The following is a 57,671-nucleotide window of genomic DNA, read 5'->3' as shown; positions in this document are numbered from 1 at the left end:
GGCTGCCCGTCAAGCATGGCTAGAAAGTGCCGGCACTCAGGGTCAAGGCCGTCCCATTCCTCTTCCTGTGGCACGCTTTGCTCGTCAATAAAGACTCGGCGGCGGATCTCACTGGCAGCCGGGCCGAGTGTTTCCCAATCGCCAGAGTTAACGTGGGCAATCGCCATTAATACTCCTCGTCGTCGCCTTCATCGCTCATAAAGCCGAGGCTGCCGGTGTTTACCAGCTGTGTAATCAGCGCTGCTGCAGCGTCAATTTCAAGGTCTTCGGCGTAGATCGGGGTTGCGTCAGCTAAGCGCTGGGCTAGCTCAGCAGAACACGCGTGGCTGTCGCCATCGACAAACAGCGTGGTGCCGCCTGCTTCGCTGCGCCAAGCAAAGCGCGAGCCGGGCATGTGATAAAGCGGTTCGCCGTCTTGTAGTTGAGCAACAAGCGCCGCCTCGGTCAGCGGTGTTTCAAGCGGTACAACTTGATCAACATATTTTGGCTGGGTCATGACGCGGCCAAACCATTGCGCTAACTGCACCGGGTTATCGAGTGTCGACACAATCAGCTGACGCATACGCTCAATGGCTGCATCGTCTAGCTCGCCGGTCAAATTTGCAGGCGCCATGCCCGCATCGCTATAGCGCTGGGATGCGGGAAGCTGTTCGCCCAAAAAATCCGCATAAGAAGTGATGGCTTCGTCGGCAGAGGGCGCGCGAAAGCCGAGCGAAATGGTCATGCAGTCATTGCTTTGGCTGACACCGTGGTGCGCCCAGCCGGGGGGAAGGTACAGCATGTCGCCCGGTTCAAGCACCCAGTCTGAGTCGGGCTCGATGGTGAATTCTTGCAGGATGCGCAGATCAATACCGGCGATGATCGGGGCATCTTCGGTTAATTTGCCACCTAGCTGCCAACGACGGTGCCCGCTGGCCTGAAGCAAAAAGACATCGTATTGGTCAATATGCGCGCCCACGTTGCCGCCAGGAGGTGCATAGCTGATCATGACGTCATCAAGGCGCCAGCGCGGTAAAAAATCAAACTCATCCATTAGCGCTGCAACGGCGGGCACGTAGTGGTCAACCGCTTGAACCAGCAGGCTCCAGTTAGTTTCCGGCAGCCGTGCAAAGGTGGCTTCATCAAAGGGGCCGTGAGATACCTGCCAAGGGCCGTCCGGACCTTCTTCCTCGACTAGGCGAGCCTCTACGCCAGGCTCACAGGCAAGCCCTGCCAGTTCGTCGGCCTCGATGGGGCTGATAAAGTCTGGCATGGCGCCACGAATCAGCAGCGGTTTTTGCTGCCAATAATTGGCTAAGAAATCTGCGGCGGTAAGATCGCCCAGAAGGGTTAGCGGCTTATCGTGATGGTTCATGGCGTATCCTGTCGTGCTGGAGAAAGAGGTGGTCGCAGCAAAGGGTGTTACAAGCAACCGAGCTGTTTTGTCAGCGCTTCGGCCTGTGCCTGAGCGTTGCCAATGTAGCTTGCCGGTGACAGCGCTTTCAGTTCGGTTTTGACATCATTAGGTAGCTCAAGAGAGTCAATGAACGCGGCAAAACCGGCCTGGTCGATGCGTTTGCCACGCGTTAACTGCTTAAGTTTTTCATAGGGCTTTTCGATGCCGTAGCGGCGCATGACTGTTTGGATCGGTTCTGCGAGCACTTCCCAGCTGTTATCCAGGTCAGTGTCTAGGCGCTCCGGGTTGGCTTCAAGCTTGCTGATGCCTTTTAGGCTGGCGTGATAAGCAATTAAACCATACGCCAGGCCCACGCCCAGGTTGCGCAGTACGGTGGAGTCCGTCAGGTCGCGCTGCCAGCGAGAAATAGGCAGTTTTTGAGAAAGGTGGCCAAGTATCGCATTGGCGAGCCCCAGGTTGCCTTCAGAGTTTTCAAAATCAATCGGGTTAACTTTATGCGGCATGGTGGAAGAGCCAATTTCGCCTTCAACCGTGCGCTGCTTAAAGTAGCCCAGTGAGATATAGCCCCATACGTCGCGATCAAAGTCGATCAGGATTGTGTTGAAGCGGCAGATGGCATCAAACAGCTCGGCAATGTAGTCGTGTGGCTCGATCTGAGTGGTGTAGGGATTGAACGTCAGTCCTAAACCTTCCACAAAGGTGCGCGCGTTGGCTTCCCAGTCGACTTCAGGATAGGTTGTCAGGTGGGCGTTATAGTTACCCACGGCACCGTTGATCTTACCCAGCATTTCCACTGCTTCAATCTGCTTTAGCTGGCGCTTAAGACGGTACGCCACGTTTGCCATTTCTTTACCCAGCGTTGTGGGCGTAGCGGTTTGACCATGGGTGCGCGACAGCATCGGCTGGGCGGCATGGGCAATGGCCAATTTGGCAATGTCGTCAGCCACTTCATGCATGGTGGGTAGCATGGCCTTAAGGCCGTCGCTGAGCATCACGCCGTAGGAAAGGTTATTGATGTCTTCGCTGGTGCAGGCGAAGTGGATGAACTCGGTAACCGCATGCAGCTCGGCCTGATCCGCAATCTTCTCTTTAAGGAAGTACTCAACCGCTTTGACGTCGTGATTGGTGGTGCGCTCGATTTCTTTGATGCGCTCGGCATCCTGGAGCGAGAATTCGGTAATCAGCTGCTCAAGAAACGCCGTCGCATCAGTGGAAAGAGGCGGCACTTCAGTGATTTGAGCTTGCTCGGCCAGGCGCTGTAGCCAGCGAACTTCCACAATCACACGGGCGCGGATCAGGCCGAATTCGCTGAAGTGTTCGCGCAGTGCGGCAGCTTTAGAAGCGTAGCGGCCGTCAACGGGGGAGAGAGCGGTCAAAGCGGAGAGTTGCATGGCATCGTTTCCAGGTGGTTCGAGAGCAGGTTATTCAAAAACGAACAGTTCAAAAACAAACGGTTCAAAAACAGGTTAGCTAATGGCATCAGCAGCCTAGCTGAGACTGTCCAACGCGCGGCGTAGCGCCTTGCGTTGGAACACAAGCTTCCAGCGCCGCCCGCCTTGCTGATGCCATAATAGCCCAAAACGGATGCCGCCCATTAAGCAGGCGCGTACGCGTTCGGGCATCATGCGGCTTTGCAGCAGCGACGGGTCGCCCTGCACCACAATGCGGGTTTTAAAGGTCGAGAGCGTCTCTTGATACGCTTCGCCTAGGCTGGCAACGACGTTTTCATGGGTAGAGCCGAAGTGCTCGGCCTGCCCCTGAATGCGCGTTAATTTTTGGCCGAGCGAATCCATCATCGCGTTATTGGTGCGCAGCTTATTCATCAGCATTAGCAGTGAAAAACCGTAGCGCAGCACCACAGGGTTGGCCTGTTTGCGGCCCACCAAGGCTTCTAAGGTTTCTAGGCCACGGCGAAGATTGTTGGGATGCCCGCCATAAATGGCTTCGAAGCTCGGTGGGTTAGTATCCACAGTGGCTTCAATGAGCGTGTCCCAGGCGCGCGTGTCGACCTGGCCGGTGCGAGCAAGTTCGTCCACCAGGCTGGCGGCTTGAAATACGCCCGCCAGGGCTAGCGCTTGGCGCACGGCGGGAGAGTCGGGCGCACGATGAATCGGCGTAGTGGAACTCATGCCGCAACCTCCGCGTCTTTTTTCCAGATAGCGCAAATAACGCCACCGCCTAAACAGATATCGCCATCATAAAGCACCAGGGACTGGCCTGGCGTTACCGCCCATTGCGGGTCATCGAAGGTAACCTCGACGCCGCCGCTGGGTAGAACGCGCATTTCACAGCCACAGTCACTTTGCCGATAGCGCGTTTTGGCGGTAAAACGGCCTTGTTGAACCGGCGGCTCGCCCGCCACCCAGTCCATGGCCTCGGTAGCTAGCGAATCAGAGGAGAGCAAAGAATGATGCTTGCCCTGCACCGCGATCAGTACGTTGCGTTCCAAATCTTTAGCCGCCACGTACCAGGGTTCTTCCGAGTAGTTGGCAAGCCCGCCAATACCTAGCCCCTGGCGCTGACCAAGGGTGTAGTACATCAGCCCCATGTGCTCACCAATCACATCACCTTCCGGCGTTTCTATGAGACCGGGCTGCGCGGGAAGATACTGCTGCAGAAAATCGCGAAAGCGACGCTCGCCGATAAAGCAGATGCCGGTGGAGTCTTTTTTCTTGGCGGTAATCAGGCCGTGCTGTTCAGCGATAGCGCGCACTGCGGGCTTTTCAAGTTCCCCAACGGGAAACAGCGTGCGCGCAATGGCGGCTTCTGGCACCGCATGTAGAAAGTAGCTTTGATCTTTGTTGCCATCCAGGCCTTTTAGCAAGCGAGGACGGCCGTTGCGCTGCGCTTCGCGCACATAGTGGCCGGTGGCGATTTTGTCGGCCCCCAGCATTTCGGCGTACTCAAGAAACACCTTAAACTTGATTTCTCGGTTGCACAGAATGTCAGGATTGGGCGTGCGGCCTGCTTTGTACTCGGCTAAAAAGTGCTCAAATACGTTATCCCAGTACTCGGCCGCAAAATTCGCGGTATGCAGCTTAATACCCAGCTTTTCGCACACCGCCTCAGCGTCAGCAAGATCCTCTTTAGCCGTGCAGTAATCGGTGCCGTCGTCCTCATCCCAGTTTTTCATAAACAAGCCTTCCACCTCATAGCCTTGCTGCATGAGAAGAACGGCCGAAACAGAAGAGTCGACGCCGCCGGACATGCCAACAATGACTTTGCCGCGAGTGGCTGGCTCAGACTCGGGCAGCGCCGACGTTGTGGAATCAGTGGATGACCCGGTTTTAAATGACATAGGTATCCTTCAGGAGCAGTGGTGTGCAACAAAAATAGGCGTAGGTAAATAATGAGCTGCAATTGGGCGGCGATTATACACGATGGGGAAGGGCTTTGAGTGCTTCACTCACGAATCACTGCCAGCGGATAACAGCACCCGCTTAAAGCGTCCTCAATACGCTGCAGCACTAGCGGGCTACGCAGTCGTTGCTGCTGGTCTAGCGCACGTATTTGCTCAAGCGTCAGCCAGTGAGCGGCGATAATGTCAGGGTCTAGGGCGAGGTTGAGCTGATCAAGTGGCTCGGCCGTAAAGCCGTGGCTGTGAAACGTTTGCCCGCCATCGGCATGAAAAACGTAAAGCCCCAGGTAGCCGGTGAGCGATACCTGCCAGGCCGTCTCTTCCTGCACTTCTCGCAAAATAGCCGCGATGGGGCCTTCGCCGGCTTCGATATGCCCAGCCGGCTGATTAAACACGCTGGCGGGGGCGTCGCGCTGTTCTTCCACCATCAAGAAATGCTCGCCGCGCTGAATCACACAGGCCGCTGTACTGTGAATTGCACTCACGTTGGTTTTCGACGCTTTGCAGCGGGCTGTACGCGTTTTCGCTGAGGCGAATTGGCTGGGCGGGGCGCGTGTAGCGTTTCTTTACGCCACTCGCCGGGGGCAAGGTCGCCTAGCCGCCAGTGGCCAATCGCTGCGCGAATTAAGCGCAGCGTCGGAAAGCCGACGTGAGCGGTCATGCGCCGCACTTGGCGGTTACGGCCTTCGCTAATGGTGAGTTCCAGCCAACTGGTCGACGGATGGCGTTTGGGGTCAATGGCCGGCTGGCGAGGCGTGGTCGTTGGGGGCTCAATACGGCGTGCCTTGGCAGGCTGAGTAGGGCCATCTTTAAGCGTGATGCCCTGACGTAGCGCTTTAAGAGCAGCATCGTCTATTTGCCCCTCAACCTGAGCCCAGTAAGTTTTAGGCTGTTTGTGGCGCGGGTGCGAGATGCGGTGGATGAGTTCGCCATCGCTGCTGAGTAGTAGCAATCCTTCGGAGTCGTAATCCAGCCGCCCAGCCGGGTAAATGTCTTTCACATCAATATATTGTGCCAATGTTTGGCGTCCTTCGCGGTCGCTAAACTGGCTCAATACTTGAAAAGGCTTGTGCAATAAATAGAGGTTGCTCATGACATCTCTTTATCCATTTCTTGATTCGCTGCCCTGGCGTCTTGGTGTATCACTCATGCGTAAAAAGTGCAGCGCTGGTATACTCCGGCTACTTGCTGGGGCGCCCATCATTAAGCGCGCGCTCCGCTCAAGATTTCTTGCAATCGTAGTGACAAGAGAGGTTAACGCAAAAATGACCAAAACGCCGAAGATCATCTACACGCTCACCGACGAAGCCCCAGCGCTTGCGACTCACTCCCTGCTGCCGATTATCGACGCTTTTACCGATTCTGCGGGCATCAAAGTAGAGACGCGCGATATCTCCCTGGCCGCGCGGATTATCTCTCAGTTTCCTGATTACCTGAGTGACGAGCAGCAGATCGACGATCATCTGGCGGAACTTGGCGAGCTGACCAAGACCCCTGAAGCTAACATTATTAAACTGCCTAACATCAGCGCGTCTTTGCCGCAGTTGAAGGCCGTTATCAAAGAGCTACAGCAGCAGGGCTATAAGCTTCCTGATTACCCGGAAGCGCCGCAGAGTGATGAAGACAAAGATATTCAAACGCGTTACGACAAAACCAAAGGTAGCGCCGTTAACCCCGTGCTGCGTGAAGGTAACTCTGATCGCCGTGCGCCGCTGTCAGTTAAAAACTATGCCCGTAAATACCCGCACCGCATGGGTGAGTGGAGCAGCGACTCTAAGTCCCACGTTTCTCACATGCGTGATGGCGACTTTTATGGCAGCGAAAAATCAGCGCTAATTGAGCAAGCCAGCGATCTTAAGATCGAGCTAGTGGCAAAAGATGGCACCACGACGGTGCTCAAGCAGAAAACAGCCGTGCTTGCCGGTGAAGTTGTTGACGGTGCCGTCATGAGCCGCAACGCGCTGCGTCGCTTTGTGGCCGAAGAAGTCGCGGACGCAAAAGCGAAAGATGTGCTGTTCTCGCTACACCTTAAAGCGACCATGATGAAGGTCTCTGATCCCATCATGTTCGGCATGGTGGTAACTGAGTTCTATCAGGACGTGCTGAGCAAGCACGCGGACGTTCTCAAACAGGCCGGTTTTGATCCCAATAACGGTATCGGCGACCTGTATTCAGCAATTAAAACGCTGCCTGAAGAGCGTCAGACGCAAATTCAGGATGAGATCCAGGCGCTTTATGCCGAGCGTCCACGCTTGGCCATGGTGAACTCGCATAAAGGTATCACCAACCTGCACGTGCCTAGCGATGTGATTATCGATGCGTCGATGCCTGCGATGATTCGCGACTCCGGTAAAATGTGGGGCGCCGATGACCAGCTTCACGACGTGAAAGCGGTGATTCCTGATCGCTGCTATGCCGCTATCTATCAGAGCGTGATTGAAGACTGCAAGCAGCATGGCGCGTTTGACCCGACCACTATGGGTAGCGTGCCTAACGTAGGTCTGATGGCGCAAAAAGCCGAAGAGTACGGTTCTCACGATAAAACGTTCCAAATCGCCGTAGACGGCACGGTGCGTGTCACCGATTCCAGCGGCAACGTAGTGCTTGAGCACAGCGTTGAGCAGGGCGATATCTGGCGTATGTGCCAAACCAAAGATGCGCCTGTGCGCGATTGGGTCAAACTGGCCGTTAACCGCGCCCGCGAAAGCGGCACGCCCGCTATTTTCTGGCTGGATGCCCAGCGTGCCCACGATGCTCAGTTGATCAAGAAAGTAGAAAGCTACTTGAAAGACCATGATACCGATGGCCTGGACATTCGTATCATGACGCCGGAAGAGGCGATGAGCTTCTCTCTGGCGCGCATCCGTAAAGGCGAAGACACTATCTCCGTCACCGGTAACGTATTGCGTGACTACCTGACCGACCTGTTCCCGATTATGGAGCTGGGTACCAGCGCGAAGATGCTCTCGATCGTACCGCTAATGAACGGCGGCGGCTTGTTTGAGACAGGCGCGGGTGGTTCTGCACCTAAGCATGTGCAGCAGCTTCTCGAAGAAAACCATTTGCGCTGGGATTCACTGGGCGAGTTCTTGGCCTTGGCCGCGTCTTTGGAACATCTGGGCAGCACCTTCGATAACGCTCGTGCAACCGTATTGGCGAAAGCGCTTGATCAAGCTAACGGTCAATTCCTGGACAGCAATAAATCGCCTTCACGTAAGGTGGGTGAGCTCGACAACCGTGGCAGTCACTTCTACCTGGCGCTTTATTGGGCACAGGCGCTGGCTGAGCAGAATGACGACGCTGAGCTAAAAGAGCTGTTTGGCCGTTTGGCAGAAGCACTGACGTCTAAAGAAACTGCTATTTTGGATGAGCTGAACAGTGTTCAGGGCCAGCCTGCCGATATCCGTGGCTACTACCACCCTGACCACGCATTGACTGAGCAAGTGATGCGCCCCAGCAAAACGCTAAATGAAGCGTTAGCCATGGTCGCTAAGGGCTAATTTTACGCTTTAATTTAGCCTGTGAACCCCCGTCCGCTTGGCGGACGGGGGTTTTTGCATTGCACCCTCTGTTACACCCTGTGATATTTTAATTTTTCATGAACCCTTGCTGGTCGGCAGCGTCTGAGAAGTATTATTAATATTTCTCAGGTTCTTCCATCGGTCAGCGTCGAGACAACTCATTGTGCTGCTTATGTCCAACCTAGAAAGCCCATGCTTGGCCTCTTTCTCCGTGAAAGCGGGCGCATCGAGGCCAAATATGCCTGATGAAGACGGTGATATAGCGGTTCAGTCAGCGGAACCCGCGCTGGCGCAGCCGCCGCTTTATAAAGTGGTGCTTCATAACGACGACTACACACCGATGGAGTTCGTTATTGAAGTGCTGCAAGATTTTTTCAACATGGATAGCGAGAAGGCCGTTCAAGTCATGCTCGCGGTACATACCCAAGGAAAGGGCACCTGTGGCGTGTTTACTCGTGATATAGCTGAAACCAAAAGCTATCAGGTAAACGAGTACGCCCGGGAGTGTGAGCACCCGTTGATAAGTGATATTGAGGCCGCCAGTTAAAAAGCGTGAGAAAAAATTGGCGGTGAGGCTTGCAACCGTGCCATTTGTACCCGATGTTGAGAGTACTGGTCGATTACACTGATCCGACGCAAGCCCTAGGTGGCGACATACCCTAGGAAGTAGCGAAAAGGGGACTGCCATGCTGAGCAAAGAACTTGAAATGACCCTGAACACGGCCTTTACCGTGGCGCGCTCTAAACGCCATGAGTTTATGACCGTTGAGCACCTGCTGCTCGCGTTGCTGGATAATGCCTCCGCGGTTGACGTACTGAAGGCTTGCGGAGCTAATCTCGACAAGCTGCGCTCCGATCTGCAGGATTTTATTAACTCGACCACGCCGCTTATTCCTGAAGGGCAGGGTGATCGCGAAACCCAGCCTACGCTCGGTTTCCAACGTGTTTTACAGCGCTCCGTTTTCCATGTTCAGTCATCGGGTAAAAGCGAAGTGACGGGCGCTAACGTGCTGGTAGCGATCTTCTCTGAGCAAGAAAGTCAGGCGGTATACTTCCTTAAGCAGCAAAGCGTTGCTCGTGTCGATGCGGTGAATTACATCGCGCACGGAATTTCAAAAGTTGCTGGCCACGGCCCTTCGCCTTCTCCTTCTTCGGAAAACGATGATGTGGAAGAGGGCGGTAGCGAAGGTGCGTCACACCCACTCCATGGCTATGCCACCAACCTTAACGAACAGGCGCGGCTAGGCAAAATTGACCCGCTGATTGGTCGTGACCATGAGCTTGAGCGCGTCGTGCAGATTTTGGCGCGCCGGCGTAAGAATAACCCGCTGCTGGTAGGCGAGGCGGGCGTGGGGAAAACGGCGATTGCAGAAGGCTTGGCGAAGCGTATCGTTGAAGAAGACGTGCCCGATGTTATTGCCGATGCCGTTGTTTACTCATTGGACATGGGCGCTCTGCTCGCGGGCACCAAATACCGCGGCGATTTTGAGAAACGTCTCAAAAGTCTGCTGAGCGAGCTTCGCAAGCAACCCAACGCCGTGCTGTTCATTGATGAGATTCACACGGTTATCGGTGCTGGCGCTGCCTCCGGTGGTGTGATGGATGCATCGAACCTGCTCAAGCCGCTGCTTTCTTCCGGCGAGCTGCGCTGCATTGGCTCGACGACGTTCCAAGAATTCCGCGGCATCTTTGAGAAAGATCGTGCTCTGGCGCGGCGCTTCCAAAAAGTAGATGTAATGGCGCCATCGGTAGATGACACTATCAAAATCCTTAAAGGGCTACGGTCGCGCTTTGAAGAACACCATGAATTGAAGTACACCGACGCGGCGCTGGAAAGTGCGGCGCGCCTGGCAGACCGCTATATCAACGATCGCTACCTGCCTGATAAAGCGATTGATGTTATTGATGAGGCGGGTGCTCATCAGCGGCTGCTGCCGCCAGAAGTGCGTGCTAAAACGATCGACGTTGAGCAAGTGGAAGCCGTGGTTGCTTCAATTGCGCGCATTCCGCCGAAGAGTGTTTCAAGCTCAGACCGCAAGCAGCTTGAAAAGCTGGATCGTGATTTGAAAATGTTGGTTTTCGGCCAGGATGAGGCGATTGATAGCCTTTCTGCGGCCATTAAGCTCTCGCGAGCCGGTTTAAAATCACCTGACAAGCCCGTGGGTAGCTTCCTGTTTGCAGGGCCGACAGGCGTTGGTAAGACCGAAGTGGCCAAACAGCTTGCACATATTATGGGCATTGAGCTGGTGCGCTTTGATATGTCCGAGTACATGGAGCGCCATACCGTATCGCGGTTGATTGGTGCGCCTCCTGGTTATGTGGGCTATGACCAAGGCGGTTTGTTAACCGAAGCCGTGACCAAGCAGCCGCACTGCGTACTGCTGTTAGATGAGATTGAGAAAGCGCACCCGGAAGTCTTTAATCTGTTGCTGCAGGTTATGGATCATGGCCGCTTGACCGATAACAACGGACGTCAGGCTGACTTCCGCCACGTTATTCTGATCATGACGTCTAACGCAGGGGCCGAGCAGGCCTCGCGTCGTTCGATTGGTTTCCAGCATCAGGATCACTCGACCGATGCCATGGAAGTTATTCGGCGCACGTTCTCTCCCGAGTTCCGCAATCGTTTAGATGGCATTATCCAGTTCCATGCGCTGCCCGTTTCCGTGGTGCGTAACGTGGTCGATAAGTTCTTGATCGAACTGCAGGCACAGTTGGATGAGAAGCGCGTGCAGATGGATGTGGACGACACGGCGAGGGATTGGTTGGCGGATAAAGGCTACGATCCTGATATGGGCGCACGCCCGATGGCGCGTCTCATTCAAGAGAAGCTGAAGAAACCATTAGCCGAGATGATTCTGTTTGGCGAGTTGGCAGAGAGCGGCGGAATTGTTCACGTCAGCTTGGAAGATGGCGAATTGCATATTTCCACCGAGATTGAAATGGCTGATGCGCCCTGAAAAGGGCGCTAAGTCCGCCAAGCCAATCATCAATGTGTATGCGTAAAAGCACAGCGCCCTGTCACTGACGGGGCGTTGTCGTTTACAGTGAACGGCGCAGGAATCGTTACCGCCGAACGCGGTCAGCTATCAAACGCTAGCGACAGCGACTTAGCGCGAACGGTAAACGATACGGCCTTTGGAGAGATCGTAAGGCGTTAGCTCTACTTTTACTTTATCGCCGGTCAAAATGCGGATGTAGTTTTTGCGCATTTTTCCAGAGATGTGAGCAGTAACAACGTGACCGTTTTCCAGCTCAACACGAAACATGGTGTTCGGAAGGGTATCGACGATAACGCCTTCCATTTCAATATGATCTTCGCGTGCCATATAGGCATTTCCCCACTTATGAGTTAGTAATGTACAGGTTCTTCATGTACGAATTAATCAGGTAACAATACATCAGCACTTGAGTGCTTCTGTGTGAGCACTCAAGAATCAGCGCTATATTGTGCCGCAAGCCCGCCGCCAAGGCAAAAAAGCTGACGTGTTTAACGAATTAACTGTCGCCAATGGCGCCCGTCGAGCATTTCTAGCGGTGCAAAAGCCTGCTTGTAGCGCATCTTACGGCACTCTTCGATCCAATACCCTAAATACAGGTGCGGCAGCGCTTTTTCTCGGCTGAGTTCAATTAGCTGAAGAATAGCGAATGTTCCCAGCGAGCGCTTGTCTAGCGTATCGCTAACGGCAAAGAAGGTATAAATCGCTGAGAGGCCGTGCTCTAACTGATCAAATGCCGCCACGCCGACCAGCTCTTTGCCCAGATACATCTCCATAAGATGGGCGTAGGGCTCCTCAAGCGTTAAAAAGGTGCGGTACTGCTCACGACTGGGCGGATACATATCGCCGTCAGCGTGGCGCTGACGAATGTAGTCAGCGTAAAGCGTGTAATGTTGAGCCGAATAGCGGGCCGGTGCCACGCGCACGCTAATGTCGGCATTGCGATGCCAGATCTTGCGCTGAGTGCGATTGGCGGCAAACTGCTCAATGGGAATGCGCACCGAGCGACATGCGTTACATCCTTCGCAGTGGGGGCGGTAGAGGTGGCGCCCGCTGCGCCGAAAACCTAGCAGCGCCAGCGAGTCATATACACCCGGTACCGGTGACTCCTGCGGGTCGAGAAATAGCGTGGTCGCTTCTTTGCCCGGTAGGTAGCTACAGGCATGAGGCACGGTAAGGAAGAAGCGCAAATCCCGCACCGGGCGGGGCGGAGTGTTACTGCTCACGGTTTGCCTCCTTTTCGAAAATAAATCGTTGAAACAGTATGAGTTCGTCAATATGCGTTATTCTCGGCGCCAAGTGCGTGAAGCCAAGGTGACGATGGAACTATCGGTGCTTCAGCGGAGGATGATGCTTGCGTAAACGCGTCATCGGGCAGCCAGTTTTTAAGATAGTTGATGAATGACGCGCGAGCGACTGTAATAGCGCCCAGGCTTGCCAAGTGGGGTGTGTGCATTTGGCAATCGATTAGGCGTCCGCCGTGGTCGCGCATCGCTTTAGCCAAATGTGCCAGAGCCACTTTTGAGGCATCGGGGGCGCGGGAAAACATCGACTCGCCAAAAAAGACGGGGCCCATAGCAATGCCGTATAGGCCACCGACGAGTTTTTCGTCTTGATGGACTTCAATGCTATGTGCAATGCCTTGAAAATGAAGCAAGTTATAGGCGTCGCGCATTTCGTCCGTGATCCAAGTGCCGGCCTCTTCATCGCGTGGGGCCGCGCAGGCTTGAATAACTTGCTCAAAGTGTTGATCCACGGTGACATGAAAGCCACCATGGCGTAATCGTTTAGTAAGACTTCGGCGCTGCTTAAATTGCTCCGGTAGGAGTATCATGCGCGGGTCTGGGCTCCACCATAGAATAGGATCGTCGTCGCTGAACCACGGAAAAATGCCGCGTCGATAGGCTTCTATGAGCCAAGCAGGGGAGAGTTCACCCCCGGCCGCCAGCAGGCCGTTGGGGGAGTCCAACGCTGTATCAGTAGATGGAAATGTAGGAAGTGGCGAGGAAAGCCAGGGTAGCATTACTTGCTCCTGTTACAACGCGCTTGAGCGGCGTATTTGTACTGGGCGCTTAGTTTGACTGATCGCTTAGTTTTTACTGGTCGCATAGCTAGCACCTCTGTGACGGGGGAAGGATGCTCGGTATGATGCAAACTCGCAAGTGGATTAAAGACGCCATTGAGGTGTAAAGGGAGAGTCGCTTGAAAGTGAATAAAGCAGCAAGCAAGCGAACGCAGCGTAACGCGCGTCAAACGCCATCGTCAGCTTCTTCTGCGCGTGTTAATGCCGCGAAAGATAAAGCTCGACGTTTTGGGCTGCGCCTACAGGGCTCAGTGCGCGAATGCGTGGTGGTAGTACTGCTTGCGCTATGTGTTTTCTTATTATTAGCACTGTTTAGTTATCAGCCGTCTGACCCTGGCTGGTCGTATCAGGGGCCAGAAACGGATATTCGTAACTGGATGGGACAAGTCGGTGCGTGGTTAGCCGATGTGCTCTACTCGCTGCTGGGCGCTAGTGCGCTGTGGTGGCCGGGTATGTTTGGTTTTGCCGCCTGGTGGTTGATTCGCTCACGTCAGGTACGCTTTGAACTCGACCCGGTGGCTATTGCGGTGCATGCGGGCGGCTTGGTCCTGCTGATGTTTGGCACCACCATGCTGGGAGCGCTGCATTTTTATCATCCTAATAGCATGTTGCCCTACGCCTCAGGCGGTATTTTAGGTGAAGGCTTTGTGGCTGCACTGAAACCGCTGGTGGGCAGTGGTGGCGTTGGTTTAATTGCCGCAGCGCTGATTTTAAGCGGTTTTCCGCTGTTTAGTGGCATGTCATGGCTGCAGGTTGCCGATGAGCTTGGTAAGCGAATCTGCCGCTTGGGCGGCTGGTTCTCGGCCCGTCGACAGGCGCGGCGTATGCGCGCAGCTCAGCGCGCGGCGGCTAAACCGGCCCCCGCGCCCAAGCCTCAAGCGCGTACAGAGACACCACCGCCTGCCGAGGTAGAAGCAGTGGCTACCAAGCCCGCGGTAAAAGCACCTGCTGGCCGTGAGCGGCGCGAGCCGGGCTTCTCGACCGCCTTCTCGGCGTATGAGCCAACGGCTGATGAGACACCTGGTGCCAGCCCCTCCATCGGGAATACCACCGATACCTCGATTCCTTGGGAAGCAGCTTCTTTATCGAGCAATAAACATGTGCCTGTTCAATCAAGTGCTCCAGCGCCTGCAGAACCCATGGCTGACGCCACGACGCCGAGTGCGCCGCGCGAAAATGCTTTCGCACCTGTGAAACCCCGTGCTGCAGAACCTACGTTCCAGATATCTGATAGTGATGAGCCTTCAGCCGCTGAACCTGTGGTCGATGAGCCAGCAGTAGAAGAGCCAGAGATAGATAAACCAGCAGTAGACGAGCCTTCGAACACAGCCGCCGCCTTCCCGCTGCGGGCGTCGCGTCAAGACGCGTCATCGATGCCTGCGACGACCAGCTACTTTGTGAATGATGAAGCGCCCGTCGAAAAGCAGCCAATCGAGACTCCGCGTGTTGAGCCGAGCCGCGCTTCGGTGGAACCGCCTGTCAGCGAGCCTGAACAGCGTGTGTCAGTATCAGAACCCACGCCCGCCCCTGAGCGTGCTGCTGCCATCGTGCCCGAGCGGACGCCTGCTTTTGAGCGTGTTGCTGAGGTCGTGCCTGAGCCTGTTTGGGACGATGAAGATATGGATGATGAGCTGGAAGAGGCGCCAATGCCGCTCACACCGCCCGCTGCCTCTATGCAGCCTGCATCATCTACGTCAGCAGTGCCGCCGGTACAGCCTGTACAACCCCAGCCCCCCACTATGCGTCGGGAGCCCACCTTTGCTCCTGAAGAAAGTGCGCCGGAGACGGATGAAGGCCCCACGCTATGGACTGTGGAGCATTTGCAAAGCCAGCGTCCGGCGTTTGAAACCATGGACGAGCCAGAGGGCGATGTGCCCAGTTTCCAGCTGCTCACGCCGGCAGAGCCTCACCAGCCCAACTATACCGAAGAGCAATTAACCGATATGGCGGAGCTGCTTGAAGTACGGCTGCGTGAGTATGGGGTTAAGGCTGAAGTCGTTGATACGTGGCCGGGGCCGGTCATCACACGCTTTGAAATTAAGCCTGCGGCCGGCGTGAAAGTGTCGAAAATCAGTAACCTTGCCAAAGATTTGGCGCGCTCGCTGATGGTGAAAAGCGTACGCGTTGTCGAGGTTATACCGGGGCGCCCGACGGTGGGTATTGAAATACCCAACCCCAATCGCGCCATGATTCGGCTGCGAGAAGTTATTGACTCAGACCGTTACCAGCAAGAGACCTCGCCGCTGACAATGGCATTAGGCCAAGATATTGGCGGCAGCCCGGTGGTCGCTAACCTTGGCAAGATGCCGCACTTACTGGTTGCCGGTACCACAGGCTCGGGTAAGTCAGTGGGTGTCAATGCCATGCTGATCTCGATGCTGCTGAAAGCTAAACCCAGCGAGCTAAAGCTGATCATGGTTGACCCCAAAATGCTCGAACTGTCGGTATATGACGGCATTCCTCATTTGCTGGCGCCGGTCGTTACGGACATGAAAGAAGCTGCCAACAGCCTGCGCTGGTGTGTCGCTGAAATGGAACGCCGCTATAAGCTTATGGCGGCCATGGGCGTGCGTAATATCGCCGGCTTTAACGGTCGTTTAGATGAAGCTGAACGTGCCGGAGCCCAGGTTGCAGACCCGCTGTGGGAACCGCAGCCGTGGGAGATTCATCAGCCGCATCCCGTGTTAGAGAAACTGCCCTACATCGTCGTGGTGATCGACGAATTTGCCGATATGTTTATGATCGTCGGTAAAAAGGTCGAAGAGCTGATTGCACGGCTTGCGCAAAAAGCGCGTGCCGCCGGTATCCATTTGATTTTGGCGACTCAGCGCCCCTCGGTTGACGTGGTCACCGGCCTGATCAAAGCCAACATTCCCTCACGGATGGCTTTTCAGGTTTCATCAAGAATTGATTCGCGCACCATTCTTGACCAGGGCGGTGCTGAAAGCCTGCTGGGTCACGGCGATATGCTTTATTTACCCGCCGGGTCAGGGCCGCCTAATCGCATTCATGGTGCCTTCGTTGATGATGATGAAGTGCACCGTGTCGTGGATGACTGGAAGCGCCGTGGCGCGCCTCAATATATCGAGGAAATTCTCTCGGGCGGCGTCACGGCGGATGCGTTAACTGGCCTTGAAGCCGATGGCGTAGACGGTGACGATGCGGAGCAGGATGCGCTTTATGATGAGGCCGTGCAGTTTGTTACCGAAACGCGCAAGGCATCTATTTCTGCCGTTCAGCGTCGCTTTAAAATTGGCTATAACCGGGCTGCTCGTTTGGTTGATGCGATGGAAAGCGCAGGTGTGGTAACGGCGATGGGGTCTAACGGTGCACGCGATGTTCTCGCACCGCCGCCGGTAGGTCACTAATCGTTTGGTGTTATTCATCATTATGCAATAAGCGTGAAAATTGCGTCGCTGGTGAAACCCGGCGGCGTTTTTCACGTCTTAATCACACACGGGCAATTAAGTCAGCCTTACGAACTATTATTTGGCAACGAAGATCCGGCAACGGTTGCCTAGGGAGATCATATGCGCGATACCCAAACACGACGACATTCATCGCTGGCATTTGCGGCTAGCGCCTTGGGTTTAACGTTCGCTGCGCCAGTATTGGCGGACGATGCAGCAGAGCGCCTGACCGAGCGCCTAGAGCCGCTAGAAAGCTATCAAGCCTCTTTTGAACAGCAGATTTTAGATGGTAGCGGTGACCGCCTGCAGAGCGCGCGCGGTGAGATGTGGCTTTCTCGTCCAGGTTTGCTGCGTTGGGAAGTGGATGCGCCATACTCTCAGATCGTTGTTTCAGACGGTGATGATGTGTATTTGTATGATCCTGACCTTGAGCAGGTGACGATTCAGGCGATGGATGATCGCGTCACGCACACGCCTGCTTTACTGTTATCGGGCAGCGTCAGCGACCTAACTGAAAGCTATGAAGTATTTTACGAGCAGGACGACGGCGACGATGTGTTTACCCTTGTGCCGATTTCTGCCGATACGCTGTTTGAAGAACTAAGCATGGTGTTCGATGCCGATACGTTAACCGAGCTGTGGATGATGGATAGCACCGGGCAGCGCACCTCGATTACCTTTAGCGATATCACCAATAATGGCAATATCGATCGGAGCCAGTTCGACTTTGATATTCCTGAAGGCACCGACGTCATTCGTGAGGAGCTATAAGTTAGTAGCAGACCAGTTAGCAGTAGATGAGTTAGCAGTAGAATAGATCCCACCGACAAGGCGCCCTAGGGCGCCTTGTCGGCTTCTTGGTCAAGGCTTTCACGCCATGCCATTATCTCGCCAAAACGTTTCTCCTGACCCAGTAAGCTAGGTTTAAAGAAGGTTGCTTTAGGCAGCTCTGCGGGCCAGCAGCTGTGCGCGGTGCCCGCCGGGTAGCCGTCGGGCTCATTGTGCGCGTAACGGTATCCTTCACCATGGCCCAGCTGCTCCATCAGCTTGGTCGGGGCGTTGCGCAAATACGTGGGTACCTCAACCTGCGGCTGTTGGCGCACATACTGCTTGGCCTCATTCCAGGCGCGGTCGATGCGGTTACTTTTAGGGGCGACTGCCAGGTGAATCGCCGCATGGGCAATCGCCCGCTGGCCCTCATAATCACCCAGGCGCAGGTAAGCATCCCAGGCGGCAATCACGAGCGGCAGGGCGCGTGGGTCGGCATTGCCGACATCCTCGGACGCAATGGCAGTCAGCCGGCGTACCACGTCGAGCGGGTCGCCGCCGCCCTGCATGAAGCGCGCCATATACAGCAGTGCGGCATCGGGGCGTGAAGAGCGGATCGATTTATGAATCGCTGACAGCAGATCATAATAGGCGTCGCCCTGCTTATCGAACGCGCTTGCCTGATGGCCAATGACATCGGCGAGTACGTCTTTGTGCAGTACCTCTGCCCCCGCTTCTAGACGGGTGAAATCGCAGGCCGTTTCTAATAGTCCCAATGCTCTGCGTGCATCACCGGCGCTTGCGTGTGCGAGGGCGATGAGAACATCGTCATTGACCTGAATAGTGCGCTTTCCAAGGCCGCGCTCAGCGTCGTTAAGCGCCTGGTGCATCACCGTGATCAGCTCTTCTTGAGTCAGTGATTTGAGCACATAAACCCGCGCGCGCGAGAGCAGCGCAGAATTGACTTCAAACGATGGGTTTTCGGTAGTCGCACCAATCAGTGTCAACAGGCCCGACTCGACGTGAGGCAGCAGGGCGTCTTGTTGGCTCTTGTTGAGACGATGAATCTCATCTAAAAAAAGAATCACCGTCGAAGACATTTGCTGGGCGCGATCAACGACCGCACGAATCTCTTTGACTCCCGCCATTACCGCGCTGAGATGCTCAAGATGGGCTTGGGAGGCTCTGGCCAACAGTTCAGCAAGCGTCGTTTTGCCAACGCCTGGCGGGCCCCAGAGAATCATCGAGCGCACTATGCCTGACTCCGCCATGCGGCGTAAGGGTTTGCCTGGCCCTACCAGCGCTGGCTGGCCAACGTAATCATCCAAATGACGTGGACGCATACGAAAGGCCAGCGGAGCATCCTCGGCAGGCGCGGCGTGGGCGCTATTAAACAGATCCATGTCAATGTCCGTTGTTTATATAGGCAGAGAATCGAGGCGTTGAATAACAAAGTGCCAGCGAATGTCGATGGTAAACCACGGCTTAGCAGGCTACCTTTGGCATATTCTACTCGCAATATACACTTGCTAGGATAGCGCCTGAAGGGCATTGTGGTTGATAGTCGTTATTGATAATAATTGGTGATAGCCCTCGCAAGTTGTTATGTGTCCGCATTAGGGGCTATGTGTTTTAGTAGCTTTACGTTTAATAATGGCGCGCTGGTGAAGGCGCGCTCATGATCGCATGTCGTCACCCCGCAAGGTGCGATGGCAGGCATGACTCAATAAAGGAGACAGTTCGATGTTAAACCAACTGCGTCTAGATCATGCCAACATGGCGAGATTGCTCCACGTGCTGCAGCTCAAGCAAAAAACGCTAGCACTGGGTGAGCGCCCCAACTTCAAGTTAATGCGCGAAGTCGTTGATTACATTTTATCTTACATGGATGGCTTTGCCGCCCCGCTTGAGCGCGTCTGCGTTGAACGGCTTCAGACGCAAGCCCCAGAGCATCTTGCGCTTACCGAACAAATGGCGATTGATTATCGAGAGTTAAAGCCACGTTTACAGCGTCTATCCAACGATATCGATATGATTCTGATGGACAATGTGCTCCCCATGGATCGCTTTGCCGAGGATCTAAAGGACTATTTAGAAGCGCATCGTGCCTATCTGCGCCATGAGCGCGAGGGGTTATTCCCGTTGATTGACGAACACTTCAGCCCAGAAGATATGGAAGAGCTGCGACAAGCATTGCCCGAAGGCGCTGAGCAGGAGCTTGAGCGGTTGCAGGAAGCCTATCCTGAACTTTACGCAGAGTTGCGCGGTGCCGACGTGCCCGAAGTATAGCCCAGCGATTACTCTTTTCTTCTTAACGCCAGCCGATAATCTCACTCGCGGGGCATGCTAAACTAGCGGCCCCGTTTTTATGCTGCGCAAGACTCAGCGATAACTTTTCTCGGCGCTGAAAAAAAAATCAGCGTCAGCAGAGCTATGCAAAGAGCGCCATGAGTAAAACGTCATGCAGAGAGAGTCATGCAAGCCCCTGTATTAATTTTTGATTCCGGCGTCGGCGGCCTGTCAGTGGCGCAGTCGCTACGCCAACACTATCCTGATGTCGCTATGTGCTATGCCTGTGACAATGCGTGGCTACCCTATGGCTTGCGCGATGACGTTGCGCTGGCTGAGCGCATTGTGGCGGTGTGCCAGGCCGCCGTTGGCGCCTGCCAGCCCAGCGTGCTGGTGGTAGCTTGCAATACTGCAAGCACCTTAGCGTTGGAGACTTTGCGCGAGCAGCTGACCATCCCCGTGGTGGGAACGGTGCCCGCCATTAAGCCTGCCGCCGCGATGAGTCAGACACGCCATATTGGGCTGCTAGCCACTAAAGCAACGGTGGGGCGCCCCTACACCCAGCGCTTGATTGATAGTTTTGCCAGCGATTGTGTTATTACGCGGGTTGCTGCCGACGCGCTGGTGATCGAAGCAGAAGCGTACTTGGCCGGTGGGGCGCCCAGCGTTGCTCGTATGCAGGCGGCGCTGGCCCCGCTGTGGCAGGCCGTGTTGCCTACGCCTTCAACGCAGCCGGCGCTAGACACCGTGGTGCTGGGGTGCACCCATTTTCCGCTACTGAAGCCGTGGCTGACGCAGCTTGCCCCGATGCCGCTGTATTGGATTGACTCCGGCGATGCTATTGCTCGGCGGGTCGCGCAAGTCGTTGATCCGCTCACGAGCAGGCATCACGATGGCCGCTGCTTTACCACCGCACCCGCCGCTAACCTGACCGCGGGTTTTGCGCGCTATGGGTTTAAAGCGCCCCAGCTGCTAAAAGGCATGGCTGATTAAGACTAATGCCGAACGACGCTAACCCCCATCACTGTTATTGAACTGATTAAATCCATGAGGAGCAGCCTTGGCTATCCCCGTTGTAGAACCTGAACGTTATGCTGAGCAGCTAGCCGCTAAACGTGATTATCTGGAAACTACGTTTGCCGCTTTTCAGCCGCCAGCGTTAGAGGTCTTTGAGTCACCGCCTGGCTACTATCGCCAGCGCTGTGAGTTTCGTATCTGGCATGAAGATGACGATCTTTTTTACGCCATGTTTGAGGTGGATGCTGCAAATCCAAAAAATAAGCGTGTCGTTCGGCTTGAACAATATGCCGTTGCCAGTACGCGCATCAACCAGCTCATGCCACAGCTGCGTGAAGCATGCCTTCAATCAGATGAGCTGCGTCGTCGCCTTTTTCAGGTCGAGTTTTTAACCACCTTGTCGGGCGAGGCGCTGGTAACGCTGGTTTACCATCGGCCGCTAGGGGACGAGTGGGAGCAAGAGGCGCGCGCCTTAGAAGCAGCGCTGGGAATCATGATTATTGGCCGCTCACGTAAGCAGCGTATTGTCTTAACGCGCGACCATGTCTGGGAGCGTCTGGAGGTAGATGGCCGCACGTTGCACTATCAGCAGGTCGAAAATAGCTTCACCCAACCCAATGCACATATTTGCCAGAAAATGCTCAGCTGGGCGCGAGAAGTGACAGGCAAACAGCAGGAAGGCGCCCAGAACGATTTAGTGGAGCTTTACTGCGGTAACGGCAATTTCACTATTGCCTTAGCGGATAACTTTCGGCGGGTGCTGGCCACCGAAATTTCCCGCACGTCGGTGGCTAGTGCCAACGTCAATTTAGATGCCAACGGCGTGGCCAACGCCCATATTGCGCGGATGTCAGCGGAGGAGTTTTCACTGGCGCTTAAAGGCGAGAAAGCCGGACGGCGCGTGGCGGAAATGGCCCTGGAGGACTACGATTTTTCCACCGTTCTGGTCGACCCACCGCGTGCAGGCTTAGATGAGCAAAGCTGTGAACAGCTCAGTGAATATGCTCAGATCGTCTATATTTCATGTAACCCCGCTACGTTGGCGGAAAACTTGACCATACTGACCAAAACCCATCGGATTGAGCGCTTTGCGCTGTTTGATCAATTCCCTTTTACAGATCACTGTGAATGCGGGGTATTGCTGCAGCGGCGCGACGGCTAGGTTGTACCCATAGCCTAATGCATAAGTGGCATGTGCCATGATTAACCTGTCAGGTGATTAGTGAGGTGGCCACAGGTAGCGTAAGCTAGACGATATGTTGGCCTAAAGGCCTATTGTCCTTCGTTTTTTGGCCGAAAAAAGGCCTAAGCAGTCGAGGTGATGGATGCACTACGTTGCGATTGAAGAGAGCCGGCAAGATCTTTTGAAACAGCTGCAGGAACGACTAAGTGCGCGGTTAGAGCCTGCCCGTGCGGCAACTGTGGATGCCTTCGCTCGACACTTTTATGCCACCGTGCCGGTGGAAGACCTAGTGGATCGTCGCCTAGACGACCTGTATGGCGCCACGCTATCGATCTGGCAGTTCTTGCAGCACCACGACCCGCAAAGCCCCAAGGTGCGGGTGTTTAATCCCGACTTTGAAGAGCACGGCTGGCAGTCAACACATACCTTTGTGGCCGTTCTGCATGAGGATATGCCGTTCCTGGTTGACTCGGTGCGTATCGAGCTCAACCGTCGTGGTTTGACGGTGCATGCTATTCAAAACGCCGTGCTGGCAGTGGCGCGTGATGAGCGCCATCAGCTGCAGTCGCTGACGTCGCCACGCGATGAGAACGCGCCTGAAGCGCGTGAATCGCTGATCGTGATTGAGGTCGATCGCCACACCGACATGGCGCTGCTGGAAAAAATTGAACGTAATTTGCACGAAGTGCTGCGCGATGTACGTACCGCCGTGGGCGATTACGACGCTATGTGCTCGCAAATTACCGAGTCGATTCAAGAGCTAGAAAAAAACTGTCCGCCGCAAATTGATCCCGATGACCACGAAGAGGCGATCGCCTTTTTAGAGTGGCTGCTCAAGGATAACTTTACCTTCCTGGGCTACGATGAATATCGCTTGGAAGACGGCGAGCTAGGTGATCAATTACAGCGCGATAACGAGAGCGTGCTGGGCGTTTTCCGCCTAGATCAGCCGCGCTACTGTGAGCGTATTCGCACCGAAGAGGGTGTGGATGAGCACAATGGCTACGTGCTGGTGCCCCAGCTGCTTTCTTTCGCGAAAAGCGCGCACCATTCGCGGATACATCGTCCTACTTATCCCGATTACATCACCGTTGACCGCTATGACGATGACGGTAACGTTATTGGCGAGCGGCGTTTCTTCGGTTTATTCACCTCGACGGTTTATAACGAATCACCGCGAAATATTCCGCTGCTGCGCCGTCGGTTGAAAGCAGTGATGGATATCGCCGGCTTCAATCCCCAGGGGCATAACGGTAAGCAGCTGCTGCAGGTATTGGAAGTCTATCCCCGTGATGACCTGTTCCAGATTGACACCGAGTCGCTTGCCAGCACCTCGCTTGGCATTCTGAACATTCGTGAGCGCCGTCAGGTACGGCTGTTTATCCGCGCCGATATCAGTGGCAAGTTCTACTCCTGCCTGGTTTTTGTGCCCCGCGATGTGTTCACGACGGACCTGCGTCAGCGAATTCAAAACGTGCTGTGCGATGAGTTAGACGCCCACTTTGGCGATTTCAATACCTATCTCTCCGAGTCGGTACTGGCGCGTATTCAGCTGATTCTACGCTTTAACGGCGATGCGCCGAGCGACTACGATCTTAAGCGTCTTGAAAGCAAAGTGGCGCGGCTGGCACGCAGCTGGCGGGATGAGCTGCAAAGCGCGATGATTGAAGGGTTTGGTGAAGAGCACGCGAATCATCTGATGGATCAGTTCCGCGAAGCGTTTTCAGCCAGCTATCGCGAAGACTTCTCGGCCCGTACGGCCGTGTTTGATGTTCAGCATCTGTTAACGCTGGACAACGGCGATGACCTATCGCTGTCGCTTTATCGCCCGCTGGAAGAGCAGGGCGGCGGTGTGAACCTGAAGTTGTTCCACCGCGAATCGCAAATTCCGCTCTCAGACGTACTGCCGATGATGGAAAATCTCGGCCTGCGGGTAATCGGTGAGCGCCCCTACGACATTAACGCCCCCGACCAGCGCTACTGGATTCACGATTTCGAGCTTGAACACAGCGGTACGGATGTCAATCTAAGCGATATGCGCGATGTGTTTAGTGAAGCCTTCAAGCGCATATGGGCCGGCGAAGCTGATAACGATGCCTTCAACCGCCTGATTATTGGCGCGGGGCTCGACTGGCGTGAAGTAGCGATGCTGCGAGGCTACGCGCGCTATCTCAAGCAAATCCGTTTTGGTATGTCTCAGGATTACATTGCCGCTACGTTGGCGAATTATCCGGCTATCACCAAAGAGTTGGTGGCGTTATTTGGCCTACGCTTTGATCCTGAGCAGCAGAGCCATGCAACCGATGAGTCCATTGCGCGTTTGAACGAGCACTTGGAGAGCGTTGCTAGCCTTAACGATGACCAGCTGTTACGCCGCTTTATGGAGCTGATTCTCGCCACGCTGCGGACCAACTATTATCAGCTGACCGAAGATGGCCGCTTTAAAGACTATATCGCCTATAAGCTTGAGCCCTCTAAAGTTACCGGCATGCCTAAGCCGCGGCCGATGTTCGAGATTTTTGTCTGCTCGCCCCGGGTTGAGGGCGTGCATCTGCGCGGCGGTAAAGTGGCGCGCGGCGGTCTGCGCTGGTCTGATCGTTTTGAAGACTACCGCACCGAAGTATTAGGGCTAGTGAAAGCGCAGCAGGTGAAGAATGCGGTGATCGTACCGGTAGGCGCCAAGGGCGGCTTCGTTTGCAAGCGCATGCCCGAGAATGCCAGCCGTGAAGTGGTGCAAAAAGAAGGTATTGCCTGCTATCAGATCTTTATCCGCGCGCTGTTGGACATCACTGATAACTTAGTCGGCAGCGACGTTGTGCCGCCTTTAAATGTTGTCCGCCATGATGAAGACGATGCGTACTTGGTCGTCGCTGCAGATAAAGGCACCGCGACGTTCTCTGATATCGCTAACGCCATTTCTATTGAGTACGGCCATTGGCTGGGCGATGCGTTTGCATCGGGCGGCGAAAATGGTTACGACCATAAGAAAATGGCGATTACCGCACGCGGTGCTTGGGAATCCGTGAAGCGGCACTTCAAAAACCTGGATTTGGATACCCAGCGCGAGCTGTTCAGCGTGGTCGGGATCGGCGACATGGCCGGTGATGTGTTCGGCAACGGCATGCTGCTTTCCGACAAAATTCAGCTGGTGGGTGCGTTTAACCATCTGCATATCTTTGTTGATCCCAATCCGGATGCCGACGCCGCTTTTGCTGAGCGCAAACGGTTGTTTACATTGCCGCGATCCAGTTGGGAAGACTACAGCCAGGAGCTGATATCTGCCGGTGGCGGTATCTTTAGCCGCAGCGCTAAGTCGATCAGCATCACGCCTGAAATGCAGCAGGTATTTGGCATTGAAGAGGAGCGCCTGTCGCCTAATGAACTGATTCGCGCCATGCTCAAATCCCAGGTGGATTTGATCTGGAACGGCGGTATCGGCACCTATGTGAAAAGCTCCGACGAAACCGATGCCGATGTGGGTGACAAAGCCAACGACACCCTAAGGATCAACGGCGTTGAGCTGAACTGCCGTGTGGTCGGTGAAGGCGGTAACCTCGGGTTGACCCAGCGCGGGCGTATGGAAGCCGCCGCCAAAGGAATCCGTGTTTACACTGACTTCATTGATAACGCAGGCGGTGTGAACTGTTCCGACCACGAGGTCAATATCAAAATCTTGATTGATGAAGTGGTCAAGCGTGGCGATATGACTGAAAAACAGCGCAATCAGCTGTTAGCGGAAATGACAGGCGAAGTGGCGGACCTAGTCATCCTGGATAACTACCGCCAAAGTCAGGCGCTAGACCTATCGGCGATTCTTTCCAATCAATCACTGGGGCCCTATCGCCGCTTTATCAGCGAGCTGGAGGCCGCAGGGCAGATTGACCGCGAGCTTGAGTTCCTACCCACCGATGAAGCGTTAAAAGAGCGCGCCAGCAATGCGCAAGGTATGCGCTTACCGGAACTCTCGGTGCTGATTTCTTATGCCAAGAGCACGCTGAAGGGCGATTTGATCACGTCCGATGTGCCTGACGACAGCTATATTCATCGCCATCTTGAGCGGCTGTTCCCAGCGGTGCTGGTTGAGCGCTTTAAAGACGAAATGTATGAGCACCGTCTTAAGCGTGAAATCGTGGCGACCCAAGTTGCCAACGACTTGGTGGATCACATGGGCATCGTGTTTGTGCGCCGCCTTATTGATTCAACCGGGGCGGGCCGTGCCGATGTTGCGCGCGCCTACGTGGTAGCGCGCGATAGCTTCAACTTGGCCGGGCTGTGGGCGCAAATTGAGGCCTTGGATAATCAGGTGCCTAACCGCATCCAGTATTCAATGATGCTCGATTTAATGCGTTTAATCCGCCGCGCTACGCGCTGGTTCGTGCGCCAGCACTTGGGGCTTTCCACTCAAGATACTATTGAGTATTTCGCTCCGCGCCTGGCGCAGCTGCAAGAAGGCATCGGCGAGCTGCTGAGTGGTGAAGAGCTCAGCGGCTGGAGTGCGCGCCGTGACGAGCTTTTAGACGCTGGTGTGCCTGAAGCCTTGGCTTCTACCGTTGCGGCGTCATCGAGCTTGTACGCCGGGCTAGGCATTATCCAAGCCGCTCGGATAACCAATGAAAAACCCCAGCGAGTGGCCGAGGTGCTTTACGAGGTCGGTAGCCGGTTAGAACTACCTTGGATGATTCAGCAGGTGAACCAACTGGAAGTGCGCGATGCCTGGCAGGCGCAGGCACGGGAAACCTTCCGTGATGACATAGAGCGTCAACAGCTTGCGCTTACCACCAGCGTGCTGAAGCTGGATGCGGGTAGTCGCGATATCGAAGAGCGAGTGGCACAGTGGTTGGATCAGCACGCTGATCTGCATCGTCGCTGGTGTCGTCTTATCGAAGAAGTGCGCAGCGGGAATGAAGGTGGCTTTGCGCTCTTTGCCGTGGCGGTGCGCGAACTGGTGGATTTGGCCGAGAGCGATAACGAAGCCTAAAATCGTAGCTTTTATTTTTGGTAATGTGTTCTTGGTAGGTTAAAGCGCGCCCTGGTTCTCCACCAGGGCGCGCTTTATTGCGTTATACTGGCGCCCGTTTTCGATTCGCTTCAAGAGACTCGCCATGTACGCGCTTGCCCGCTCGCTGTTCTTTCGCATCGATCCAGAAACCTCCCACGGGATGGCGCTAAGTGCGCTCGAGTCACTGCATCGTATCGGTGGCGTAGCACGATTGTTTGGTCAGCCGGTCAATGATCCTATCGAGTTGATGGGGCTAAGGTTTGCTAATCGGGTTGGCTTGGCCGCCGGGCTGGACAAAAACGCAGACCATCTTGATGCACTGGGGTCGCTGGGGTTTGGATTTGTCGAGGTCGGGACGGTCACTCCACAGCCACAGCCAGGCAACCCCAAGCCACGGCTATTTCGCTTGGCGCAGCATGACGCGATCATCAACCGCTTTGGTTTTAATAACAAAGGGGTTGAGCATCTGATTCAGCAGGTTAAAAAACGCCGCTATGGCGGCATTGTGGGCATAAATATTGGTAAAAACCTAACCACCGCGGTAGAGCACGCACTGGACGATTACCTGTTGTGCCTAGATGCCGTGCATTCTTGTGCGGATTACATTGCCGTTAATGTCTCCTCGCCGAATACGCCTGGCCTGCGCAGCCTACAGTTTGGTGAACAGCTAGATGCACTGTTGGGGCCCATTCGCGCACGCGCCACAGCGTTAAATACGCAAGCGGGTCGCCACGTACCTCTGCTGATCAAAATAGCTCCGGACATGAGCGAAGAAGAAGTCGCGCTAATGGCGGGAAGCATTGAGCGCAATGCGTTGGATGGCGTCATCGCTACCAACACCACTGTTTCCCGCGAGGCAGTGCAGGGCGACCCTCAGGCCGAGGAGGCCGGCGGGCTGTCAGGACGGCCGGTCTTTGAGGCGTCTAATCGTGTGATTCGACAGCTGCGTGAGCACTTGCCAACGCTGCCCATTATAGGCGTCGGGGGGATCGACAGTGCTGCCGCCGCTGAGGCAAAAATGGCCGCTGGTGCGGATTTAGTGCAGCTTTATTCAGGCTTGATTTATCAAGGCCCCAGGCTCGTGGGCGAGTGTGCCAAGGCATTGAAGACGTCAGGCACTAAAAAAGCCCACTGAGTAGGGTGGGCTTATTAAAAACATTTCGTTTAAACGTTAGAAAATATAAAACGCTAGGTCATGACCAGAGGGTTTTTGTGGATGCCGGAAACGCCGGTCATCCCGTCCCACTGGTCGCCGCGACCTTCACGCCAACCGCTCATCCAGTATTCGCGTAAATTGATATCTTGACTGGGACAATCATCGCGAGAGCGACCCGATACACCTGCTTTATAGCCGTGGACATATGCCCGCTGGAAGCGATCACGCTTTTGTCGTTTCATTGGCTAACCTCTTTTCACGAAAGCCTTTAAGAAGAAATAGGATGTTATCGAAGCTATCCATAAAATATGCCCGACAGCATCTGCTATTCCGAGAGCTTGCTTCAAGAGCGAGCTGCCGCATCAACTCAACTGTCTAGCCCTCACGAGCTGAACGGGTCGAGCGGCGAACTCTTATCCATCATAGGCCTCTTTCAAACTACCTTCTTAAGAGATCCTGACAGGTAACGCATGCGTTTTTCAGTAGCTACTCTCTTATTGTTAGACCATGATGGGGTCATCTGTCGACTATAAATTGTCACAAAACGTAAACTCATTTGCTATATATAGGAATATCGCGCCTTTCCGCGCAGCTATTATCATGACCAATATCATGACTGAGCCGAGTCAAAACGCCCCCTTAAGTCTGCTAGCCACCTGCCCGAAAGGCATTGAAGGCCTGCTGCACGATGAACTCATGGCGCTAGGCGCCACGCCGGGTAAAACAACGGTGGCAGGTGTTTATTTTACTGCCAGCCAAGCGATTGCCTATCGCGTATGCCTATGGTCGAGATTAGCCAACCGCGTCATTTTAACGCTGGTGCGCGAGCCGATGATCGATACCGCCGAACAGGTGCGCGATGTGGTTGCACGCATTGCCTGGACAAACCACTTGGCGCCTGGAAACACGCTGGCGGTGGATTTTCATGGCCGCAGTGAACATATACGGCATACCCGCTTTGGCGCACAAACGGTTAAAGACGGCGTGGTCGATGCGCTACAGCTGGCAGGGCAGGAGCGCCCTAACGTCGATATCAAAACGCCGCATCTGCGTATTTATGCTCACCTGCACCGGATGAACTTGACTATTGGCCTCGATCTTTCAGGTGAAAGTTTGCACCGCCGTGGCTATCGACGCGACGTTGGGCATGCACCGCTGAAAGAAAATTTAGCCGCCGCATTGTTGGTGCGTGCAGGGTGGCCTGAGCGCCTTAAAGCCGGTGAGCCGCTGATTGACCCACTATGTGGCGCGGGAACGCTGCTTATCGAAGCCGCTATGATGGCCGCCGATCAAGCGCCTAACCTCAATCGCGAGCGGTTTGGTTTTCACGGCTGGGCGGGTCACGATGATTCCGTATGGCGTGAGCAAAAGCGTGAAGCCGAAGCGCGTGCATCGATTGGCCGTAAACGTTGCAAAGCCCAGCTGATAGGTTTTGATCAGAGCCCAGCGGCCCTAACGGCTGCGAAAGCCAACGCTATGCGGGCCGGTATCCCCGCGTTAATGACGCTGCATGGGCAGGGTCTTGCCCAGCTTACCAGGCCCGATACGCTGACCGCGCAAAGCGGCCTGTTGATTACTAATCCGCCTTATGGCGAGCGTCTGGGTGAGCTGCCCGAGCTTGTGCGCCTATACGCGCAGCTGGGCGAGAAAGCCAAAGCACTGTTCCCTGGCTGGACGCTGGCAGTCTTTACCGGCAACCCTGATTTGGGCCATCGGCTAGGAATGCGGGCGCACAAACAGTACGCGCTTAAAAACGGTGCCCTGGATGCCAAGCTGCTGCTGATGGATGTGGGTGGGGCGGCGCATGGCACTGATGCCGAGAGCGCGGCTCCCGCGGGTAATGGCGAGGTAGTGTCAGCGGCTAGCGCAGAGCGTCGTGAGGCCACGAGTGAAGCCTCGGCTGGCTTTGATACGCAAGCGGTTCCAAACGATTCACCTGCGCCAAAAGCTCAAGACAATGCGCAGATGTTTGCCAACCGCCTAATCAAAAATCAAAAGCGCCTGAAGAAGTGGCTGAAACAGAGCGGCGAAACGAGCTACCGCGTATACGACGCCGATATGCCCGAGTATGCCCTTGCGGTGGATCGTTACGGTGATCGAGTGCATGTGCAGGAATATGCAGCGCCCAGCTCAATCAATCCTTCTCAGGCGCAAAAGCGCTTGTACGACGCCTTGGAAGTAATGCCAGAGGCGCTGAACGTTGACGCCAGTAAGATCTATATTAAACGCCGCGAGCGGCAGGCTGGCAGCGCCCAGTATCAAAAGCGTGGCGCGAGCGGTGAGCGTTTTGAAGTGCAGGAAGGTAGCGCGCGGCTATGGGTGAACCTGCGTGACTATCTCGACACCGGGTTATTTCTGGATCATCGTCCGGTGCGTCGCATGCTAGGTGAGATGGCCAGCGGTAAGCGCTTCTTAAACTTGTTCTGTTATACCGCTACGGCAACGGTGCAAGCGGCATTAGGCGGTGCTAGTGACAGCGTCAGTGTGGATATGTCTAACACCTATCTTGAATGGGCTAAAGACAACTTCGCGCTGAATAAGCTTGATACGCGCCTACACCGGGTCGTACGCGATGACTGTTTCCGCTGGTTAGAAACCGCGAGTACCGAGTTTGATCTGATCTTCATGGATCCGCCGACGTTTTCTAACTCGAAGAAGATGCGCGACACGCTAGATGTGCAGCGTGACCATCCGCGTCTTGTGGATCTCGCTATGGCGCGATTAGCACCCGGCGGAACGCTAGTGTTTTCTAATAACCAGCGGCGATTTAAGTTGGATGAAACCCTCAGCGAACGTTACGCGGTAGAAGACATCACCGGGCGTAGCTTTGACCCCGACTTCCAACGGCGTACTAATTTGCACCATGTGTTTCTACTCCGTCATCCAGCGGCTCACTAAGCCTGCCAGAGGAGAGCATTGGAATGATCCGGCTATCGCTTTATACAACCCAGGGCTGCCATCTATGCACTCAGCTAGAGACATTGGTAGCCACGCTGGCGAATCAAAGAGTGTGGCTGCATCATATTGAGATTATTGATGATGCTGAGCTGGTTGAGCGCTACGGTACGCGCATACCGGTGCTGATGGATAGCCAAGGGGAGGAGCTGGAGCGTGGTTTCGAATTAGCGCGCTTGAGCGCTTGGCTACGCGAACACGGCTGGTTGAATGAAACGGCGCTGGCGGCGCTTGCAACGCCTCCAGATGCCGCGGCACCTACCGGTGTTCATGAGCGTAGCGGGCGGCGCTTTTTAGGCTAGCGAATGAGCTGCTTAAATCAAATCCAGTAGTGAGAGCTGACGCATGGCCTCCTGGCCTTCAGGCGTATGGTCGGCCACTTCCAGTATCTTACGAAAACCCCGTGAGGACTGAATCGTGGCCTCGTCCTCAAGCCACATCTGGGCTTGGTCCAAGGTGTCGGCTAGCTGATGTTTCAGGCCACCAAACTGAGTGCCGATTTGGCCCCAGGCGCGACTGAAAATCCAATCACCAAACATATCCTGGTGAATATGAACCAACACATAGTCATGGTTGGTTTCCCAGCGTACGATCACAACACTCTCCTTAAATGCCCTTTAAACACGCCTGCACATCAAACTTTCGCGGGCGTATTGTAAAGCCCGGATACCCAAACGCCTATGAAACTTATAATCGACGCCAATATCCCCGCTGCTGATGCCTGCTTTGGCTCGTTTGGTGCCATCAACCGCGTGCCCGGCCGTGAAATAACGGCCGCTCACCTGCACGATGCCGATGCGCTGATTGTGCGCTCTATTACGCAGGTTAACGGTAAGTTGCTTACTGACAGCCCCGTGCGCTTTATTGGCACCTGCACGATCGGCACCGATCATATCGATCATGCTGCGCTAGCGCAGCGCAATATCACTTTTGCTAGCGCTCCGGGCTGCAATGCTGAGGCGGTGGTCGATTACGTGTTGAGCAGTTTATTGACGCTAGCCGAGCGCGATGGCTGGCTGCTTAGCGAACGCAGTGTCGGCATTGTGGGGGTGGGGAATGTGGGCCGGCGGCTGGAAGCACGGTTAACGGCCATGGGCGTGGCTACGCTTGCCTGTGACCCGCCCAGAGCAGAGGTTGAGGGTGCGCAAGGGTTTCACTCGCTAGATGCTGTTATCAAGCACTGTGACGTGATTTGCCTGCATACGCCGCTGACTCGTGACGGCCCGCATGCCAGCTATCACCTGCTCAATGCTCAGCGTGTCGATGAAATCGCGCCGGGTAGCGTGTTGCTTAATGCCGGGCGGGGTGACTGTGTGGATGGCTTGGCACTGCGTAGCCGTTTAGCCAGTCAGGGTGATATCCGCGCGGTGCTAGATGTATGGGAAGACGAGCCGGCAATCGACGCTGGCTTGCGTGATTTGGTCTCACTAGCGACACCGCATATTGCCGGGCATAGCCTGGATGGCAAACTGCGGGGTACCTGGATGATTCAGCAGGCGCTAGCTCGTCACTGCGAAAAGCCTAGTGGACCCTCGTTTGTCGATATCTGCCCGCCGCCTGCGCTTGCATCGCTGCATATACAGCATCCGCTGGCACCAGAAGACGCCCTGCGTCTATGCATGCGAGCCGTTTATGACGTGCGCCGCGATCACGATACGTTTCAGCGCCAAGCGCTGCTCCAGGGGGGGGCAAAAGGTTTTGATGATTGTCGTGCTAACTACCCATTGCGGCGTGAGTTCGCCACGCTCAATGTGCAGTTGTCAGGGGATGCGGTGGCGCTAGAGGGCATGCTGCGCGGGGCGGGATTCGGTGTGGCGGAGGATGGAAGCAGCGGTAGTTGAAACAACAAAAGCTGAAACAACAAACGTTGAAACAATGAGGCCCGCATCTGTGGGCCTTAAATGTGTAGGACTAGTGCCCATACTTACTGACGATAGGCGGCTTCTTTCAGTGCGCGAATGCGTTCATCTAACGGCGGGTGGCTGGCAAACATCTTCTCAAGTAATGAGCGTGTTTGGCCTTTGGTGATCGCCATGGCGCGCAGCGTATCGGGCATTTGGTCGGGCATTTCGGTTTCGGTCTTCAAGCGCGCGAGGGCGCTGACCATTGCATTAGTGCCTGCCAAGCGCGCACCGGCTTCATCGGCGCGATATTCACGATAACGCGAGAACCAGGCAACGATGGCGGAGGCCAAAATACCAAATACGATCTCTGCCACAATCACTACGGCAAAGTAGCCCATAAAGCCTAAACCGCCTTCACCACCGCTGCGGCTTTTCAGGAAGTTATCGACTAAGTGCGCTACCACGCGGGCAAAAAACATGACGAAGGTATTCACTACCCCTTGGATCAGCGCCAGCGTGACCATGTCGCCGTTGGCCACGTGGCCAATTTCGTGGGCCAAAACCGCGCGGACTTCTTCAGGGCGCATGCGATTCATTAAGCCCGCCGATACCGCGACGAGCGCATCGTTTTTATTCCAGCCAGTTGCAAAGGCGTTGGACTGTTGGGCCGGGAATATGCCCACTTCGGGCGTTTTGATGCCGGCCTCGCGGGAAAGCTCCGCGACGGTGTCCAGCAACCACTGTTCGGTGGCATTGGAGGGCGTTTCAATAATCACCGTGCCCGTGCTGCGCTTAGCCATCCATTTGGAAATGAATAGCGAGATGATGGAGCCTGCCATGCCGAATATGAAGCAGAAAATTAGCAGGCTGGTAAAGTTGATGCCTTGACCACGTAAATAGCCTTCAACGCCTAGTAGGCGCAAGGTAATGCTGGCGACCAGCAACACCGCTATGTTGGTGCCTAGAAACAGCAGAATTCGCATCATTATGCAGGTCCTCCCTTAGCGTTTATGGAAACGGTTTATACACACAGCCAATAAAATGAGTCGTGATCTAGAGACTTAACTACGTGCTCTTCATGGCAGTTTCAAGTCAAAGCACCGTCAGCGTATGCCGGTGCCCAATGACGGTGCTATGCCATCGCTAGCGACTCGCCCGGCTTCACTGCCGATAGCGGGATAAGAAGTTGGCAAAACGATCCAAAGCATCGCCTAGCTGGTCTGCCCAAGGCAGCGTCACAATGCGGACATGGTCAGGCTCGGGCCAGTTAAAGGCTGTGCCTTGCACCAGCAATATTTTTTCCTGCAGCAGCAGATCAAGTACCAACTGCTGGTCATCTTTGATATTGAATACCTTAGGATCGAGCCGCGGAAACGCGTAGAGCGCACCTTTTGGCATCACGCAGGAGACGCCGGGGATGGCATTTAGCTTCTCAATAGTAATGTCACGCTGCGCCAGCAGCCGCCCGCCAGGCAGGATTAAATCATTAATTGATTGATAGCCCCCTAACGCGGTTTGAATCGCATGTTGTGCTGGCACGTTGGCACATAGCCGCATGGAGGCCAGCATATTGAGCCCCTGGATATAATCTTTGGCGTTTAATTTAGCCAGGGTGCCGGAGAGAATCATCCATCCCGATCGAAAGCCTGCACAGCGGTAGCTTTTAGATAGCCCATTCATGGTAATGACCAGCTGATCATCGTCGGCCAGCGCACCGGTGGCGGTATGCTCTACGCCGTCATACAGAATTTTGTCGTAGATCTCGTCGGAGAACACCACCAGGTTGTGCTGTTTAGCAATCGCCAACACGTCTTTAACCACCTCCGGCGGATATACCGCGCCGGTAGGGTTGTTGGGGTTAATCAGAACAATGGCGCGGGTTTGGCTGGTGATCTTGGCGCGAATGTCTGCCATGTCGGGCGTCCAGTCGGCCTGTTCATCGCATAGGTAATGCACTGCGTGGCCGCCTGAAAGGTGTGCGGCGGCTGTCCAAAGCGGGTAGTCAGGCGCGGGAATCAATACTTCATCGCCGTCATTAAGCAGCGCCTGCATCGCCATCACAATCAGCTCAGAGACGCCGTTGCCGATGAATATGTCCTCAATGCCGACTCCGGGAATCTGATTGCGCTGGCACTCCTGCATAATCGCTTTGCGTGCGGAGTAAAGTCCTTTGGAGTCGCAGTAGCCCTGTGCCGTAGGCAGGTTACTCATCACATCCTGAAGAATCTCTTCCGGTGCTTCAAAGCCAAAAGGCGCAGGGTTTCCGATGTTCAGCTTAAGTATTCGATGGCCTTCTTCCTCCAGGCGTTTGGCGTGGTCGAGTACCGGGCCGCGAATGTCATAGCAGACATTATGCAGCTTATGAGATTTTTTCAGCGGTTGTGTTTCATGCGACTGCGGAGTAGTCATGAGATGTCTGTCCAAAAGTGGCTAGAGGCCCAAAAGTGTCCAAAAGCATGTGTATCTAAAAACATGAGTTTAAAACAGTGCCCGCAAGCTGCCGTTAGCTATGGGGCTATTGGCCATTATGCGTCGGAAAGCACTTGATTGTCTTCGTCGTTTTGCACCGGTGGCGGTGGAATATCCGCAGGTGTCTCCAGCGTCATTCGCCCTAACTTACCGTCGCGCAGTTCGTGGAGCAGAACTTCCGCGCCACGGTGCAGATCGACTGCGCCACCGGCACGCAGCCCGCCGCGCCGGGCGGCGATGTCTTTTAAAATGGCATGACCATCGAAGCCTGCAATAGCAAGGAAATCGGGTTTTTTCGGGCCGTCGGCATCAATGTCGTGGGGAATGTCTGGCGCGGCGTAAGGCGGCAGCTCTTTGAGCTTATAGCGCGCAGTCAGCGCCTCAGGATAGCGTTTGGCAAGCTCTGCACTAGCGACAATTCCTACATCGATGTACTCAATGGCCGTATCGCGGATAGCGCCGGTGGCCGCGAGGCGATAGGCGCTGGCCTGATCTTCTATTTTGGGCCACAGCACTCCCGGCGTGTCGGTAAGCGCTACACGCCCATCAATGCGCACCTTTTGCTGGCGCTTAGTCACGGCAGGTTCGTTGCCCGTTTTAGCAATTTTACGCCCGGCCAGGCCGTTAATCAGCGTGGATTTGCCCACGTTGGGAATGCCCATCACCATCACGCGAACATCTCGGTCGGCGCGTACCGCACCGGCCAACTCATGGCAAAGTTTGGGGATTTGCTTTAGCTCACGGGTGTTGGTGGTGGTGACCGCGAAGGCGCGCATGTTCTCTTGGGCATCGAAAAAAGCGACCCATTCGGCGGTCTTCTCTGGGTCGGCAAGGTCGGCGCGGGAAAGAATTTTTAGCACCGGCTTATGGCGCGTCAGCTCGGCCAGCATTGGGTTGGCGCTGGAGTAGGGCAGACGTGCATCAAGTACTTCAATGACGACGTCGATTTCAGGCAGCACCTCTTTGATCTGGCGGCGGGCCTTGTTCATATGTCCGGGGAACCAGCCGAGCATGAGTCTCTCCTACAAGCACAAAAAAGCGGGCTGCCATTCTAGCAGATGGCGCCCGCCTTGCTGGGTTTCCTTTTAGCCGCGATTACTCGTCGGGGTGAAATTCCAGCGACACTGAGTTAATGCAGTAGCGTAAACCGGTCGTTTCTGGCGGTCCGTCTGGAAAAACGTGGCCTAGGTGGGCATCGCAGTGTGAACAAACGACCTCCGTGCGCTGCATGCCATGGGTGCCATCTTGATGCTCTTCCACACAGCGGGTACCTAACGGCCGATCAAAGCTAGGCCAACCGCACCCGGCATCAAATTTATGCTCGTTCTCAAACAGCGGTGCATTGCAGCACACACAGTGATAAATGCCCTGGGCATCCACCACCTGATAATCGCCGCTGAACGGGCGTTCTGTGCCTTTTTCTCGCGCTACGCGGTACTGTTCTGGCGTCAGCTGTTTTTGCCACTCTTCGGGCTTTTTTTCAATTTTAGCCATGCTGTTCACTCTCCCTTATGTAGTGCTTGGACTAAAAACCGTCAAAGCTTTCTAACCTAGTGACAGCGCTTAGTCACCTTGAGTTTCAGCATGGGCGATTATGCCGCGCTCTGCCAGCGGCAGGCTGAATATCAATGTGACAGGCTTGCGGCGCCGTCAAGTGCACTATCCCCCAGTAAGTGCGTTATACACGGGTGCTGCTACGGTAGAATGCTTGACAGCTAAGTAAGGTCTGAGTAATATACGCGCCACCTCAACGAGGTAATGAAACGTCCCATTCGTCTAGTGGTCTAGGACACCGCCCTTTCACGGCGGTAACAGGGGTTCGAACCCCCTATGGGACGCCATTTACGTCGTAAGGTTTATCGGAATGCGGGAATAGCTCAGTGGTAGAGCATCGCCTTGCCAAGGCGAGGGTCGGGAGTTCGAATCTCCTTTCCCGCTCCAAGCATTTGTAGTGCTTACAGTGTCCCATTCGTCTAGTGGTCTAGGACACCGCCCTTTCACGGCGGTAACAGGGGTTCGAACCCCCTATGGGACGCCATCTCCGGTAGCAAGAATTCTATTAAGCGGGAATAGCTCAGTGGTAGAGCATCGCCTTGCCAAGGCGAGGGTCGGGAGTTCGAATCTCCTTTCCCGCTCCAAGTTTTTGAAGTGCATACAGTGTCCCATTCGTCTAGTGGCCTAGGACACCGCCCTTTCACGGCGGTAACAGGGGTTCGAACCCCCTATGGGACGCCATCTTGCGCTTATATGCAGTTTTTTGCGTTGCGGGAATAGCTCAGTGGTAGAGCATCGCCTTGCCAAGGCGAGGGTCGGGAGTTCGAATCTCCTTTCCCGCTCCAAGCGCATTTAGTGTTATTTTCCCCTATTTCTATGATGCATCAGCTATCTGCTGAGCGTCATTTTTTGTGTGTCTGGCGCTTGGTGAGTGGTCTCTCGCCTTGAAAAATTAGTTTGCGCCCTAATCATTTACTTTATCTTCTTATATTTGCTGACAGGACATTTTCATGGCCGAACCGGCATTGTCGATCCGTGGCCTTACCAAGGTGTACGCCAACGGCTTTCAAGCGCTTAAAGGTATTGATCTCGACGTCCAGCAGGGCGATTTTTTTGCGCTTTTGGGTCCCAATGGGGCCGGAAAATCCACTACTCTTGGTGTGGTTTGCTCACTGGTGCAAAAAACGGCGGGCAGCGTTTCTATCTTTGGCATCGATATTGATAAAGATTTTGCCAAAGCCAAGTATCAGCTAGGCGTTGTGCCCCAAGAGTTCAACTTTAATCAGTTTGAGAAGGTGCTCGATATCGTACTGGCTCAGGCAGGCTATTACGGCATGAGCACTCGCGAGGCATTGCCACGTGCCCAGCAGCTTCTTACAGATTTGGGCCTTTGGGAGAAGCGCGACGGCAACGCACGCATGCTCTCAGGTGGGATGAAGCGACGGCTAATGATTGCCCGGGCGCTAATGCATCGCCCCCGGCTGCTGATTTTGGATGAGCCCACTGCCGGTGTCGATATCGAGCTGCGGCGCAGTATGTGGGAATACATGCGGCGCATTAACCAGGATGAAGGCACGACGATCATCCTGACAACGCACTATCTGGAAGAGGCTGAGAGCCTGTGTCGCAATGTCGCTATTATCAATGATGGCGACATTGTGCGTAATACCAGCGTGCGTCAGCTGCTGGCTGAGCTTGATACAGAGACCTTCCTCATTGATTTAGCTGAGCCGGTCGCAGAGACACCGCATGTTGAGGGCTTTGAACTTCATCAGCTAGAGCCCACCCAGCTTTCACTGTTGGTGCATCGCGGCCAGCGTTTGAATGATGTATTCAATGCGCTAAGTGAGCAGGGTGTGCAGGTGGTGTCTATGCGTAACCGGGCTAATCGCTTAGAGGAGATGTTCGTGTCAATGGTAAAAGGCAGCAACCAGGGGGCGATAGATCAGCGTGCTGACGCTTCTAGCGGTGAGAGTTCTGATGCCGAAAACAGGGAGTCTCGCTTATGAATGCAAGCCAAACATTGATTGCTCTATGGACCTTGGTGCTGAAAGAAATTAAGCGTTTTACGCGCATTTGGCCGCAAACGCTGCTGCCGCCCTCTATCACGATGGCGATGTATTTCATTATTTTTGGCAATCTAATCGGCTCGCGAATTGGCGACATGGACGGCTTCAGCTACATGGACTTTATTGTTCCAGGGTTGATCATGATGTCCGTGATTACCAACAGCTATTCCAACGTGGCATCGAGTTTCTTTTCGAACAAATTTCAGCGTTCGATTGAAGAAATGATGGTGTCGCCGATGCCTAACTGGGTGATTTTGTCCGGCTTTATTTTAGGCGGTATGGCCCGTGGCCTCGGTGTGGGGGTCATTGTGACCGTGGTTTCGCTGTTCTTTACCCGCTTAACCATGGAGCATCCGCTGCTCACGATATTAGTGGTTGTGCTTACGTCTGCACTGTTTTCCATTGGCGGTTTTATCAACGCCTTGCTGGCCAACAAGTTTGACGATATTTCCATTGTACCGACCTTCATACTGACGCCGCTGACTTACTTGGGCGGTGTCTTTTACTCTATTTCGATGTTGCCAGACTTCTGGCAGAGCGTTTCCATGCTCAATCCTATCTTGTACATGGTTAACGTGTTTCGTTATGGATTCTTAGGCGTCTCGGATATTCCCGTTGGCTGGGCGCTCGCTGCGATTTTGGCCTTTATTATCGTGCTATTCAGCGTTGCGCTGGTGATGCTGGAGCGCGGTAAAGGCATTCGTAGTTAATTGCATTGCATGACGGCATTAAGCAGAGAGTGACAGATAATGACACATCGCCCAGATACCTTAGAACACGCGCCGCTAGGGCGCGATTCCACTTACCCCGAAAAGTATGACGCGGCGCTGCTTTATCCCATTGTTCGTGCGGCCAACCGAGTGCCGCTAGGGATTGAAGAGGGGGCTTTACCGTTTGTGGGTGAAGACGAATGGCATGCGTTTGAAGTGTCCTGGCTGAATTCCCGCGGCAAGCCCGTGGTGGCCGTGGCACGTTTTCGCCTGCCCGCCAGCTCGCCCAATTTGATTGAGTCTAAGTCGTGGAAGCTCTATCTCAATAGCTTTAATCAAACTCGCTTCTACAGTCGTGAAGACGTGATGCAAACGCTTGCCAATGACCTCGCTATCGCAGCGGGTGCCGAGGTGAGCGTTGAGTTATTTGATGTGGATGCCCCTGAGCTTACAGTGCAGTGCTTGCCGGGCGAATGTTTGGACGACTTAGATATCGCAGTAAGCGATTACACGCCTAGCAGCGCTCATTTAACGGTAAGCGATGAGGTCGTCGAAGAGACGCTGTATTCCCACTTGCTCAAATCTAACTGCCCCGTTACCGGCCAGCCGGACTGGGGCAGCGTGTTGATTCGCTATAAAGGGCCAAAGATTGATCGCGAAGGGCTGTTACGCTATCTGATCGGGTTTCGACAGCATCAGGATTTTCACGAGCATTGCGTTGAACATGTCTTCACCGACCTAATGACGTATGCGCAGCCCAGCCAGCTGCTAGTGCTTGCCCGCTACGTACGTCGTGGCGGGTTGGATATTAGTCCTTGGCGCGCAACACCTGGACTGATGCCGCCTACGCCGCTGAGGCTGGCAAGGCAGTAAACGGCAGTGTTATAAATGACGATGCTACCGTAGTCACATACGATTGAACCTGGACTGGAGTCATTAATGGACGCACTCACGCTTCTTCACGAACGCAGCTCAATGGGCAAGCTGGCTGAGCCGGCGCCCAGTGCCGAACAGCTCAGTATTATTTATCAGGCAGCACTGCGCGCACCCGACCATAAAGAGCTGCGCCCTTGGCGCTTCATTGAATTCAGTGGGGAGGGGCGTGAGCGTCTAGGCGAGCTATTTGCCGAAGCAGAGTTCCAGGAAGACCCGCATGCCGATGACGATACGCTGAATTCGGCGCGTAAAAAGCCGTTGCGTGCGCCGATGGTGATCGCCGTTATCGCAAAGGTTACGCCAGAGCTCGATAAAGTGCCCAAAATGGAGCAGGTAATTTCCGCAGGCTGCGCTGCCCACGGTATCTTGCTGGCCGCCCACGCACAGGGCTTAGGCGCTATGTGGCGCAGTGGGAAGTACGCGTTCGATTCGGTGGTACGTAAAGGCTTGAGCCTGAGTGAAGATGACGAGGTTGTCGCATTCATCTATTTAGGCGCGCTAGGCGGTCGCCATAAGCCAGTGGCGGAGCATAGCGTTGCTGACTTTGTTGAACGCTGGGATTAGGCAGGCGAACCTATGAAGCTATCTCGTAAACCGGGCGTGCCGCATCCACGTCTGCCGCTGCCCAATGGCCAGCAGGAAGGTCTCGCTGCTTTTCAGCAGTGGCTAGGTGAGGCGATTCCTATGGTGGGCACGCTAGGCATTAGCGAAATGGTGCGCGAAGGTGATGCGCTCACCTGGCAATTAGCGCTAGAGCCCAACCTTAACGATAAAGGCACGGGCTTTGGTGGCGCACTGACGGCGCAAACCACTCTGCAAGGCTGGTGTTGGGTCACGCTATGGCTGCGCGAGCAAGGCTTGGCACGCGATGTGGTAGTTGCAGAGGCTAGTCAGCGCTTTCTTGCCCCGGTTGTGGGCAACTACCGTTTAATATGCACACCGCTTGAACCTGCGGGGCCCGCTCAGCTTGCCAATATGCTCGCCGAACGTGGTAAAGGGCGTATTGCACTGAATCATCAGCTCTACTGTGGAGAAACACTCTGCCTGGAAGCCCGCGGCAGCTACGCCGTGTTGCCGCAACGCTAGCCGATAGGCGCGAAAAGCCTGAAAAGGCTTGCTATTTCGCAGCTTAGGCCATAGTATGTGCGCCGTTCTGTTGCGAAAGGTTCATCCTTTGAGCAGAGCCAAAATGTGGAGAGGTGTCCGAGTGGTCGAAGGAGCACGCCTGGAAAGTGTGTAAGTCGTAAGGCTTCGAGGGTTCGAATCCCTCCCTCTCCGCCACAGAATTTAAAAAGCCCGCTGATTTTTCAGCGGGCTTTTTTATGGCTCGCTATTAAAACGGTAAGCGACCGCTGAAACCAACGCCTAGTACGGCAACGAGAACAACAACGATAACGACGATAGTGGTAGTAGACATATTCTCTTCCTTTGAGTGGTGAGCGTTGCTACAGCGTAGTCACAATCGCACTATTTCGCACGCTGGCGAAAGGGGCTGAGCAGCTTTTCCATATTAGCAGTCATGAGCTGCAAAAACGCCCGGCAGCGGGACTGTCGAGCGTTGCTACAGTAGCAGAAAACATTAAGGGGAAGGATTATTTCCCGCACTGGCAGTCGTGACCACAGTCTTGCGAGCCATCGGCGTGGCCGGTGGCGCAGGACTCGCAGCAGTATAATTTTCCCTCTTTCTCAACGGGTTTGCTATCGACAGAGCAAGTACATTTCGGGCATGCGCACGCTTGTTCAGACATAATGATTCTCCTCGGTGGACGATATAAGCGTAGACCATTCCGTCGATATATCACCACGCATTATGCTAACTCTCAGGGCGCATTTTAAGTGCTAAGTGCGTTGCCCAGCCTGCCAAAATATTCGCCGAATGCGGTATTAATGCGAACCCGCTGTTCTCCCTGAGGATAAAGCCCTTTGTCTGCGTCCGGCGAGGCTTTTGTGCCTTTGACTAAGAAGTGATTGGTGATGGCTGCGTCCTGTATAAAAGCCTCAAAAGCACGCGCACAGAGTTCCTCGGGCTTACTGTAATAGAGCTGGCCAAGTTGTTTGTCCATGCGCACCGAGCGTTTAAACAGTTCGCTTGGCTGGTCGCCTTCTGGTTGCAAAAGTACCGCCTTGAAGCAGCGCATTAGCAGCTGATTAAGCGAGTGAGGGACTGGCGTGGCTTCGGCTAACCAGGCAGTAGAGGCGAACATGTGGGCGGGCGCGCCGCGAAAACATTTCTGGGCAATGTAGTGGTCGAAAGCATGAAACCACTCGTGAGCAATGCTGCCGGGGCCAGCATTTTTAGCGAGTGCAAAGCTGCGTTGGTGGGGGTCGTAATGCGCAGCAACCCCGGGCCGGCCGCCACAGCCATACTGTAAGGCTATGGAGCCGCGCAGCGAAATCAGTGTTTCTGGGCCTTGTAGAATCAACATAAGATCGCACAAGGCATCGTGAAACAGCTCGGAGGCACGGTCGCGCTCAGCGCTTGTGACCCAGCGGCCAATCTCAATGGAGCGGAAATCGAACTGGCGCCGGATTAAGGCAAAGTTAGTTGCTTTGCCCCGACGATGATTAGGCCCGTTGCGATAAAAGTCTCGTGCCTCAATGCTCACTGTTTCTCACTGCTGGCAGCGGTATATGTGCCCCGTCTAGCAGGGCTTCTGATAGGTTAGAGCGATGGACGATTAGAGGTCCATCTCGCGTGCTTGGATAAAGTACTCGCGCAGCTGGGTCAGTTGGCTCTCGTTCCAACCGGGCGGCTCCGAAAGGGCCGCCCACGCACTAATGTAGTCTTCAGCGGCTATTTCGTGACCAAAGCTTGGCGGTGAGCTACCTGTTGCAAGGTCGGCTAGCAGCTGCAGCATAGTGACGACAGGATACCAGCGTAGGTCGGGTGAAACATCGGGGCCACGTGGTTCGCGCATCCAATCAGGTTCGCGCCAAAAGGCGGCGGGTTCAAAAAAGGTAATTGGATCGCTGGCATACTGTAAGTAGGCAATACGGAAGTCACCCCACTGCGTATCAGAGCTTTGCAGACCTTGATGTTGATTCATAAAGCGCACCACGGAGCCGCCTCGAAACGTTGGCAGCCAGGCGGGTGTGCCCGTATCGCGATCACTGGTAACGGTGCGCCAGGTTTCACTACGAAAAGGGGGGCCACTCCACAGTGCGCCATGAAACGGGTCTTCAATAATGTCGTAAAGATCAAACGAGAGATCTGAATTCAGCGCGCCTAGGCTCAGCCCAAATAGATATAAGCGCGGCCGTTCATCGCGGGGCAAGGTTGTCCAATAATCATAAACCGTGGTGAACAGCGCTCGCGCACTTTCGACGCCGTATTCGCCCTCAGCAATCAGTGAGAGGTGGCTGGGTAAGTAGGAGTATTGGGCAGCAACGGTGGCAATATCGCCACGGTGCAGATACTCCACGGTATCTTGCGCTGCCGGATCAACCCAGCCGCGCCCTGTAGGCGTGGCAATAACCAGCACTGAGCGCTCGAAACCATCCACACGAATGAGCTCTGCGAGGGCGAGCTCTGCGCGTTCCTGCGCTGTTTCAGCGGCATTTAAGCCAACGTAGACGCGTATGGGGTCGGGCGTTTCTTCATCGAGATAGCGGCCTATTTGCTCGCCGCTAGGGCCTTGCGTCACAAAGCGGCGTCCTCGACTGCCTAGTGCTTCCCAACTGATGAGGGATTCTGCACTGCCGGGCCTCATTGGATTGTCAGGGGGCGAAAGGTCGTCCTGAATTAGCTCGTCCACCTGCTGATAAGAGCGGTCGGCTATTTGTAACGCAAGCGAATAAATGACCCCCTCAAGCACCGACCAAAAGAGCGCCACGGCGGCTATTGTGCCGAGCACATAGGAAACACGGCGGGGGACAATGTGGGCCATTTTGCGTGATAGCAGCCGAAAGGTACGCTTGAATAGATAGGCTATCAGCAGCATGAAAACAAAGACGGCTAGCGCGATCAGCGCAATAGAAAACGGTCGAGTGCCGCTTGCTGGCGCCATGCCCATCAATGTGCGGATACTATTTTGCCACTCCGACGCTTGCCATAAAAATACTCCCGCGACGAGCGTGCAGATCGCCGCTGCGACCCACTTTATTTTTCGCTCTATGCGCAGGTTAGGTTCTGGAATATGCAGGTACGCCCATGCCCAATGGCTGGCGACGCCGAGGGCGTAGCCAGCGGTAAAGCTCAGGCCGGAAACGATGCCCTGTGGCATCAGTGGGCGAGGAAGCAAACTGGGCGTCAGCGAGAAGGCAAACAGTAGTGTGCCCAGCACCAGCCCGACGCCAGATAAGCGGCTAAATAAAGGGGCAAGCCGCTGTCTTCCTGTACTAGTGACCATCTGTTACCTTTCAGCGAGACGTATTCAAACAGGCCGACTCAACGATATTTTGTCATCGTGAGTCGCGTGGGCCTGTTAAAAATTATAATTGAGGGATACGCCGGTCACCGTTTGCCAATCGCTGCCTAGCTCATCCACGATAGGGCTGTCCGATGCGTTGCCCGTTAGGTAGCTTGTCCCCACGAAACCTGTTGCTGACCATTCTGGCGTTAGCGCGTAAGTCAGGCTGCTGCTTACGCCTAGCCGCCAGTATCCGCCGTCAGGATTGTATTGGGCAATCCCGCTACGCAGGCTGTCGCGTGCTGAAACGCCGAACATTGACTCTGTCCACTTTTCGTTTGAGTAATGAGCGCTTGGCGATAAAGAGAAAAATAAACGCTCACTAAGCGGTGTACGCCAGGCCGCTGCTACTTCAAACTCTGCGCCATCCACATCGCCGGTTACCGGCGTGCTAGCCGCCACGCTGTAGAGCCACTCTCTTTGCTCGTAGCCAACGCGTAGCCCTAGCGTTGCACCGCCATCTACTTCTTCGAAGGCGCTTATATCACCTTTGTTGTCACGCCCAAAGGTGTAGCCAATAAAGGGCGATACGGTCCAGCCGCCATCACGAATAGCGTGCCATTCAATGCCAGAGCGCGGATTGATGGTGAAGGTCTCGCCATAGGTGAGATTTATCGATGGCCATAGTTTTGTATCGTAGTCGTCGCTGCCTAAGTAATCGGGCGCGTAGAGCACGCCAGCGCCAATACTTCCTTCCCAGCTATCTGCCGAGGCAATCGGCGAAATAGCCAAACCAATCACGGCGGCAGACCACCAAGTATATTGAGTCACGTGTGTCATCCTTGTGGGTAGCGAAACGTGCATGATTGTATGTTTTTGTTTGGAAAGTTGGCAAGTTGCTTGTTTCAATTTTAAATCGTTCAAACGCTATTTATTTGCGACTGCATATCACAGGTTAGATAAATCCATGGATATAAGGCGCATTGTGCCCTTCAAGCACAGGGAAGTGGTAACAGGGAAGGCAAAGCTAGGAATGCTTTAAGTACTCAGGGAAGCACGAACAGGACGTTTGTGAAGAAGCATCATGGAAGGTTTAATAAAGCCCCAGCCAAGGAATGGCCGGGGCTTCTTTTTGCGTGCAATCTTAAACTACTTTATTTGCTAAGACGGCATAGGAAGCAGTAATGGCATAATAAAGTAAACAAATAGCGTGATGATAATGGCGCTAACAATATTCATCGCAAAGCCTGCTTTTGCCATCTCCTTAATTGAGATTCGCCCGCTGGAGAAAACGGCAGCGTTAGGTGGCGTGGAAATAGGCATCATGAAAGCGCAGGTAGTTGCCAGAGCAACGGCCACCATTAGGCCCAGCGGATTACCTGTCGTAATCGCGGCAGCCATTCCCGCCGTAATAGGCAGTGCCATATTGGCCGTTGCGGTGTTAGAGATAATCTCGGTTAGGAACAGCATCAGCAGCACCATAAAGAGAATTAGCACAAAGTAATTAACGCCGTCTAAGAGCTGCAGCTGCTGGCTGATCCAGCCCGTTAAGTCACTCGCACTGAAGGCGGCGGCGAGCGTCATGCCGCCGCCCCAAAGTATAAACAGCCCCCACGGCAGGCGTGCCATGTCATCCCACACTAACAGGCTACGTTTTTCGCTTTGAGCTGGGATAATAAATAGTGTCACCGCCGCAATAACCGCAATTAATGTATCGTTTAGCGGTAGATCAAAGAAGGGTGCTAACCAGCCCCTTAACGCCCATGCGAGTGCGGTAGTGACAAACACTATCAGTACGCGCTTTTCCTCGGGCCCCATAGGGCCAAGTGCTTTCAACTCTTCGGCAACGAAGTTAACTTCTAGGCGAGTGTTGGGCACCTTGGCATAAATATGGGTGAGATAGACGTACAAGATGACGAGCATGATAAGAGTAAGAGGAAGTGCAAACATCATCCAATCTAAAAAGCTAATTTCAACCCCGTCAAAAAATTGCGGAATCATAGCCACCACTATGGCATTGGGCACCGAGCCAATAATCGTAGCCAAGCCACCAATGGAAGCTGAGTAAGCAACAGTGAGTAGCAGCACGCGTGCAAACGCATCGCGCTGCTTACCATCGAACTGGTCACGCTCATCCAGCTCTCCGAGCAGGGCAATGGCTATGGGTAGCATCATCAGCGCCGTGGCGGCATTTGAAATCCACATGGAAAGAAAGGCTGAGGCGATCATCACGCCAAGCACAATGCTGCGTAGGCTATTGCCGATACGGCTAACAATATTCAGTGCAATGCGGCGATGTAAGTTCCAACGCTCAATGGCAATGGCCAGTATAAAACCGCCCATATACATATAAATAACCGGGTTTGCGTAGCCGACCACGGTGTCATCTAGTGTCATTACGCCGCTTAGCGGCAAAATAATCATGGGTAAAAACGAGGTGACTGGAATGGGTACGGGTTCGGTTACCCACCACACGGCCATCCAGGCGGTTAGGCCAAGAACCAGGCGCGGCGCAGGGTCGATCAGAGTGGCGGGCATGAGAAGCTGTACAAGTATGCACAGCAGCGGCCCGGCCAGCAGGGGCGTCCAATGGCGCCATCCTTGCGATGAAACTCCCATTTATTAACTCCATTGATAAGCAATAACGTGTAAGTACTAGCTAATTAACGGGAGGGATCCTACCACTTTCGTTTATTGAACGTTGGTTGTATGGATGCAACTTTAGTAGTGGTGGAAGGGGCGAGGGAAAGGTTTCGTATTGATAAGGAGGGAGGCGAGCTGAATCAAACATGGCCCGCTAGAAGCTATCTAGCGGGCCATTTACAAGGGATGTAAAAAAGCACTTAGCGTGGGCGCTGTTTACGCAGGCTTAATCTCTGCGCTTTCATCACCTTCACTGGCAGGCTTATCACTACCCTGATGAGTTAGCGGGCTTGCTTGATCTAAACGCGGATGGTTATCCAGGAATTCACGTTCAAGATTGGGTAGTTTGTCCAGTGCTTGCAGGGTATGAGTAAGCGCGTAGATGGCGGCTAGCACGTCTTGGGTATGGCCGGTTTCTGAAATTGTATGCATATTGCGAGTCGGAAAGCCGATTGAGGTAGCGGCGCTGTCAATCGATGCCAATACCCCTGCCATGCCATCGGTGCCGGTATCCACGCCGACAATGTCGCGCTGCATGGGTATATCCTGCTCTTTCGCCGCGGTAGCAATAATGCGGTTGAGCTGTTCGCTGGCAATCGAACCCACTGCCATGGTGAAGCCTTTACCCATTTCTAGCGGCTGCATGCGTTTGTCACCAATACCTGGGGCCGCGACATAGTCGTGATTAACATCTACGCCAATCAGCGCATCGGGCTTCATTTCACCGGCCATGACGCGGCTACCAAAGCGGCCAATTTCCTCGTAGCTGGCAATGGCAAATAGCACGCGAATATTTTTTGTGCCGCCTGCTTCGGCGATAAGACGAGCCACTTCGGCAGCCACAAAACAGCCAAGGCCGTTATCTAAATAAGCACCATAGAAGGTATTGGGACTAAAGCCGGGGCGAATGGGGCGGTCGAAAATGATCGAATCGCCGGGACGTACGCCGAGGTTTAATACTTGCTGTTTTTTGTTGTCACCGTGAATCTGCAAATCTAGATAAATCTGCTCTTTTTTGAGCCCTTTGTCGCCTGTGCGCATGCTTGGGTCTGAAAAGTGAATGGCGCCAAGTGCTTCAACCGTGCCGCCTTCAATGCTGCGATAGCTACCGGGGGCTTCCGGGTCTTCGCTAAATAGCTTTACCTCATGGCCGACTAATACGGTCGGCAGGAATGAATCGGTATTGATCCAGATTTTGCCGTCTTCACCAATTGAGCGTACTTGCATGCGAATTTTATCTGCATGGCCGATAATCATGACCTTAAACATGTCGTCACGATCAGGATGGGTGTCCAGAACAACGCCCGCATTGCCCTTGAACTGATGCAGATGCCAGCCTTTAGGCGCAAAACTTTCAAAATGGGGCTTGAGTACGCCGTACGTCATTGCGGCTTCCAGGCCCACTGGGCTTGGCGCGGCAAGAATATCGCGCATTAATTTAAACTGCGCCTCGGGCATCGGTTGCGTCCAGGGTTTTGCCGTATCGCTCATCGTTTTCGCTCACTCATGAAGGTGGGTGTTTATCGCCTCTAGTCTGCCAGATTCCGGCCCGGCGTGTAGAAAAAGCCGAGGTGAACGACCGAAGTGACGCCGCCGGTTCGTGCTCAGCCCGCTAGGCGTCATGACGTGCTGCCCGGTACGCTTTACTATGTTTATGAATATATGTTTATGAATATATGTTTATGAATGAATGCATGCTAATTAAGACAACAATAGTAACGTTGTTTCAGGAGCCGTTCGATGACTGTAGTAACGCTAAGTTCCCGGCGCTTTAAAGTGCTGCTGGCAGGCGTTTGTAGCCAGATATTGTGCATGGGAATAGCGCGCTTTGCCTATACGCCTTTATTGCCGGTGATGCAGCAGCAGAGTTGGATGGGGGATGCTGATGGTGGCTGGCTAGCGGCGATCAACTACGCAGGCTATATGCTCGGGGCCGTGCTGGCAGCGTCCGTGCGCAGTATTTATACCAAGGATACGTTGTACCGGATTGGGCTGGTGCTGGCCGTGCTGACCACCGCGGGTATGGCCTTGACCGACCACTTTTGGCTCTGGGCAGGATTACGCTTTCTATCAGGACTTTCCACCAGTAGCTCGATGCTATTAGCTTCGGGTCTGATTCTGCATTGGTTGATTCAGCATCGTCAGCGCGGCGAGTTAGGCATTCATTTTGCCGGAGCGGGACTGGGAATTGTAGTGGCCGCCTTAGCGGTGGAATACATGCTGTCACTGTCACTTGGCTGGCGGGCCCAGTGGTGGGGCTTTGGTTTGCTAGGTGCAATACTGTTAGTACCCGCATGGCGTTGGCTACCGCGCCCGGTGAAATCGCTACCTGGTGCAAGCGAAGCAAGTGCGACCCCCGTTATGCCCCCTTCGCGCACGTTTATGCGCTTAATGTTGCCTGCCTATTTCTGTGCAGGCTATGGCTATGTCATCAGCGCCACGTTCATTGTCACGATTGTGGAACGCGAGCCGCTTCTGGTGGGGGCGGGCAACTGGGCGTTTGCCCTGGTGGGCTTGGCGGCAGCCCCGGCGGTGATGCTTTGGGATTTGATCGCCCGGCGGATTGGCTATTTGGGTGCTTTGATTGTCGCGATGCTGATACAAGCCGTCGGCATCGTGCTGCCCGCTATAACATCAAGCCTAGCCGGCGTACTCCTGAGCGCCGTGCTTTATGGCGGTACCTTCCTAGGCTGTGTCAGCCTTGTGTTGACCATGGCAGGCAGGCTGTATCCATCAAGCCCTGCACGCTTAATGGGCCAGATGACGCTGGCTTATGGCGCGGCACAAATTTGTGCGCCGGCGCTAACTGGCATGCTGGCAGAGGCTTCAGGGCATTATAGCGTTGGACTTTGGCTGGCCGGTGGTTTTGTGATAATTGGCGCGGTGCTGTTGGTCTGGTTGCGCCAAGTGGATCAAACCGCTCAGCGTTTGGATGCCGCGGCCAAAGCCTCCGTGTATGCCTGATGAATGAAATCGATCGCTTGAAGTGGATTGAGAGACCGGTGTTTGCAGTAGATCTGCGTTAAGTCCGGCAGGCTGCTAGAATAGGCGCCTTTTTATGACAGGGTAAATGCGCTAATGACCTCTTCTGGGCAACCTCGCACTCAGTGGCTAGGCCGCTGGGGGTTTATGTTGGCAGCAACCGGCTCGGCGGTTGGGCTAGGCAATATCTGGAAATTCCCTTATATCACCGGGGAATTTGGTGGCGGTGCGTTCGTCTTGGTTTATCTAGTGTGCATCTTTGCCGTTGGTGTGCCGGTAATGATGGCGGAGATTGCCTTTGGGCGCCGCGGGCGCGGCAGCCCCGTGGACGCTATTCGTCGCGTCGTCAATGAGTCTGGCCGCTCCTCGGCCTGGTCATTGATTGGCTGGATGGCGATGCTCTGCGGTTTTATGGTGCTATCGTTTTATGTGGTCGTGGCCGGTTGGTCATTTGCCTATTTGTGGAAGATGCTAACTGGCGGGCTTGCAGCCAGCAGTGTTGATGATATGGCGGCGGTGTTCGGCGCTAATAATGCGAACCCGCTCAACCTTGGTTTCTGGAGCACCTTTGTCACGCTGATCACGATGCTCATTGTGGGCAAAGGCGTGCAGCGAGGCATTGAAAAAAGCGTCAGTTGGATGATGCCAGGGTTGGTTGTCATGCTGGTTGTGCTGATTGGCTTTGGTATGTTTTCCGGTGGCTTTGGTGCGGCGGTGAGCTTTCTATTCTCATTCAATGCCGGCAGCCTCTCTAGTGAGGGCTTGTTGGCAGCGCTCGGCCACGCCTTTTTCACACTCTCACTTGCCTCTGGCGCGATTCTGACCTACGGCAGCTACCTGCCTAAAGACGCTTCAATTGGCCGTACCACGGTGAGCGTTGCCGTCGCCGATACGGTCGTTGCCTTGATGGCGGGTCTGGCGATTTTTCCGGTGATTTTTGCCAACGGCATGAATCCTGGTGAAGGCCCAGGGTTGATCTTTATGAGCCTGCCGCTGGCCTTCCAGGCGATGCCCCTGGGCACGTTATTTGGCATCTTATTCTTCTTAATGCTTTCTATGGCGGCGTTGACCTCCGCTATTTCCATGGTTGAAGCCACGGTCTCTTGGCTATGCGATAACAAAGGATTGTCGCGCCCGACCGCTGCTTGGGTAACGGGTATTGTGCTGTGGTTGATCAGCACCCTGGCAATGCTGTCGTTTAATCTGGGCGCTGACTGGACGCTGGCGGGAAAAACCTTTTTCGACTGGCTGGACTACCTGACGTCACGCTGGATGATGCCGCTGGGTGGATTGGGCATGGTGGTGCTGGCAGGCTATGTATTAAAAAGCGAGACTTTCCGCGATGAGCTGGGGCTGGCGCCGCTGCCCTATGCGCTTTGGCTGACCATGGTGCGCTACGTGAGCCCGCTCGGTATTGTGGTGATTTTCGTCGACGCCTTGGGCGTTTATCAGGTTTCGTTTGCCGCGCACTGGCCGTGGCTCCTGGCGATCTTGGTCGCTATGGCGATATTCGGTGAAACCCTCAGCCCGCGGCTACGTCACGCCCTCAAGTCCGTTTAATCCGTTACGGCACCTCGCCTGATAATAAACGCTGCTGCTGGGCCTTCACATCAGTCTCTAGCAGCGGCGTTTGACACGTCGCAAAGACTTCTTTTAAAAATCGTTTCCTTGAGCCACGGTAGGTGCCACTGAGCAGTGCCGTCTGGGTAAGTGCGCTGAGCAGCGTATGCCGTGGCGGGTTCGTTAGCTGCGCGTAGTCGTGAAGCGTCGTAGGCCAATCAACGTCAATAGCTTGTGGTTTGTCGGGCAGGCTATCTAGCAGGCGAGCCAGAAGCAGCACTAAATTCGGGTGTGGGTGCTGATTGCGCATAATGAGCTCACCCACTCCTTGTGCCACTAAGCGGCGAGTCGGAGCGTCGCTGTCAGCTAGCGTTGCCATTAACTGCTTCACTAGCGCTGGTCCGCGGGCCTGTAAATAGGCTTCTTGAATAATGCGTGCAGCAATCCAGGCGTTCCAAACAGCATACAGGGGCCCTGTTAAAACGGGCAGAAAACCGCGCAGCGTCAGGCGGCCTAATAAGCGGCGTAGCAGTAAACGAAGCAGGAAGCTGCTTAAGCTGATTTTTAAGCGATAAAGCAGGGCTCTAGCGGTTATTCTCCAGCCACCCAGGTAGGCATGTGGGTCAACGCCATAGATAAGATTACCCGGACTTGGGTACTCCAAGGCTACGCGTGAAACGCCGTGCACCGTCAGTTGAATATCCGGCTCTAGTGGTTCGGTTTGGCCATAGTGCAAGCCTGCCAAGCGCGTAATGCTCGCGACGCCGCGTAGCGCATTCCAGTACAAGAAGCCAATCTCTAGCGCGGTAATGCTGCCTGCTACGGCCATATAGCCGGCCCAGTAGGGAAGCTGCTCGCGAAGACTCAGCGCATTCCAGTTGTCGGTGGCAAATTCCCGCATCCACCATTCTGCTCCGCCAATCAGCGTACCAGAAATCATTCCGGCAACCGCCGCCCAAGTGATAATCCAGCGTCGTGCGCGTTGCAGCGCCTGTGGGTTGGGGGCTGCCAGTGCCGGATGGCGGCGAAAGTAGCCTTGTATATAGCGGTTTGCCCACCGTTGCGCTAGGCCAGGTGCTGGAGCGTACTCTTGATCGGGACGAGTGAGAGACATGAAGGCAACGTTATTCGGGCAAAGGATGCCCTAGGGTAGCGGTTACGTCCGTGAAGTACACGCATCGATAGCGCCAGGATGAGTGCCTGCCTGCATTAATTCATCCCAGCGCGTAGTGAAGCGAGGAGAGCGATGGGCGCAGCGCAGTTGCCAGGCGGCCGGCGCATTGGTCATGCCAAAACTAATCGTTCCTTGCCCCATTTGCTGATTGATCTGGTCCACCGTTGCCATCAGCAATGGGTGATGATGGTGAGGCGTTGGCCCTAATAATGACAGCTGGTGTCGCTCGGCATCGACTAAGTCGAGGAGCATTACACCCGCTTTCATAAAGTGGTGGTGAGGGCGGTACATTTGCTCCAGCCCCTGGCGAACCGTATCAAGGATAACGCGGGTATCGTCGCTGGGTGAGGGCAGCGCGATTAGCGCTTGCGGGAAGCATTGCGGCTGATCGCGGCGGTGGCGGTTGGTATTAAGAAATACCATTACGGCGCGGGCTAAACTACGCTGCTCGCGCAGTTTTTCAGCGCTACGCTGGGCGTGTCGGCGTAGAGCGTTATGCACCTGCGTAAAGTCGCCTGTCGGTTGGCCAAACGAACGTGATGTCATAATGCGCTGGCGCGGTAGATCCAATGCGTTCATTGTTAAGCATGGCGTGCCGCGTAGCTCAAGCGCCGTGCGCGCGAGTATTACTGAGAAACGCTTACGCAGCTGTTTTTCATCGCTTTCTCTTAATTCCCAGGCGGTCCTCACTCCGCCGATGGCTAAGCGCTCGGCCAGGCGATGCCCGACGCCCCACACGCGGCTTACCGGCGTGCGTTTGAGCAGCGCCTCTGTCGTGTGATCCTGCCCACCGAGTAGGCAAACGCCTTGGTAGTAAGGGTCTTGCTTGGCAACGTGGTTAGCCAGCTTGGCGAGTGTGTGCGTGGGGGCCAGCCCAACGCACACCGGCAGGCCTAAATGACGCCGAATGCGCTGACGCAGCTTCCGCCCTAGAGCGTCACATTGCTCTGTGGTGAAACTTTCTAAATAGACGAACATTTCATCGATTGAGTAGGGGGCAACGTCCGGGCAGGCATTGCGCAGTAGCTGGGTCAGCCGTGCCGACATATCGCCGTAAAGTTCGTAGTTAGACGACAATAGGTGGATGTCGCCACGCTGACGCAGCGCTTCAAGTTTAAACGCCGGCGTCCCCATGGGAATATCCAGCGCTTTAAGCTCGGCTGAGCGGGCGATAATGCACCCATCGTTATTCGACATAACACCGACAGGCCTGTCTTCAAGCTTAGGTTGAAAGATACGCTCGCAGCTGACATAGAAATTATTGGCATCGACCAAGCCAATCATCTTAAGCCCTCATTTCATCGCAAATATTCATGCACGACGGCGCGCACCACGCCCCATAGCTGGCAGTCGGTGCCTTCAAGCGGCAGGGGCGGGTAGTGCGGATGGGCAGAGCAAAGGTGCGGTGTGCCTTGATAGAGCGCGTAACGTTTAATCAATACTTCGCCGTCAAACATCGCCACCAATATATGTCCTAAGCGAGGTTTTACGCCGCGGTCGACAATCAGTAAATCGCTGTCAAAAATACCCCAGCCCTCCATGCTGTCGCCTGCGGCAGTGATATAAAACGTCTCGGTAGGATTTTTTATCAATCGTGTATTGAGGTCTAGCGTGCGTGGCTCGTAATCCTGCGCAGGCGAAGGAAAACCGCTAAACCCCGCTCGGCCTGTCAGCGTTAGATAAGGCTGCGGCTGCGATATTAACGGCAAGGTGGGGGTAAGTGGAGTGTGCTGACCCGGCATTGTCGACACCCTGGCTGATATGGTGCATGTATGGACATACAGTATTCGGTCTTGGCGACGAAAATGCAAGTCAGCAGGGATGAGGTGGGTAGCAACCTAAAGATTCGCGAGCTAAAGCGGTGTCTCACAAATGCTGCTACCAAGCCTTAAAGATGAATGCTGTGCATTAACAACCTGATGCGGATGCGATGAAAGTCGTGTCAGGCTGCGTTATGATAGCGCCCTCGCTTCTTCCATGATGACTCTTTCTCGTTACGAGGTGCCTGCCGATGTTCAGCCGCGATATGACAATTGCCGGATTTGATGATGTGCTTTTTGATGCCATGCAGAAAGAAGTAGCACGCCAAGAAGCCCACATCGAGCTGATTGCTTCTGAAAACTACGCCAGCCCCCGCGTACTGGAAGCACAAGGTAGTCAGCTAACCAATAAATACGCCGAAGGCTATCCCGGTAAGCGCTACTACGGTGGCTGTGAATTCGTCGATATTGCTGAAACTCTGGCCATTGATTACGCCAAAGAACTGTTTGGCGCAACCTATGTCAACGTTCAGCCGCATTCTGGCTCCCAGGCCAATAGCGCCGTCTTTTTAGCGCTCGTTAAGCCTGGCGATACCATTCTAGGGATGAGCTTGGATGCAGGCGGCCACCTGACCCACGGTGCCAAGCCAAGCTTTTCGGGCAGGCACTTCAATGCCATTCAGTACGGTTTGAATGAGCAGGGCTTGATCGACTACGATCAAGTGGCCGCGCTTGCTCGCGAGCACAAGCCGAAGATGATCATCGCCGGTTTTTCCGCGTATTCTCAGATCGTTGATTGGGCCAAGTTCCGCGAAATCGCCGATGAAGTGGGCGCTTACCTGTTGGTGGATATGGCCCACGTGGCAGGTCTTGTCGCGGCGGGTGTCTATCCAAGCCCTTTGCCTCATGCCCACGTCGTGACGTCTACCACCCATAAAACGCTACGTGGCCCGCGCAGCGGTGTGATTCTCTCGGCGGAAAACGACGCTGATATTGAGAAAAAGTTGCAGTCAGCGGTATTCCCGGGTGGCCAGGGCGGTCCTTTGATGCACGTGATTGCGGCAAAAGCGATCTGCTTCAAAGAAGCCATGGAGCCTGCGTTCAAAACGTATCAACAGCAGGTGGTCAAAAATGCTCAGGCAATGGCCAGTGTATTCATTGACCGCGGCTACGATATCGTTTCTGGCGGCACCGAAGACCACTTATTTCTGCTGTCGCTGATCAAGCAAGGTGTTACCGGTAAAGACGCGGACGCCGCTTTGGGCCGCGCCCACATTACCGTTAATAAAAATGCCGTACCTAACGACCCACAAAGCCCGTTTGTAACCTCAGGTTTGCGTATTGGTACGCCTGCGGTGACCACACGCGGTTTCGGTGAGCAAGAGTGCAGCACGTTGGCCGGTTGGATCTGCGACATTCTGGATGTATTAGCCAACGGCGAAGACACCAGCGCTATTGAAGCGCAGGTGTTGGACAAAGTAGCTGGGGTTTGCGCGCGACTGCCTGTTTATAAGTAAACGTCACGTTAGTGCGTATGTGAAAAGAGGCCCTGTTAATTCAGGGCTTTTTGCTTAGATACTTATGGTTCTTCTTGGCGAACAATACTCACTTTTTGTTGCTCTTTGGTCCACTTTCCCGCTGCTTTATCGATGTACTGAAAGTGCTCGTTAGTAAAGCTGCCTTGATTGCAGGCATGGCGGTAAGAAACCGTGGGCACCTCTTGTATGTTTAGCAATTGATTGAACACGCCTGGCCCGGTTAGCTCAAATACGTTAGTGAGCTGATTGTCTTTAATATTGTTATTAACCTGATTGATTAATTTTTCGAGATTCGGGTTTTGAGGCTTGCTGGCAATAAAGTAATTACTGAAATCCCCGCGCCGCGTGACGACGTACAGCTCCTCCGTATTCCTGGCTAACGTATCGCTTAACGGCCAAATAGCATGGGCATCGATATCTAAATAAACGCCGCCATATTCTTGTAGCACCAGCAGCCGCCAGAAATCAGCCTGTGCAGCACCTATCTGTAATTTCAAATAGTTTTGAGTGATTTCACTGTCATAGTGATCCGCAATAAATAGGTGCCTTGCTTCCGTCACCATAAAACGATATTCAAAACGTGGGGCCATCAGGCGATTAAATAAATAGTTTAGATAGACAGGCAGCGTCACTTTGTCCGTGAAGTTGGTCTGCCAAATAATCCGCGGGATTGCCACTTTCTTGGCGGAGGGCTGAAGCAACGGTGGCGCATAGGCTGGCAGGGTAAAGCGCTTGTTAGGAAAGGCGGCGTGGAAAGGATAGCAAAGCACTTTGGTGATATTGGCGGTCAGTTTGATGACGCGGCTAGCAATAACAATAATATGTTGCTTAACAGTCTGTCGTTGACGACCCATAGGAAACCTTTACATATTTGACGATTGGGATAGATGGCTTTACCAGCCCCCTTTGCCCTCTAACACGCTGCGAGCGTGCTATTTAGATCAAAGGCCTGAAATCACCAATTACGCTGGCCGTTGGCTAGCGCCTGGTGGGAAAGGGCTCACTCTGC

At 54.4% G+C, this 57,671-nt stretch carries 48 protein-coding genes and 7 tRNA genes (1 of these 55 running past the window's edge); 28 read left to right on the top strand and 27 right to left on the bottom strand.

Annotated elements, in window-relative coordinates; all coding sequences use genetic code 11:
- From ACT3TR_RS01815 to ACT3TR_RS01785, 7 genes are all read right to left on the bottom strand, one after another.
- Positions 1-167: the 5' end (the start) of a GNAT family N-acetyltransferase gene (locus ACT3TR_RS01815; protein ID WP_096281394.1), read on the bottom strand. Its footprint begins 259 nt before the window's first position; only the first 167 of its 426 coding nucleotides appear in the window; its start codon is at positions 165-167; the stop codon falls past the left edge of the window.
- Entirely contained in the window at positions 167-1,354 is a 1,188-nt protein-coding gene (locus tag ACT3TR_RS01810) for a JmjC domain-containing protein (RefSeq protein ID WP_444624662.1), read from the bottom strand. The genes ACT3TR_RS01815 and ACT3TR_RS01810 overlap by 1 nt, the downstream gene beginning before the upstream one ends.
- Positions 1,355-1,401: 47 nt before the next feature.
- Positions 1,402-2,787: an adenylosuccinate lyase gene (gene purB, locus ACT3TR_RS01805; protein ID WP_444624663.1), complete on the bottom strand. Its 1,386-nt coding sequence runs from the start codon at positions 2,785-2,787 to the stop codon at positions 1,402-1,404.
- 96 nt (positions 2,788-2,883) lie between these two features.
- Positions 2,884-3,525 carry a high frequency lysogenization protein HflD gene (gene hflD / locus ACT3TR_RS01800; RefSeq protein ID WP_096281388.1) on the bottom strand — a complete coding sequence of 214 codons (642 nt, stop codon included), beginning with the start codon at positions 3,523-3,525 and terminating at the stop codon, positions 2,884-2,886.
- Positions 3,522-4,694, bottom strand: a complete 1,173-nt coding sequence (mnmA, locus tag ACT3TR_RS01795; RefSeq protein WP_225734442.1) for a tRNA 2-thiouridine(34) synthase MnmA — start codon at positions 4,692-4,694, stop codon at positions 3,522-3,524. Before mnmA ends, hflD begins: the two co-directional genes overlap by 4 nt.
- A gap of 104 nt (positions 4,695-4,798) precedes the next feature.
- Positions 4,799-5,239, bottom strand: a complete 441-nt coding sequence (locus ACT3TR_RS01790) for an NUDIX hydrolase (RefSeq protein WP_444624664.1) — start codon at positions 5,237-5,239, stop codon at positions 4,799-4,801.
- Positions 5,236-5,847 (bottom strand): pseudouridine synthase, encoded by a 612-nt coding sequence (locus ACT3TR_RS01785; RefSeq protein ID WP_444624665.1) that lies wholly within the window; start codon positions 5,845-5,847, stop codon positions 5,236-5,238. Before ACT3TR_RS01785 ends, ACT3TR_RS01790 begins: the two co-directional genes overlap by 4 nt.
- A 172-nt stretch (positions 5,848-6,019) precedes the next feature.
- Between ACT3TR_RS01785 and ACT3TR_RS01780 the strand changes: the two genes are divergently transcribed.
- From ACT3TR_RS01780 to clpA, 3 genes are all read left to right on the top strand, one after another.
- A complete protein-coding gene (locus ACT3TR_RS01780) occupies positions 6,020-8,254 on the top strand; it encodes an NADP-dependent isocitrate dehydrogenase (RefSeq protein WP_444624666.1) in 2,235 nt (744 codons plus the stop codon).
- A 259-nt stretch (positions 8,255-8,513) separates the two neighbouring features.
- Complete coding sequence (gene clpS / locus ACT3TR_RS01775) at positions 8,514-8,822, top strand: ATP-dependent Clp protease adapter ClpS (protein WP_096281381.1); 309 nt, start codon at positions 8,514-8,516, stop codon at positions 8,820-8,822.
- Positions 8,823-8,961: 139 nt separating this feature from the next.
- The gene (gene clpA, locus ACT3TR_RS01770) at positions 8,962-11,235 is read left to right on the top strand and encodes an ATP-dependent Clp protease ATP-binding subunit ClpA (RefSeq protein WP_096281379.1); all 2,274 of its coding nucleotides are present in this window, start codon (positions 8,962-8,964) and stop codon (positions 11,233-11,235) included.
- Positions 11,236-11,385: 150 nt separating this feature from the next.
- On the opposite strand, the gene infA is transcribed toward clpA, so the two are convergent.
- The 3 genes from infA to aat all read right to left on the bottom strand — a co-directional run bounded on the left by infA (position 11,386) and on the right by aat (position 13,297).
- A complete protein-coding gene (gene infA / locus ACT3TR_RS01765) occupies positions 11,386-11,604 on the bottom strand; it encodes a translation initiation factor IF-1 (RefSeq protein WP_007111068.1) in 219 nt (72 codons plus the stop codon).
- A gap of 161 nt (positions 11,605-11,765) precedes the next feature.
- A complete protein-coding gene (locus tag ACT3TR_RS01760) occupies positions 11,766-12,500 on the bottom strand; it encodes an arginyltransferase (RefSeq protein WP_441686182.1) in 735 nt (244 codons plus the stop codon).
- A 47-nt stretch (positions 12,501-12,547) separates the two neighbouring features.
- Entirely contained in the window at positions 12,548-13,297 is a 750-nt protein-coding gene (gene aat, locus ACT3TR_RS01755) for a leucyl/phenylalanyl-tRNA--protein transferase (RefSeq protein ID WP_096281375.1), read from the bottom strand.
- A 179-nt stretch (positions 13,298-13,476) separates the two neighbouring features.
- Here aat and ACT3TR_RS01750 point away from each other — a divergent pair, with 179 nt between their 5' ends.
- Both ACT3TR_RS01750 and lolA read left to right on the top strand, forming a co-directional pair.
- Positions 13,477-16,725, top strand: coding sequence for a DNA translocase FtsK 4TM domain-containing protein (locus tag ACT3TR_RS01750; RefSeq protein ID WP_441686179.1), 3,249 nt, complete (start codon positions 13,477-13,479; stop codon positions 16,723-16,725).
- Between the two features lie 162 nt (positions 16,726-16,887).
- Positions 16,888-17,538: an outer membrane lipoprotein chaperone LolA gene (lolA, locus tag ACT3TR_RS01745; RefSeq protein ID WP_096281371.1), complete on the top strand. Its 651-nt coding sequence runs from the start codon at positions 16,888-16,890 to the stop codon at positions 17,536-17,538.
- Between the two features lie 65 nt (positions 17,539-17,603).
- Here lolA and ACT3TR_RS01740 read toward each other — a convergent pair whose 3' ends face one another.
- Positions 17,604-18,938 carry a replication-associated recombination protein A gene (locus ACT3TR_RS01740; protein WP_096281369.1) on the bottom strand — a complete coding sequence of 445 codons (1,335 nt, stop codon included), beginning with the start codon at positions 18,936-18,938 and terminating at the stop codon, positions 17,604-17,606.
- A gap of 340 nt (positions 18,939-19,278) precedes the next feature.
- Between ACT3TR_RS01740 and ACT3TR_RS01735 the strand changes: the two genes are divergently transcribed.
- From ACT3TR_RS01735 to ACT3TR_RS01715, 5 genes are all read left to right on the top strand, one after another.
- Positions 19,279-19,824, top strand: coding sequence for a hemerythrin domain-containing protein (locus ACT3TR_RS01735; protein ID WP_096281367.1), 546 nt, complete (start codon positions 19,279-19,281; stop codon positions 19,822-19,824).
- A 186-nt stretch (positions 19,825-20,010) separates the two neighbouring features.
- Complete coding sequence (gene murI / locus ACT3TR_RS01730; RefSeq protein WP_444624667.1) at positions 20,011-20,817, top strand: glutamate racemase; 807 nt, start codon at positions 20,011-20,013, stop codon at positions 20,815-20,817.
- Positions 20,818-20,884: 67 nt separating this feature from the next.
- Positions 20,885-22,003: a tRNA (uridine(54)-C5)-methyltransferase TrmA gene (gene trmA / locus ACT3TR_RS01725; RefSeq protein ID WP_444624668.1), complete on the top strand. Its 1,119-nt coding sequence runs from the start codon at positions 20,885-20,887 to the stop codon at positions 22,001-22,003.
- A gap of 163 nt (positions 22,004-22,166) precedes the next feature.
- On the top strand, positions 22,167-27,002 hold the full coding sequence (locus tag ACT3TR_RS01720) for an NAD-glutamate dehydrogenase (RefSeq protein WP_096281362.1): 4,836 nt from the start codon (positions 22,167-22,169) through the stop codon (positions 27,000-27,002).
- Positions 27,003-27,126: 124 nt separating this feature from the next.
- The gene (locus ACT3TR_RS01715) at positions 27,127-28,158 is read left to right on the top strand and encodes a quinone-dependent dihydroorotate dehydrogenase (RefSeq protein WP_441686172.1); all 1,032 of its coding nucleotides are present in this window, start codon (positions 27,127-27,129) and stop codon (positions 28,156-28,158) included.
- A gap of 53 nt (positions 28,159-28,211) precedes the next feature.
- Here the strand turns inward: ACT3TR_RS01715 and rmf are convergent, their stop codons facing one another.
- The gene (gene rmf / locus ACT3TR_RS01710; protein ID WP_096281358.1) at positions 28,212-28,421 is read right to left on the bottom strand and encodes a ribosome modulation factor; all 210 of its coding nucleotides are present in this window, start codon (positions 28,419-28,421) and stop codon (positions 28,212-28,214) included.
- A 370-nt stretch (positions 28,422-28,791) separates the two neighbouring features.
- Between rmf and rlmKL the strand changes: the two genes are divergently transcribed.
- Positions 28,792-31,077 (top strand): bifunctional 23S rRNA (guanine(2069)-N(7))-methyltransferase RlmK/23S rRNA (guanine(2445)-N(2))-methyltransferase RlmL, encoded by a 2,286-nt coding sequence (rlmKL, locus tag ACT3TR_RS01705; protein WP_193063386.1) that lies wholly within the window; start codon positions 28,792-28,794, stop codon positions 31,075-31,077.
- Between the two features lie 23 nt (positions 31,078-31,100).
- Entirely contained in the window at positions 31,101-31,436 is a 336-nt protein-coding gene (locus ACT3TR_RS01700) for a glutaredoxin family protein (RefSeq protein ID WP_444624669.1), read from the top strand.
- Between the two features lie 12 nt (positions 31,437-31,448).
- On the opposite strand, the gene ACT3TR_RS01695 is transcribed toward ACT3TR_RS01700, so the two are convergent.
- Complete coding sequence (locus tag ACT3TR_RS01695) at positions 31,449-31,730, bottom strand: hypothetical protein (RefSeq protein WP_096281354.1); 282 nt, start codon at positions 31,728-31,730, stop codon at positions 31,449-31,451.
- A gap of 84 nt (positions 31,731-31,814) precedes the next feature.
- Here ACT3TR_RS01695 and pdxB point away from each other — a divergent pair, with 84 nt between their 5' ends.
- Positions 31,815-32,975: a 4-phosphoerythronate dehydrogenase PdxB gene (gene pdxB / locus ACT3TR_RS01690; protein WP_444624670.1), complete on the top strand. Its 1,161-nt coding sequence runs from the start codon at positions 31,815-31,817 to the stop codon at positions 32,973-32,975.
- 83 nt (positions 32,976-33,058) lie between these two features.
- Here pdxB and htpX read toward each other — a convergent pair whose 3' ends face one another.
- The 4 genes from htpX to msrB form a co-directional block, all read right to left on the bottom strand.
- A complete protein-coding gene (htpX, locus tag ACT3TR_RS01685; protein WP_096281350.1) occupies positions 33,059-33,964 on the bottom strand; it encodes a protease HtpX in 906 nt (301 codons plus the stop codon).
- Positions 33,965-34,139: 175 nt separating this feature from the next.
- Positions 34,140-35,387 (bottom strand): pyridoxal phosphate-dependent aminotransferase, encoded by a 1,248-nt coding sequence (locus tag ACT3TR_RS01680; protein WP_096281348.1) that lies wholly within the window; start codon positions 35,385-35,387, stop codon positions 34,140-34,142.
- Between the two features lie 116 nt (positions 35,388-35,503).
- Complete coding sequence (ylqF, locus tag ACT3TR_RS01675) at positions 35,504-36,460, bottom strand: ribosome biogenesis GTPase YlqF (RefSeq protein WP_096281346.1); 957 nt, start codon at positions 36,458-36,460, stop codon at positions 35,504-35,506.
- Between the two features lie 82 nt (positions 36,461-36,542).
- The gene (msrB, locus tag ACT3TR_RS01670) at positions 36,543-36,941 is read right to left on the bottom strand and encodes a peptide-methionine (R)-S-oxide reductase MsrB (protein WP_096281344.1); all 399 of its coding nucleotides are present in this window, start codon (positions 36,939-36,941) and stop codon (positions 36,543-36,545) included.
- A 271-nt stretch (positions 36,942-37,212) separates the two neighbouring features.
- On the opposite strand from msrB, the gene ACT3TR_RS01665 reads away from it, so the two are divergent.
- The 12 genes from ACT3TR_RS01665 to ACT3TR_RS01610 all read left to right on the top strand — a co-directional run bounded on the left by ACT3TR_RS01665 (position 37,213) and on the right by ACT3TR_RS01610 (position 41,937).
- Positions 37,213-37,288 (top strand) — tRNA-Glu (locus ACT3TR_RS01665).
- A gap of 25 nt (positions 37,289-37,313) precedes the next feature.
- Positions 37,314-37,388 (top strand) — tRNA-Gly (locus ACT3TR_RS01660).
- A 21-nt stretch (positions 37,389-37,409) separates the two neighbouring features.
- A tRNA-Glu gene (locus tag ACT3TR_RS01655) sits at positions 37,410-37,485 on the top strand.
- A gap of 25 nt (positions 37,486-37,510) precedes the next feature.
- Positions 37,511-37,585 (top strand) — tRNA-Gly (locus tag ACT3TR_RS01650).
- Between the two features lie 21 nt (positions 37,586-37,606).
- A tRNA-Glu gene (locus tag ACT3TR_RS01645) sits at positions 37,607-37,682 on the top strand.
- Positions 37,683-37,711: 29 nt separating this feature from the next.
- Positions 37,712-37,786, top strand: a tRNA-Gly gene (locus ACT3TR_RS01640).
- A gap of 165 nt (positions 37,787-37,951) precedes the next feature.
- A complete protein-coding gene (locus tag ACT3TR_RS01635) occupies positions 37,952-38,950 on the top strand; it encodes an ABC transporter ATP-binding protein (protein WP_444624671.1) in 999 nt (332 codons plus the stop codon).
- The gene (locus ACT3TR_RS01630) at positions 38,947-39,720 is read left to right on the top strand and encodes an ABC transporter permease (protein WP_441686887.1); all 774 of its coding nucleotides are present in this window, start codon (positions 38,947-38,949) and stop codon (positions 39,718-39,720) included. The genes ACT3TR_RS01635 and ACT3TR_RS01630 overlap by 4 nt, the downstream gene beginning before the upstream one ends.
- A 39-nt stretch (positions 39,721-39,759) precedes the next feature.
- Positions 39,760-40,593 carry an NADPH-dependent 7-cyano-7-deazaguanine reductase QueF gene (gene queF / locus ACT3TR_RS01625; protein ID WP_441686886.1) on the top strand — a complete coding sequence of 278 codons (834 nt, stop codon included), beginning with the start codon at positions 39,760-39,762 and terminating at the stop codon, positions 40,591-40,593.
- Between the two features lie 66 nt (positions 40,594-40,659).
- The gene (locus tag ACT3TR_RS01620; protein WP_193062213.1) at positions 40,660-41,220 is read left to right on the top strand and encodes a nitroreductase family protein; all 561 of its coding nucleotides are present in this window, start codon (positions 40,660-40,662) and stop codon (positions 41,218-41,220) included.
- Between the two features lie 12 nt (positions 41,221-41,232).
- Entirely contained in the window at positions 41,233-41,742 is a 510-nt protein-coding gene (locus tag ACT3TR_RS01615; RefSeq protein ID WP_444624672.1) for a YiiD C-terminal domain-containing protein, read from the top strand.
- Between the two features lie 107 nt (positions 41,743-41,849).
- Positions 41,850-41,937 (top strand) — tRNA-Ser (locus ACT3TR_RS01610).
- 311 nt (positions 41,938-42,248) lie between these two features.
- Here ACT3TR_RS01610 and ACT3TR_RS01605 read toward each other — a convergent pair.
- The 6 genes from ACT3TR_RS01605 to ACT3TR_RS01580 all read right to left on the bottom strand — a co-directional run bounded on the left by ACT3TR_RS01605 (position 42,249) and on the right by ACT3TR_RS01580 (position 49,139).
- On the bottom strand, positions 42,249-42,404 hold the full coding sequence (locus ACT3TR_RS01605) for a metallothionein (protein ID WP_441686847.1): 156 nt from the start codon (positions 42,402-42,404) through the stop codon (positions 42,249-42,251).
- Between the two features lie 84 nt (positions 42,405-42,488).
- Positions 42,489-43,262: a CLCA_X family protein gene (locus tag ACT3TR_RS01600; protein ID WP_444624673.1), complete on the bottom strand. Its 774-nt coding sequence runs from the start codon at positions 43,260-43,262 to the stop codon at positions 42,489-42,491.
- A gap of 72 nt (positions 43,263-43,334) precedes the next feature.
- Entirely contained in the window at positions 43,335-45,005 is a 1,671-nt protein-coding gene (locus tag ACT3TR_RS01595) for an alpha/beta hydrolase (RefSeq protein WP_444624674.1), read from the bottom strand.
- Positions 45,006-45,080: 75 nt separating this feature from the next.
- Positions 45,081-45,836, bottom strand: coding sequence for a MipA/OmpV family protein (locus ACT3TR_RS01590; RefSeq protein ID WP_441686850.1), 756 nt, complete (start codon positions 45,834-45,836; stop codon positions 45,081-45,083).
- A gap of 330 nt (positions 45,837-46,166) precedes the next feature.
- A complete protein-coding gene (locus ACT3TR_RS01585) occupies positions 46,167-47,624 on the bottom strand; it encodes an SLC13 family permease (protein ID WP_444624675.1) in 1,458 nt (485 codons plus the stop codon).
- Positions 47,625-47,864: 240 nt separating this feature from the next.
- Positions 47,865-49,139 (bottom strand): M20/M25/M40 family metallo-hydrolase, encoded by a 1,275-nt coding sequence (locus ACT3TR_RS01580; RefSeq protein ID WP_444624676.1) that lies wholly within the window; start codon positions 49,137-49,139, stop codon positions 47,865-47,867.
- Positions 49,140-49,388: 249 nt separating this feature from the next.
- Here ACT3TR_RS01580 and ACT3TR_RS01575 point away from each other — a divergent pair, with 249 nt between their 5' ends.
- Positions 49,389-50,612, top strand: a complete 1,224-nt coding sequence (locus ACT3TR_RS01575) for a YbfB/YjiJ family MFS transporter (protein ID WP_444624677.1) — start codon at positions 49,389-49,391, stop codon at positions 50,610-50,612.
- A 114-nt stretch (positions 50,613-50,726) separates the two neighbouring features.
- Positions 50,727-52,190: a sodium-dependent transporter gene (locus ACT3TR_RS01570; protein ID WP_441686796.1), complete on the top strand. Its 1,464-nt coding sequence runs from the start codon at positions 50,727-50,729 to the stop codon at positions 52,188-52,190.
- Positions 52,191-52,194: 4 nt separating this feature from the next.
- Here the strand turns inward: ACT3TR_RS01570 and ACT3TR_RS01565 are convergent, their stop codons facing one another.
- The 3 genes from ACT3TR_RS01565 to ACT3TR_RS01555 are packed head-to-tail and all read right to left on the bottom strand — an operon-like array spanning position 52,195 to position 55,106.
- On the bottom strand, positions 52,195-53,304 hold the full coding sequence (locus ACT3TR_RS01565) for an LBF_2804 family protein (protein WP_444624678.1): 1,110 nt from the start codon (positions 53,302-53,304) through the stop codon (positions 52,195-52,197).
- 42 nt (positions 53,305-53,346) lie between these two features.
- Positions 53,347-54,648 carry a Y-family DNA polymerase gene (locus tag ACT3TR_RS01560; RefSeq protein ID WP_444624679.1) on the bottom strand — a complete coding sequence of 434 codons (1,302 nt, stop codon included), beginning with the start codon at positions 54,646-54,648 and terminating at the stop codon, positions 53,347-53,349.
- 14 nt (positions 54,649-54,662) lie between these two features.
- Positions 54,663-55,106, bottom strand: coding sequence for a LexA family protein (locus ACT3TR_RS01555; protein ID WP_444624680.1), 444 nt, complete (start codon positions 55,104-55,106; stop codon positions 54,663-54,665).
- A 269-nt stretch (positions 55,107-55,375) separates the two neighbouring features.
- On the opposite strand from ACT3TR_RS01555, the gene glyA reads away from it, so the two are divergent.
- Positions 55,376-56,641: a serine hydroxymethyltransferase gene (gene glyA, locus ACT3TR_RS01550; protein WP_193062242.1), complete on the top strand. Its 1,266-nt coding sequence runs from the start codon at positions 55,376-55,378 to the stop codon at positions 56,639-56,641.
- A 62-nt stretch (positions 56,642-56,703) separates the two neighbouring features.
- Here the strand turns inward: glyA and ACT3TR_RS01545 are convergent, their stop codons facing one another.
- Positions 56,704-57,516 (bottom strand): glycosyltransferase family 32 protein, encoded by an 813-nt coding sequence (locus tag ACT3TR_RS01545; protein ID WP_193062244.1) that lies wholly within the window; start codon positions 57,514-57,516, stop codon positions 56,704-56,706.
- Positions 57,517-57,671: the final 155 nt, after the last annotated feature.

Origin of the sequence: Halomonas sp. AOP12-B1-6 (assembly GCF_052379225.1) — a bacterium.
GTDB lineage: Bacteria > Pseudomonadota > Gammaproteobacteria > Pseudomonadales > Halomonadaceae > Vreelandella > Vreelandella casei.
The sequence above is the reverse complement of the archived record's forward strand: the minus strand, read 5'-3'. Positions and strand labels throughout refer to the sequence as shown.

Coding starts and splice junctions, on each gene's coding strand:
- ACT3TR_RS01810 (WP_444624662.1), bottom strand. CDS start 1,354: ATGAACCATCACGATAAGCCGCTAACCCTTCTGGGCGATCTTACCGCC.
- purB (WP_444624663.1), bottom strand. CDS start 2,787: ATGCAACTCTCCGCTTTGACCGCTCTCTCCCCCGTTGACGGCCGCTAC.
- hflD (WP_096281388.1), bottom strand. CDS start 3,525: ATGAGTTCCACTACGCCGATTCATCGTGCGCCCGACTCTCCCGCCGTG.
- mnmA (WP_225734442.1), bottom strand. CDS start 4,694: ATGTCATTTAAAACCGGGTCATCCACTGATTCCACAACGTCGGCGCTG.
- ACT3TR_RS01785 (WP_444624665.1), bottom strand. CDS start 5,847: ATGAGCAACCTCTATTTATTGCACAAGCCTTTTCAAGTATTGAGCCAG.
- ACT3TR_RS01780 (WP_444624666.1), top strand. CDS start 6,020: ATGACCAAAACGCCGAAGATCATCTACACGCTCACCGACGAAGCCCCA.
- clpS (WP_096281381.1), top strand. CDS start 8,514: ATGCCTGATGAAGACGGTGATATAGCGGTTCAGTCAGCGGAACCCGCG.
- clpA (WP_096281379.1), top strand. CDS start 8,962: ATGCTGAGCAAAGAACTTGAAATGACCCTGAACACGGCCTTTACCGTG.
- infA (WP_007111068.1), bottom strand. CDS start 11,604: ATGGCACGCGAAGATCATATTGAAATGGAAGGCGTTATCGTCGATACC.
- aat (WP_096281375.1), bottom strand. CDS start 13,297: ATGCTACCCTGGCTTTCCTCGCCACTTCCTACATTTCCATCTACTGAT.
- lolA (WP_096281371.1), top strand. CDS start 16,888: ATGCGCGATACCCAAACACGACGACATTCATCGCTGGCATTTGCGGCT.
- ACT3TR_RS01740 (WP_096281369.1), bottom strand. CDS start 18,938: ATGGATCTGTTTAATAGCGCCCACGCCGCGCCTGCCGAGGATGCTCCG.
- ACT3TR_RS01735 (WP_096281367.1), top strand. CDS start 19,279: ATGTTAAACCAACTGCGTCTAGATCATGCCAACATGGCGAGATTGCTC.
- murI (WP_444624667.1), top strand. CDS start 20,011: ATGCAAGCCCCTGTATTAATTTTTGATTCCGGCGTCGGCGGCCTGTCA.
- ACT3TR_RS01720 (WP_096281362.1), top strand. CDS start 22,167: ATGCACTACGTTGCGATTGAAGAGAGCCGGCAAGATCTTTTGAAACAG.
- ACT3TR_RS01715 (WP_441686172.1), top strand. CDS start 27,127: ATGTACGCGCTTGCCCGCTCGCTGTTCTTTCGCATCGATCCAGAAACC.
- rmf (WP_096281358.1), bottom strand. CDS start 28,421: ATGAAACGACAAAAGCGTGATCGCTTCCAGCGGGCATATGTCCACGGC.
- rlmKL (WP_193063386.1), top strand. CDS start 28,792: ATGACTGAGCCGAGTCAAAACGCCCCCTTAAGTCTGCTAGCCACCTGC.
- ACT3TR_RS01700 (WP_444624669.1), top strand. CDS start 31,101: ATGATCCGGCTATCGCTTTATACAACCCAGGGCTGCCATCTATGCACT.
- pdxB (WP_444624670.1), top strand. CDS start 31,815: ATGAAACTTATAATCGACGCCAATATCCCCGCTGCTGATGCCTGCTTT.
- htpX (WP_096281350.1), bottom strand. CDS start 33,964: ATGATGCGAATTCTGCTGTTTCTAGGCACCAACATAGCGGTGTTGCTG.
- ACT3TR_RS01680 (WP_096281348.1), bottom strand. CDS start 35,387: ATGACTACTCCGCAGTCGCATGAAACACAACCGCTGAAAAAATCTCAT.
- ylqF (WP_096281346.1), bottom strand. CDS start 36,460: ATGCTCGGCTGGTTCCCCGGACATATGAACAAGGCCCGCCGCCAGATC.
- msrB (WP_096281344.1), bottom strand. CDS start 36,941: ATGGCTAAAATTGAAAAAAAGCCCGAAGAGTGGCAAAAACAGCTGACG.
- ACT3TR_RS01635 (WP_444624671.1), top strand. CDS start 37,952: ATGGCCGAACCGGCATTGTCGATCCGTGGCCTTACCAAGGTGTACGCC.
- ACT3TR_RS01630 (WP_441686887.1), top strand. CDS start 38,947: ATGAATGCAAGCCAAACATTGATTGCTCTATGGACCTTGGTGCTGAAA.
- queF (WP_441686886.1), top strand. CDS start 39,760: ATGACACATCGCCCAGATACCTTAGAACACGCGCCGCTAGGGCGCGAT.
- ACT3TR_RS01620 (WP_193062213.1), top strand. CDS start 40,660: ATGGACGCACTCACGCTTCTTCACGAACGCAGCTCAATGGGCAAGCTG.
- ACT3TR_RS01615 (WP_444624672.1), top strand. CDS start 41,233: ATGAAGCTATCTCGTAAACCGGGCGTGCCGCATCCACGTCTGCCGCTG.
- ACT3TR_RS01605 (WP_441686847.1), bottom strand. CDS start 42,404: ATGTCTGAACAAGCGTGCGCATGCCCGAAATGTACTTGCTCTGTCGAT.
- ACT3TR_RS01595 (WP_444624674.1), bottom strand. CDS start 45,005: ATGGTCACTAGTACAGGAAGACAGCGGCTTGCCCCTTTATTTAGCCGC.
- ACT3TR_RS01585 (WP_444624675.1), bottom strand. CDS start 47,624: ATGGGAGTTTCATCGCAAGGATGGCGCCATTGGACGCCCCTGCTGGCC.
- ACT3TR_RS01580 (WP_444624676.1), bottom strand. CDS start 49,139: ATGAGCGATACGGCAAAACCCTGGACGCAACCGATGCCCGAGGCGCAG.
- ACT3TR_RS01575 (WP_444624677.1), top strand. CDS start 49,389: ATGACTGTAGTAACGCTAAGTTCCCGGCGCTTTAAAGTGCTGCTGGCA.
- ACT3TR_RS01570 (WP_441686796.1), top strand. CDS start 50,727: ATGACCTCTTCTGGGCAACCTCGCACTCAGTGGCTAGGCCGCTGGGGG.
- ACT3TR_RS01565 (WP_444624678.1), bottom strand. CDS start 53,304: ATGTCTCTCACTCGTCCCGATCAAGAGTACGCTCCAGCACCTGGCCTA.
- ACT3TR_RS01560 (WP_444624679.1), bottom strand. CDS start 54,648: ATGATTGGCTTGGTCGATGCCAATAATTTCTATGTCAGCTGCGAGCGT.
- ACT3TR_RS01555 (WP_444624680.1), bottom strand. CDS start 55,106: ATGCCGGGTCAGCACACTCCACTTACCCCCACCTTGCCGTTAATATCG.
- glyA (WP_193062242.1), top strand. CDS start 55,376: ATGTTCAGCCGCGATATGACAATTGCCGGATTTGATGATGTGCTTTTT.
- ACT3TR_RS01545 (WP_193062244.1), bottom strand. CDS start 57,516: ATGGGTCGTCAACGACAGACTGTTAAGCAACATATTATTGTTATTGCT.